This window comes from Nodosilinea sp. AN01ver1 (assembly GCF_050565655.1).
Taxonomy (GTDB): domain Bacteria; phylum Cyanobacteriota; class Cyanobacteriia; order Phormidesmidales; family Phormidesmidaceae; genus Nodosilinea.
Window position 1 is genome coordinate 1 of the sequence record NZ_JBNXVS010000045.1, and the last position, 51831, is coordinate 51831.

Here is a 51831-nt window from a genome sequence, read left to right on the forward strand (position 1 = left end):
GGTGGCGCTCGTCTGCGCTCAAGCGAACAACGTACTTCTTCTGCATGACAGTCGGGCTAACTTCATGCAGAACAGGGTACCTCAGACTTTCATCTAACCCTAATTCTTAGTCTTGACGCTGCACTAGGTTAAAGCCAAATCTGCTGCCGGGGCCATTTCGCTGGCCCCAGACCCCCATCGACAAGGACGTTCCGTCGTCCTTGACCTCACGGAAAGAACTGGCCAATCACCGGTTTAAACCTTCGTTCTGCAAAAGAACCTGTGGGCAACACTCATCCCCTCATCTTCCTCATTCCCTCGCCTTCCTCATCCCCTCATCTGCCTCACTCCCTTACCTTCTTCATCCACCCATCCACTCCCTACTCCCACCTCACCTCTGCGGGCTTCGTCTGCACCAGCAGTTTGCCTCGTGAGAAAACATGGGTGACAGTGGCGCGGCGACAGATGGCGTCGTAGGGGCTATCTGCGTCGAGGACGATGAGGTTGGCGGGCTTGCCGACCTCAAGGCCGTAGGAGTCCTGTAGGGCGAGGGTTTTAGCGCCATTGGCGGTGACCATGGCGTAGCAGGCGGCGATTTCGTCCTGTCCGGTCATTTGGCAGACGTGGATGGCCATGGCGGCGACATCGAGCATGTTGCCGGTGCCCAGGTTGTACCAGGGGTCTTGAATGCAGTCGTGGCCGAGGCTGACGTTGAGGCCCTGCTGCCAGAGTTCTTTGACGCGGGTGACACCGCGCCGTTTGGGGTAAGTATCGGTGCGGCCCTGGAGGGTGATGTTGATCAGCGGGTTGGCGATGAAGTTAATGTTGGACCTGGACAGCAGGCCCATAAGCTTGAAGGCGTAGGCGTTGTTGTAGCTGGCAAAGGCGGTGGTGTGGCTGGCGGTAACCCGTGCACCTAGGCCCGATCGCACGGCACAGGCGGCGACCACTTCTAAAAAGCGCGACTGGTCGTCGTCAATTTCGTCACAGTGGATGTCGATTAAGCGATCGTACTGCTGAGCCAGTTCAAAAATACGGTGCACCGACTGCACCCCGTCTTCGCGGGTCATTTCATAGTGGGGAATGCCGCCAACGGCATCGGCTCCCAACCTCAGGGCTTCCTCCATGAGTTCAAGATTTTGGGGGCTGCCGTAGAGGCCATCCTGGGGAAAGGCCACCACCTGTACCGTAATCCAGTCTTTGACGGTGTCGCGGACGTCGAGCAGGGCTTTGAGCGCTACCAGGTTTGTTTCGCTGACATCGGCGTGGGTGCGCACAAACAGCACCCCCTGCTGAGCCTGGAGTTTGAGGGTGGCGATCGCCCGCTCCTTCACATCTTCTAGGGTGAGCGACTGCTTGCGATCGCGCCAGATCTCAATGCCCTCAAACAGGGTGCCGCTCTGGTTCCAGCGGGGTTGACCCGCCGTAAGCGCTGAATCAAGGTGAATGTGCGACTCTACAAAGGGTGGGCTCACCAGCTGGCCGCCCACGCTAATTTCCTGGGTTGCCTCAGCTTCAAGGCGAGGCTCTATCGCCTCAATAACCCCTTGCTTTAGACCAATATCGACTAGTTCACCGCCGGGTAGTCGGCATTCTCGCAGAATAAAATCCATACTTGAGCTGTCCTGGGGCAAACCGTACTGTATCGTAGTGCTGGCTTCGACTATACCAAGTCGTCCAGGGCGGCGGGCAGCCGTTAAAGCGGCGGGCAGGTTAAATAGAAGATACAAAAAAACGTCCCCGACATTGCCCTAGCGGCCAGTCGGGGACGTTTAAGATTAGGACGTTTAGCTGAGGAATTGGGCTAAGCAAACGGGGTACGGAAAGCGCCAGGGACTGGCCGACCCCTGGCCGGCTACTAGCAGGCTGAGGCGGCGAACAACCCTGGGGCATAGGCTTCAATGACTTTGCCAGTGCGCGAGCAGGTAATCATGAGATAGTCGCAGGCTGCACACTGAGTGCGCACCAACTGGTCGGGGTCAATATGATGCCTTTCGGCCAGTTGCCCACAATTGGGACAATGAACTTGTTGAGAATGACCAATCATTTTGTGACTCCGGCAGCTTTTTAATGAATAAATCAGAAATGTTATCTGTGGACTGTTTTAGCCAAAAAGATTCTCGCAATGGCTGATCTGAACGCGAGAACTGTTGATAAAGTTGCAGATTAAATTACTGCGTTCCCTATAGGTTTTATTATTACGCCGTTTTATAGGCGGTGCAACCTTATTTTATAAATGCTTAACCTTGGGATCATGTGAGGGTGGGCGATCCCCGTCTTTGGATAGAGCGATCGCAGCCTGATTGGGAGGGCGTTTGCTTCTCCAGATAGAACAGCGATCGCGCCAGGTTTTGCTCAATAAAACTCAAATGAGCTGGATCCTAGTTAACAGATTTTATCGCTGACGGAGTGTGCTGATAGACAGGGTATGACTAAAAAAATGGCAACGGCGATGGCGGTTTTGAGGCTATTTTATTGGTGACTAGGCATCAGGAACCGAGGCCGGGGATCAATCAAAAAGCCCTTGTTTGCAAGCTCAGTAGCAGGTTGGTTACAAGGCTTAAAACAGAGGTTTGACACTATGGATTGAGCGTAGAAGCCCAAATAAGGCTTTTTTGAGCTTTTCTGATCCTTTATTCTTTGTAAAACTTTCTGGAGGCCGTCCTGCAAAGTCTCGACTACATTTCCCCTCGTCAGGTTTCTGCTCGCCATGCGCTATCGAATTCATCACCTTACTCAGTACCGCTATCAGCGGCCGGTCACCCTGCGCTGTCACAGTCTCCGCCTGCGTCCCCGCAGCGATGGTGCCCAGCAGCTCCTCAGCTTTGGTCTGGAGGTAACCCCTGACCCCAGTCAGCAGACAACGATTGCCGATCTGGAGGGCAACGCTACGCTAAGCCTTTGGTTTGAGCCCACGCCGACTGACCAGTTTACTCTGGCCACCACCGCCGAGGTTGAAACCTATCGCTCAAATCCATTCGACTATCTGGCCGAATCCTGGGCCACTACCCTACCCGTAGACTACCCAACTACCCTGCGCACGGCCCTGCTGCCCTACCTGAGCCAGGTTCACGCCCCGATCGCGGCAGGTGTGGTCGATTTGGCCCAGGCGATCGCCCATCGCACCGACGACAACGTGGGGCTGTTCTTGACGGCTCTGGCCTCGCACATTTATGAAACCTGCGACTACACCACCCGAGCCACGGGGCATCCCTGGCCCGGCGGGGTCACCTGGGCCAAAAAGTTGGGCAGCTGTCGCGACTTTGCGGTGCTGTTTATGGAGGCCTGCCGAGCGGTAGGGTTGGCGGCCCGCTTTGTCAGCGGTTACGAGGAGGGCGATCCTGCCATCGCTGAGCGCGATCTGCACGCCTGGGCTGAGGTGTACGTGCCCGGCGGCGGCTGGCGCGGCTTTGACCCAACCCACGGGCTAGCGGTCAGCGATCGCCACATTGCTCTGGTGGCCAGCCCGTTTCCAACCCAAACCCTGCCGGTGCAGGGCAGCACCCAGGAGGGTAATCGAGTTAGCTCTAGCCTAGAAACCAAAATCAGCGTCGAAAGGCTAGCCCAGTAATCCCTCTTTCGCCCACCCATCTACCCACCCACCCATCCACCCACCTCCCTCCCTTTCTACCGCCCCAGCGTCTGACGAGCCTGCTCGCGCAGCTCTTTAGCAGGGCCGTAGTTGGGGTCAATCTGTAGAGCCTTTTCGGCGGCAATAATCGCCTGGTCGTAGCGCTTTAAAGTCCAGGTGGCTTGGCCGCGCACGGTCCAGGCCTCTGCCGACTCGCGGTTGCGGGCGATCGCCTGGTCAACGGCGGCAATAGCCTCCGCCGAGCGACCCAGCTTTTGCAGCACCCGGCCCCGATCTAGCCAGGCCTCAAACATGGCGGGCATCAGGTTATTGGTGCTCTCGTACAGTGCCAGGGCTGCCAGCAGTCGGCCTCGCTGCTCTTCAGCATTGCCCTTGCTGCGCACCGCTTCGGGGTAGTAGGTGCTGTAGGCCAGGGCATCGTCGCAGGCGGTAATAGCTTCAATGGGGCGCTTGAGGGCAATCAGCGTTCTGCATCGCCCCAGGTGGGCGGCGGCGTAGTCTGACTGGCTTTTTACGGCTTCGTCATAGGTGGCGAGGGCGTCGGGGTAGCGGCCCTGGTGCCGCAGGCGATCGCCCTGGCGAGTCAAAAAGGCAGCCTTTTCTTCCGGGGGCAGCAGTATGCCCAAATCGGTAGTCAGCACTGGCACTGCTGACGCTTGAAAGGGAATCGCCGGCTCAGCTCCATTTAGCTCAAGGGCAATGGTCAGGCCACTGCGCCAGAATACCAGGCCAGTGCCTACTATTCCCAGTAGACTGCCTAGAACCAGCGATCGGCGGCGGGGGAAGGGCTGAAAGTCTAGAGCACTTGAAGCGGCGGGCGGCGGGGCCGTGCCCTTGCCACTGCTGTAGGCCAGATCTACCGGAAAGAGCGAGGTTGAGTCTTGGTCGTCGGCAAAGGCCGTAGGCTCTGAGGTCTCCGCAGGGCCGACGGCAGTATCGTTTTCATCGCCCGGAAAGGTTGGTCCCCGTCCGTTAGCCCCTTTCATCCAGGTTTGGTAAATTTGGGTGCCGACTAGGCCGTGCAGGGGGTTGGGCAGGTTTTGCAGCGCCTCTAGAGCTTCTTGGGCGGTGGGATAGCGATCGCGAAAATCGTAGCGCACCATTTTGTCGAGCACCGCCGCCAGCGACGACGACACCGCTGGCGCATGCTGCCGCCAGGCGATCTCGCTAGTGATCGGGTCTTCCTCCAGCTTTTGCGGATGCAGGCCCGTCAGCGCTCGAATGCCTAGAATGCCGACTGCATATACATCGCTGCTAAAGCGGGGTTTGCCAGCATACTGCTCGTTGGGCATATAGCCGTGGGTGCCAATCGCCACCGTAATGTTGGTGGCCCCGGTCTCGGCATCGAGCAGCGGTGACGAGGTCACCTGCTTAACGGCCCCAAAATCGATCAGCACCAGCTTGCCGTCGCGATGGCGACGAATCAGGTTAGACGGTTTAATGTCGCGGTGAATGACCTGCTGACGGTGCACAAACGACAGAATCTCCAGCACCTCCTGCAGCAGCAGCACCACCCGAGTCTCTGACCAGGGCTTGCCCTCTTCAATCTGGCGGTTAAGGCGGCTGCCTTCTATGTACTCCTGGGCCAGATAGAATTCCTGATCTTCTTCAAAGTGGGCCATCAGGGCGGGAATTTGCGGATGGTTGCCCAGCTGATATAGCACCTGCGCCTCGGTGTCAAAGAGGCGACGGGCCATATCGAGGGTGCCAGTATCTTTATCCTGCACCTTGAGCTGTTTGATTACGCAGCGAGGATGATTGGGCAGGTGAATATCGATCACTAAGAAGGTACGGCTGAACCCCCCTGACCCCAGCCGCCGGACAACCTGGTACCGACCCCCTAGTAGTGTTTGCTCCATGCTGCCCAAAATGCCTTCGTCAGCCTGGCTATTAATCACAGACTCGTAACCCATCGCAGCGCTGTGGAAGCCGCCTATTTCTAGCCTGACTTTCCTGAGTCTAGGCCAAACTACTGCCGTTTCAGGGTGTTGCCCCTGGTCACTGGGTCAGTCTATTTGAGTTGATGGGTAACCCTGATATAACAGCTCTCAGTGTAGGCCCTGAGCGGCAACCTTGAACTGCCCTCGATCGATAACGTTTAACGGCTCATATATCCTTCACAGCACTTTATCTTAAGTTTCTAAAGTCACGATCGGCAACGTCATGATCGACCAGCTGCACCTCAGAGCCATTCCCCGACCCGTTCTTGGCCTGGGTTGGGCCAAGGACGCGACTTAAGCCGCAACTCAGGCAGCATTTTGGGCACGTTAGAGCTATCGACCGCGATTGCGCCCTATGTGACTCCACACAGGCGACCCCTATCGTTATCAATGGCTCACATTGACACATGGTATGACTGGTTCAATCCCCTCGTTACCCTTTTAGGCCCTATGTCACAGCCTCCCAGTCCAGATGCCGAGATGTACCTGGCCGCGCTTAGCCATCTACCCGATGCCGTTGTCATGGTAGACGCGGCGGGGGCGCTGCTCTTTGGTAACGCTGCCGCTAAGGCCCTGCTGCCCGGAGGGTTGGCGGGTCTAGGAGGCAGTGGTCAACCGGCGGGCTATCAGTTGCTGGATCGCCATCAACGCTCCTTGGCTGTCGCCGAACTGCCGCTGAGGCGGGTTTTGGACGGTCAGCATCTCCAGGACGAAGCCTTTCTGCTGGTGACCAATGAGTCCCCCTGTCGCCACTGGATTTCGGTCACCGGCAAGCCGCTGGCTGGACCCGCCCCAGCGGTGGCCCTGCTGACGCTGCGGGATATCTCTGCCGCTAAAGAACAGGAAGCTAACCTGCTTAAGCAGGCGTTTCACGATACGCTAACCGGGCTGCCCAACCGTGAGCTATTCATGGATCGCCTGGGCCATGCCCTGGCTCGGTCCCACGACCAACCTCAGGTTTTGATGGCGCTGCTGTTTCTAGATCTTGACCGGTTCAAAGTTATTAACGATAACCTGGGCCACCAGGTCGGCAACGAGGTATTGGTAGAACTAGCGGCCCGGCTGCGATCGCAGACCAGCCCCGATGCCACCGTTGCTCGCTTGGGGGGCGATGAGTTTGCGATCCTGCTTGAGGATATTGCCACCAGTTCTACCGCCATTGACCTAGCTGAACAGGTTCAGGCGGCCATTTCCCAGCCCTTTCTGCTGCTACAGCAGGAGGTATACGTCGGGGCCAGTATTGGCATTGCCCTGGGGCCTGCCGCCTACCAGAGTGCTGGCGACTGGCTGCGCGACGCCGATGCCGCTATGTACCAGGTCAAAGACAACCCTAGCCAAGCTTGGCACGTATTTGACAGCTCGTTGCAGGTACAGCAAGACCTGCGCCTACGCACCGAAATAGACCTGCGCCAGGCCCTGATGGGCAACGAACTGCGGCTGCACTACCAGCCCATTGTCACCCTCAACACCGAAGAAATATGCGGTTTTGAGGCGCTGGTGCGGTGGCAGCACCCCACCCGAGGGCTGCTACCGCCCGGAGAATTTATTCACATCGCCGAGGCCACCGGGCTGATAATTCCGCTGGGCTGGTGGGTGCTGGCCGAGGCCTGCCGCCAGATGCAGGCCTGGACGCTGGAGTTTCCGGCCATGTCCAACTTTACGGTTAGCGTCAACATGTCGAGCAAGCAGTTCTCGCAGCAGAACCTGGTGGAGAAAATTCAGCAGATTTTGGCCGAAACGGGCTTTGCGGCCAATCGGCTTAAAATTGAAATTACCGAAGGCGTGCTCATCGACCATTCAGACAGCATTATTGCCACCCTGGAGCAGATTAAGGCGCTGGGCATCAAGCTGCTGGTCGATGACTTTGGCACCGGCTATTCGTCGCTCAGCTACCTGCATCGCTTTCCCTTCGACTGCTTGAAAATCGATCGCTCGTTTATTGAAAACGCCGACCAAGACTTTGAAAAGCTAGAGATTTTGCAGTCGGTGGTGCGCCTGGCCTGGAACCTGGGCCTGGATGTGGTTGCCGAAGGGGTAGAGACCCACCGCCACCACGCTCAGCTCAAAGCGCTGCGCTGCGAGCTGGGCCAGGGCTATCTGTTCTCGCGCCCGCTGGCCCCTGCGGCCATTGAAGCTATGATGGCGGAGAAAATTGCCCCAGCCTCTAGCCCAGCTACGGTAACCCCCGCCCCCTAGCCAGGTGCTGGCTGGCCCAAAAGCCTCTGCTCCCAAGGTTGCCCGCCATGCTGATTCGTAAACTGCTCGACTGCCCCGAATTTGTCGCTGGTGACGGCACCCAGCTGCGGGAGCTGCTGCACCCTGACAAACAGGACATTGCCCTGCGCTACAGTCTGGCCCACGCGGTGGTGCCGGTAGGGCAGGTGTCTACCCCCCATGCCCTGGCGACGTCTGAGGTGTACTACATTCTGGCCGGGCAGGGGGAGATGCACATCGACGACGAAACCAGCCCGGTGGGGCCAGGCGATGCGGTCTACATTCCGCCCCAGGCCCGCCAGTACATTCGCAACACGGGCGCGGAGCCACTGGTCTTCATCTGTATGGTGGATCCGGCCTGGCAGCAGGAAGACGAGACGGTCTTTGACCCCGCCGAATAGTGAGTTGACGCGCTAGTGAGTGAGCGCCAATCGCAGGCGGCCCCAGAGCGATCGCCAGAAGGCGTTGACCCGCTGCCAGATGGTGCGGCGGGGACGCAGGCTACAGCGCTTCAGCTTGCGAAGCAGCTGATCGACTACGGCATCGCTCTCGGCGAGCTGAGCGGCTAGACAGTTGGGTTTGTTGCGGCAAGACGTGCATAGCATGGAGCGTTGAGCTTGATGGGCTCGAAGATAGAACGTGATTCAACCGGGCTAATGTTGGGTTGCTCGGCTTTCTATATTTTGCTTCGTCAAACATAAAAGCTGCTTGCCGTGAACTAAATAACTCAATTCGGCGGTAGAGGTGCGATCGCCTCAAGCGTTGGCAGCTGGTAATAAATCTGGATCACACAACCCCGATTCCTACATAAATGGACTTGCGTAGGGGCATAGGCGCAGCCAAGCCAAAGGCTTTACGGTGTTTGCCCAGCCCAACCAGGGCTAGTCAAGGCGAATTCAGCAGAATTGGTTTCTCGCCTCAATTTAGCCAGTTGAATTTCTGGAAGCGTCAATGTTAAGCCCCTTCAGGATTAGGGCTAGCTTGAGGTCAGGCTGCGGTACGATTACCGCAAGCTTTTTTCTGATCTTTTGGTGGTCGCCATGCCCGTATCCACAACTGCATTGCAAGAGGTGCGACAGCGCGATCGCGCCTGCCTGGAAGCCCACAACCCCTACCAGCAGCTTCAGGCGCTCCACGAGATTTGGCCGATTGTGGCTGAGAAGTACGGCGATACGGTGGCCCTCAACGATCCCCATTACAAGCCCGCCGCCACTCTGACCTATCGCCAGATGGCCGAAGCCATTCGCACCTTTGCCAGCGGTCTGCAGGCCCTCGGGGTAAAAAATCGTACCCACGTGGCCCTGTTTGCCGACAACAGCCACCGCTGGTTTATTGCCGACCAGGGCATTATGACCGCTGGCGGCATGAACGCCGTCCGCAGCGCCACCGCCGAAAAAGAAGAGCTGATCTATATTGCCGAGCACAGCGAGAGCACGGTACTTGTCGTAGAAACCCTGGCGCTGCTGCAGCGCCTGCAGGATCGCCTCAGTGCCCTGCCGATCGCCCTGGTGATTTTGCTCTCGGACGAAGAACCGCCCGCCGATGAGCGCCTCAAAATTCTCAACTTTAGTCAACTCATGGCCCTGGGGCAAGCGCATTCCTACACTCCGGTCACCATCAAGCCCGAAGATCTGGCCACGCTGATCTATACCTCTGGCACCACCGGCCAGCCCAAGGGGGTAATGCTCAGCCACCGCAACCTGCTGCACCAGATCAATACCCTAGAGTCGGTGGTGCAGCCCAAACCGGGCGATCGCGTGGTGGGTATTTTGCCCTCCTGGCACAGCTTTGAGCGCACCGCCGAATATTTTCTTTTCTCGCGGGGCTGCACCCAGACCTACAGCAGCATTCGCCACCTCAAGGCCGACCTTAAGGCCACTAAGCCCCAGTACATGGTGGGGGTGCCACGCCTGTGGGAGTCGATCTACGAAGGGGCACAGAAGCAGTTTCGCGAGCAAAGCCCCGGTAAACAGAAGCTGATTTTCACCTTCTTTGGCCTCAGCCAGCGCTACGTCGAAAACCTGTGGCGCTGGCAGGATATGAAAATTGACGAGCCCGAGATTTCTGGCCCCAAACGACTGGGGTCGGGATTGGCGGCGCTAGCCCTGTGGCCCCTGCACCAGCTGGGCAAAAAGCTGGTCTATGGCAAGGTGAGCGAAGCGACCGGGGGTCAGGTCAAGCAGCTGATTAGCGGCGGCGGCTCGCTGGCCCGACACATCGATATTTTCTTTGAAATTATTGGCGTCCAGCTGATCGTGGGCTACGGACTAACCGAAACCGCCCCGGTGCTCTCGGCTCGACGGCCCTGGCACAACCTGCGCGGGGCGGCGGGCCAACCGATCCCGTTTACCGAGGTCAAAGTGGTCGATCTCGAAACTCGCCAGGAGCTGCCCCAGGGTGGCCAGGGTCTGGTGCTGGCGCGGGGGCCGCAGATTATGGAGGGCTACTACCGCAACCCGGAGGCGACTCAGAAGGCGATCGACCCCGAGGGCTGGTTCGACACGGGCGACCTGGGCTGGATTAGCCGCGACGGCAATGTGGTGCTGACCGGACGGGCCAAAGACACTATCGTGCTCACCAACGGCGAAAACATTGAGCCGCAGCCGATTGAAGACGCCTGCATCCGCAGCAAGTACATCGATCAAATTATGCTGGTGGGCCAAGATCAGCGATCGCTGGGCGCGCTGATTGTGCCCAATCTAGAAGCGCTGCAGGCTTGGGCGGCGGCGCAAGCTCTCTTTGTCGCCGTGCCTGGCGATGACACCCCCGCCCCCGCCGACTGTACGGCCATTACCCTCGACGATGAGCGGGTGCAAAAGCTGTTTCGCGATGAGCTGAGCCGCGAGGTCAAAGATCGCCCTGGCTACCGGCCCGACGATCGCATTGGCCCCTTCCGCCTGATTCTAGAGCCATTCTCCATTGAAAATGGCCTGCTCACCCAAACCCTTAAAGTGCGCCGCCCCGTGGTTACGGCCCGGTATCGCGATATGATTGACGCGATGTTTGTGTAGCCGTCGGTGGTGTAAAGACTTCACTAACCTACGGCTGTGCCCGGTGAAACAGTCCGGCCTCAGGCCTCAGTGGTCGTAGTCGGTAAAAGTGATTTCTTTATTGCGTCAAAGATTATGGATGAGAATCAATCGTTGCTGCTCAAGCGAGTAGTCAACATTAAGGCGATCGTAACCCCCCTGTGGAAGGAAGAGGCCCAGAAGCAGCTGCAGGCCCAAATCAACCAGGTTGACGGTCGTCTGCAGCAGCTCGAAATGCAGGGGCAGCGCATGGTGGCCGAGTTGCAAAAGCAGGCCGAAACCCAGCCCAACAGCCCGGCCATTCAGCAGCAGATGGGCAATATTCAAAATCAGCTCAACCAGGACAAGAGCAAGCTGCTGCAGCAAAAAAATCAGAGCCTACAGCAGCTGCAAGAAGTTCAAACTTTGGACATTGATGCGGAAGTTGAGCAGGGCAAGGTAGAGAGTTTCTTCAACGTGTCGGTGGGCGACAACCTGGTGCGCAAGCTGCAGGTCGAAATTTTGATCAAAGACGGCGTGATTCAGGAAATTCGCGGCGAACTGTAGCCCCAACGGCGTTTGAACGTCGGAGCGTTCTGGCGTTTAAACGTTCTGATCAACGTTCTGAGGGTTCAGCCTTGGGGATAGAATAAATCCTTGATATAGCGATCGCCACCTGGGTCAGGACGTGGCACATTGGGATACTTAGCGTGGCGGTTGCCAGCCAGCTATTCTCCCGGCCGAGAAACCTGCTCATGTCCTGGACTAGCTGTCCAGCGCTACGTTATCTGCTGCTCTATTGTTTTAGCCCTGTTTCGGAAGCCACCTCCATGATTCGCGAAGTCTTCATGCCCGCCCTGAGCTCGACCATGACCGAAGGCAAAATTGTGTCTTGGGTCAAATCTCCTGGCGACAGGATTGAAAAGGGCGAAACCGTGGTGATTGTCGAGTCTGACAAGGCCGATATGGACGTGGAATCGTTCCACGAGGGCATTTTGGCTGCCATTGTGGTGGAGGCGGGCGGCACCGCTCCGGTGGGTGAGGCGATCGCGCTGCTGGCCGAAACCGAAGCTGAGGTTGACGCCGCCAAGCAGCAGGCCGCTGCTAAGGCCGGTGCCGTTGGCGGTGAGGCTGCCCCCGCCCCAGCGGCCCCCGTCGCTGTAGTTGAGGCTCCCGCCCCTGCCGCTCAAAACGGTGCTTCCTCCGGCAGCCCCAGTGGTCGAGTGGTCATTTCTCCCCGCGCCCGCAAGCTGGCCAAAGACCTCAAGGTAGATCTCACTACCCTCCAGGGCAGCGGCCCCCACGGTCGCATTGTGGCCCAGGATGTCGAACTGGCGGCGGGCAAAACCCCTGCTACCTCGGGGCCAGTGGCGACGCCGATGGCCGCCGTGGCACCGTCGGTTGCGGCCCCCGTTCCTGCTCCGCCCCCCGCTGCGCCTGTGCCCAGCAGTGCACCTCTAGGTCAGGTGGTGCCTTTCAACACGCTGCAGCAGGCCGTCACTCGCAACATGGTAGCCAGTCTGGCAGTGCCGACCTTCCATGTGGGCTACACCATTACCACCGACAACCTGGACTCTCTCTACAAGCAGATCAAGTCTAAGGGCGTCACCATGACCGGGCTGCTGGCCAAGGCCGTAGCCGTCACCCTGCAAAAGCACCCATTGGTCAACGCAGGCTATACCGACCAGGGCATTCAGTACCGATCGAGCATCAATATTGCGGTGGCCGTGGCGATGGAAGGGGGCGGCCTGATCACCCCCGTGCTGCAGAATGCCGACCAGTACGATATTTACTCGCTCTCGCGCACCTGGGCCGATCTGGTGGCGCGATCGCGCTCCAAGCAGCTCCAGCCCGATGAGTACAACTCGGGCACTTTTACCCTGTCTAACCTGGGCATGTTTGGGGTCGATCGCTTTGACGCCATTTTGCCGCCGGGCCAGGGGTCGATTTTGGCGATCGGGGCCTCGCGCCCTACGGTAGTGGCTACCGCCGATGGTCTCATGGGCGTCAAGCGGCAGATGCAGGTCAACATCACCTGCGACCACCGCGTCATTTATGGGGCCGATGCCGCCGCCTTCCTGAAGGATCTGGCCCACCTGATTGAGAATAATCCTCAGTCTTTGACTCTCTAGGGCGTACCGCAGGAGGGCGCTGCCGCAGGATTGTGCTTTCAGGCCAATTTGCCTCGGCATTCCCATCGCTTGATATTCTGAAGGCAGCCTGCCTTAGTACGGACTGTCTATGAATTCAGTCGATCTTGCCTTCCTGCCCGCCCTTGAACAGGCTCGGCTGATTCGCGCTAAAGAAATTTCTCCCCTAGAGCTGACAGAGATTTACCTCAGCCGCATTGAGCGTCTCAACCCAGCCCTGGGGGCCTACGTAGCGGTTGTGGCTGAGCAGGCGCTAGCCGATGCCAAGGCCAAAACCGAGCACCTGGCCAGCAATTCTGACGATTTGTCCCTCTTGTTTGGGGTCACGGTGTCGGTCAAAGATCTCAACCCGGTGGAGGGCGTGGCCTGCGCCTACGGAATCAAAGCGGCGTGTGATCGCATCGCCAGCCACGACGACTACATTGTCGGCAAGCTGCGCCAGGCCGGGATGGTGATTTTGGGAAAGACCGCCACCTCTCAGCTTGGCTCACTGCCCTACACCGAGCCGCCGGGCTTTCCCCCGGCCCGCAACCCGTGGAATTTGGAGTACACCCCAGGCGGCTCTAGCGGTGGCGGGGCGGCGGCGCTAGCGGCGGGGCTGTGCGCCATTTCCCAAGGCTCTGACGGCGGTGGGTCGCTCAGGGGACCGGCTTTCTGCTGCGGCCTGGTGGGGATGAAGGCCGCTCGCGGGCGAGTGAGCTTTGCTCCTGTGGGAGAACGGCTGAATGGGTTGGCTATCAACGGCCCGCTGGGGCGCACCGTGGCCGACACTGCGGCGCTGCTGGATGTGCTCAGCGGCTACGAACTGGGCGACCCCTACTGGCTACCGGACCCCAAACCATCGTTCTTAGACGGGTTGAAGACACCACCTCAACCTCTGCGGATTGGCTACGCTACTCGTCTCGACCCGATTGGCGAGGTGGATCCGGTTTGTCGCCAGGCCATCTACGAGACCGTGCAGCAGGTTGAAGATTTAGGCCATACCGCTGAAGAAGTGACATTTCCCAATTTGGAAGACCTGATTGAGCCCTTTGTGGTGGTTTGGGAATGTGTGCTGGCCGAAGTGGGCGTGCCCTGGATCGTGATGGAAAAAATGAATCGGTGGCTCTACTGGCGAGCCTGGCGCATCAACAGCGGCGCTTACCTGCGGGCGGTGGCCAAACTACAGCAGGTGGCCCGTCAAATTGTGCGGTTTTGCCACCCCTATGACGTGCTGATTTTGCCGGTTTACATGCACCCAGCTATTCGGGTGGGGGAGTGGAAAAATCTGCGATCGCCCCAAATTCTCGAAAACGTGATCAACTGGGTCGCCCCCTGCCCCCCGTTCAACGCCAGCGGCCAGCCAGCGCTGGCTATACCCCAGGGGTTTGACCCCAACGGAGTGCCCGTGGGTGTGCAGCTGGTAGGTCGCCCCGCCGATGAAACCACGCTGCTAGCGCTGGCTGCCCAGCTTGAGCAGGCCAACCCCTGGAGTCACCAGCGCCCTGCCTTTGCCGCCCAGCGCGATAGTTAGCCCAGCCGGTGCTGCTGGGAAATGGCGAAACCGCGATCGCCTGATACTGAAGCCGCCTTGGCTATCCCCAGTCAGGCTGGGCAGGCACCGTAAAGCCTTTGGCTTGGCTGCGCCTGTGCCCCTGCAAGTTACCTGCTGGGCATCAAGGCTGCGCGATTCAAATTTGCACTGCCGTTGCTGCTAAAATGAGCGGGGTTTAAAGTCTGTTTCAATTGCAAGTGAATTTCATGTCAGTCGCTTTTTTGCTAAAGCTTAATTAAGTAGACTGTTTGGGGAGCGATCGCCCGCGAGGCAGTCTGCTCAGCAGTTTCTTTTGCTCCTGTAGCGTCGCTGACACCGTGCGCTAGATCTGGTCAACACCTTAGTTAAACCCCACCACACTTTGGGCAGTGCCCCCGATTGGCTTTATGGAATCCGATCCACTTCAGGACAGGCAGCGATTCAACACCTTTTCAGCCCACAACAAAGTTCGCCAGCACGCTCCGGTGGTGGCGCTAATAGTAGGGTTGGCTGCCTTAATAGGGGGTGCCCTGGCCCTAGGGCTGGTATCGCTGCCCGGGCCACTTACCTGGGCCGGCTGGTTGACGATAGCCGTTACCCTGGCCGCTTTTGTGCTCAATGCCCTAACGCCTCTGCCAGCGGAGGCCATTTTTTTGGCGGCCCTGGCCACGCTGTTGCTGTCTGGCGTGCTCGACCCTACCACTGCCCTGTCTGGGTTTAGCAACCCCGGCATGATCACGGTCGGTGTGCTGTATGTGGTCGTAGCCGGGCTACAGCAAACTGGCGGCCTGGATATTATTTCGCGATCGCTGCTGGGTCTGCCCAAGGGTCAAACCGCTGCCCTGCTGCGGCTGGTCGTGCCGGTCCTGGGGCTGAGCGCCTTTCTCAACAACACGCCGCTGGTCGCCATGTTCATTCCGGTGGTGAGCGACTGGTGTCGTAAGCTGCGCATCAGCCCCTCTAAGCTGATGATTCCGCTCAGCTATGCGGCGATCATGGGGGGCATGTGTACGCTGATTGGCACCAGCACCAACCTAGTGGTCAATGGGCTGCTGGTGTCCGAAACCGATTACCCCAGCCTCAAGCTGTTTGATCTGGTGCCGGTGGGGGTGCCCTGCGCGATCGCCGGTACGCTCATGCTGGTTTTGGCCCAGCGCTGGCTCTTGCCCCAGCGCAAACCCGCCATCACCGACGCTGACGACCCGCGCGAATACACCGTTGAAATGGTGGTCGCAGACCATAGCCCCCTGGCGGGTAAAACCGTTGAACAGGCCGGACTGCGCCATCTGCCAGGGCTCTACCTCACCGAAATTCAGCGGCAGGGGCGACTGCTGACCGCCATTGGCCCCCAGGAGACCCTGCAAGAGCAGGATCAGCTGGTGTTTGTGGGTATGGTTGACTCTATTGTCGATCTCAACCAAATTCGCGGCCTGCAGCCAGCCACCGACCAGGTGTTTAAGCTCGACACTCCCCGCACGGAGCGCACCCTGATCGAGGCCGTTGTCTCGAACACCTGCCCGCTGGTAGGCATTACGATTCGCCAGGGCAAATTTCGCAGCCGTTATGGCGCGGTGGTGCTGGCGGTGGGGCGCAATGGCGAGCGTTTGACCGGTAAAATTGGCGACATCCGTCTGCAAACCGGCGATACTCTGTTACTAGAGGCCAACCACGCATTTTTGGAAGAGCGTCGGGCCTCCCGCGACTTTTACCTGGTCAGCGAAATTCCCAACTCAGACCCCCTGCGCCACGATCGCGCCCCTGTCGCCCTGGCCATTCTGGTGCTGATGGTAGTCCTGGCCACATCGGGGTGGATGGATATGCTCAACGCCGCCACCCTGGCGGCTCTATTGATGGTGATCCTGGGCTGCTGCTCGTTTCAGCAGGGCTTTCGCACCGTCGATTGGTCGGTGCTGCTGGTGGTAGCGGCTGCCCTAGGCCTGGGCAAAGCCCTAGAGGTGACCGGGGCGGCGGCGGCACTGGCGGGCGGCATGCTGAGCCTGGGAGGCGACAACCCCTGGATTGCTCTAGCCATTGTCTACGGCGTTACCACCGTGCTGACCGAAGTGATTACTAACAATGCGGCGGCGGCAGTGGTATTCCCGATCGCGCTGTCGCTGTCCCAAAATCTGGGGGTGAGCTTTATTCCCTTCGTTATATCGATCATGATTGCGGCTTCGGCCAGCTTTAGCACCCCCATTGGCTACCAAACCAACCTCATGGTCTACGGCCCTGGTGGCTACAAGTTCACCGACTTTTTGCGGGTGGGCATTCCCTTTAACCTGGCTTTTTGGCTGCTGACGGTGCTGATCGCCCCTTGCGTATACCCGTTCTAGTCTACCTAGCTAAAACAAACCAGGGTCTTAATCTGGCCAAACTGGCTAAATCAAGGCCCTGGTGAAGCATTGTGAATTGTACGGGCTGGAGCGGCTCTGGGAGCGATCGCTAAACGGGCGATCGCTAAGCCTTCGAGGCTGGCTCAAACTTGTGGGCATGGTCTTGCAGCAGCGAGCTGACCTGGTTGAGCACGCTGTCGCCGCCTTTCTTTTGAATGGTGTGGCGCTCGGGGTAGAAGTCGGGCTGGTCGAGGTTGCGAGAGATAGCCTGCTGCACCTGCTCAGCAATCAGGGCGGACAGATCGCCGCGAGCGTTTTCCCGCTGGAAGTTGGCCCCTTCTTCGGTCGTCGCGTAGAGGGGCGGCAGCCGGTTGAGGGCGTAGGCGGCAATGTCGCCCAGATCCAGAGTTTTGTCGGAGGTAGACTCAATTTCGGCCACCCGCGAGATCGCCTCGGTCAGCACCAGTTCTTCCATCACGTTGATGAACTGCTTGCGGGGGACAGCTACCACTTCGCCGGTTAGCAGGGCACCCATCAGGCGATCGAGGGCCATGTATTCTTCGATTGAAAGCTCGGCGGCGGTATCGCAAATGCGGCCTACTTCGGCTTCCATAGCGGGGGTGAGGTAGCCGTCTTGTAGGGCTTGCTCAACAATTTTTTCGATAGTCATTTGGTCAAAAGCTCCATAAAACGGGTGGATTAACGGCTTTACTACAATCAGGGGACCGGCACATCAGCGAGGGTAGACATCCACCTGGGGTTATTGTGCCCTAATCAATTTGGCAGGCTACAAGGCCCCATGAAGACTGTTTGGGGGCAGAGTGACGAATTAAGAATATTTGAGAAAGCCAATGGCTTGCTTCCAAATCTGGTGCTTGCTCTGGTCTTCAGTTTCTACACAAATGCATTGCGGGTCTTGCCACAAGACACGACCAGAAACGACATCGCCGGTAATGAGCTTGACCTCAATAGAGGTCTTATCGCGGATCAGGTTTTGAACCTGGCGCACGCTTGGAAACCCGGCGGCAAACTCTTGAGACATGGTGCTACGCCACTGAACTTACGCTGGTCTTACGGTACCCCGTTTGCCCGGCGGAGGTGACAGGGGTTGTCAATTTGTTAGGGAAAGTTGGAGTAGGGGTGGATGGGTGGATGGGTGGATGGGTGGATGAGTAGGTGAGTAGGTGGGTAGGTGGGTAGGTGGGTAGGCGGGATTATGCCTTTCTCATTCACGCACTCACGCACCTACGCACCCACGCTCCATCTCCCCAATTTGGTTAATAATTAATAGTCATCCACTCAGCATCGGCAACTATGGAATTCAGCAAGTACCACGGCCTGGGCAACGACTTTATTCTGGTAGACAACCGTCATCAGCCGGAGCCAGTACTGAGCGCTGAGGATGCGGTGCGGTGGTGCGATCGCCACTTTGGCATTGGTGCTGACGGAGTGATTTTTGCGCTGCCGGGGCAGGCGGGCACCGACTACACCATGCGCATCTACAACTCCGATGGCTCTGAACCCGAGATGTGCGGCAACGGCATTCGCTGTCTGGCCAAGTTTTTAGAAACCCTGGAAACCGCCGATGGTCAGGCCCCTCAGGCACCCCACACCTACCGCATTCATACCCTGGCGGGGCTGATTTCGCCTACCCTGCAGCCCGATGGCCAGGTAACGGTAGACATGGGGCCGCCCTACCTGCTGGCCCAGGAAATTCCGACCACGCTGGCGGCAGCCGATGAAAAAGTCGTGGCTGTACCGCTGACGGTGGCCGACCAGACCTGGGCTGTGACCTGTGTGAGCATGGGTAACCCGCACTGCATTACGTTTGTGGAAAATGTAAATGCGATCGCATTAGAAACCATCGGCCCTCAGTTTGAGCACCACGAGGTCTTCCCCCAGCGCATCAATACCGAGTTTATTCAGGTGGTGCGGCCCGACTATCTCAAAATGCGGGTGTGGGAGCGGGGGGCTGGTATTACCCTGGCCTGCGGCACCGGAGCCTGTGCCTCGCTGGTGGCGGGGGTGCTGAATGGGGTGTGCGATCGCGCCGCCACCGTAGAACTACCCGGTGGCCCCCTCCAGATTGAGTGGTCAGCCGCCGATAACCGGGTCTACATGACTGGCCCGGCGGAGCTGGCCTTTCGGGGCGATCGAGGCTAGCGCAGCCTATTGAGCAATGGGGCGCTGAACCAAGATACCGTGCAGCCCGGCGGCTTTAGCCCCTTCCAGGTCGTCGGTTTTGCTGTCGCCAACGTGCCAGGCCTGGCTGGCGTCGCAGCGGTGCTTTTGCAGGGCGGTGGCAAAAATCAGCGGGTCGGGCTTGGCCGCCCCCGCCTCGGAAGACAGGGTGACCGAACTCAGGTAGGTGGCCAGGTTTAGCTCTTCCAGCACCTGGTACAGCCGGGTGTCAAAGTTTGAAATTACCCCCAGAGCAATGCCGCGCCGCCGCCAGCGCTCCAGCGCCGGAGTCACATCGGGGTAGAGAACCCAGGGGGCGGCGGTGGCGAAGTGGGCATAGAGGTCGGCAAAAAAGCTGTCAAAATCGACAAAGCGATCGAGCAGCCCAGCGCTGCTAAAGGTCTGCTGGGCAATCACCCGCCACCAGCGATACTCCTGCTCGGGCACCGTCGTTGGTTCGCTGCCCGGAAAGGCCATCTCCGGAGCCGCCTCAAAGGCGCGAAAAAAAGCCTGATTCAGGGTCTCCGGGTCGGCCTCAATACCGTGGTGCTGGGCCAAGTCGGCATAAATGGCCCCAACGCTGCCTTTGACCCCAAACAGCGTGCCAACCGCGTCTAAAAAAATGACCTGAGGCTGTGGAATATTTGCCATGGGCAGTGGGTCCAAGTGATCGACAAAATATCCAACTACTGTAGAACAGGATGAAAGCTCACCTGACAGCAGGTTTGCCTCTCAACTGGAGCATTCCCCAGCCTCGGTGAGTCGCGAGCTAGGAGTCGCTGTAGGCATCCATGCCGACGCAGGAGCAGATCAGGTTGCGATCGCCGTAGGCCTGATCAATTCTATTCACCGCTGGCCAAAACTTGGCGCTGCGGGTAAACGGGGTTGGAAAAACGGCCTGCTCGCGGCTGTAGGGGCGATTCCAGTCTGATACCAGATCAGCGGCGGTGTGGGGGGCGTGTTTGAGCAGGTTGTGGTCGCGATCGCTCTCCCCATTCTCAATGGCGCGAATTTCGTCGCGAATGGCGATCATGGCGTCGCAGAAGCGATCGAGTTCCGCCTTCGACTCGCTTTCGGTCGGTTCGACCATCAGCGTGCCCGCCACCGGCCACGACATCGTCGGTGGGTGAAAGCCGTAGTCGATCAAGCGCTTGGCCACATCTTCGACGCCAATATCCGCTGATTTCTTAAAGGGCCGCAGGTCGAGAATGCACTCGTGGGCCACCCGTCCATTCTGTCCCGTATAGAGAATATCGTAGTGCCCCGTCAGACGCTGGGCAATATAGTTGGCGTTGAGAATGGCTACTTCTGTTGCCCGCTGCAGCCCTGCGCCGCCCATCATGGCGATGTACATCCACGAAATCGGCAGAATGCTGGCGCTGCCCCAGGGGGCCGAGGTTACTGCGCCAATGCCCTGACTGCCGCCGACCCCGCTCGCCAAACTGTGCCCCGGCAGATAGGGCACCAGGTGGGCCTTGACGCCAATTGGCCCCACCCCTGGCCCGCCGCCGCCGTGGGGAATGCAAAAGGTTTTGTGCAGGTTGAGGTGGCAGACATCAGCCCCAAAGTCGGCGGGGCGGCAGAGGCCCACCTGGGCATTCATGTTGGCCCCATCCATGTACACCTGACCGCCGTGGGCGTGAACGATCGCGCAGATCTCCGCAATACCCGCCTCAAATACCCCGTGGGTAGAAGGGTAGGTGACCATCAAAGCGGCCAGGTTATCGCCGTGTTTCTCGGCTTTGGCCGCCAGATCGGCCACGTCGATGTTGCCGTCATCGTCGCAGGCAACGGCCACCACTTTCATGCCCGCCATCACCGCGCTGGCCGGGTTAGTGCCGTGGGCAGACTGCGGAATCAGGCAGACGTGGCGGTGGGTATCACCCCGCTGCTGGTGGTACTCACGGATCACCAGCAGCCCGGTGTACTCTCCCTGAGCCCCGGCATTGGGCTGCAGCGAAACGCCATCGAACCCGGTAATCTCAGCCAGCCAGGTTTCTAGCTCGGTGAACAACTGCCGGTACCCCTGGGCCTGGGAACCGGTGACAAAGGGGTGAATTTGGCCAAACTCAGGCCAGGTAATCGGCACCATTTCGGCGGTGGCGTTGAGCTTCATGGTGCAAGACCCCAGCGGAATCATCGCCGTTGCCAGGGAGAGATCCTTGTTTTGCAGGCGATACAGGTACCGCAGCATCTCGGTTTCGGAGTGGTAGCGGTTGAAGGTGGGGTGGGTGAGGTAGGGGGTGGTGCGACGGAGGGATGAGGGGATGAGGGGGTGGGGAGATGGGGAGTCGCCGCTTGGTTCTGAATTTTGTAAGTCCTCCGGACTGGCTTCGCCTACGCGCAGCGTCTCCGAAGGAGAAATTTTGAATTTTGAATTTTGAATTGAATCCCCGATAAAGACAGTGATCAGGTCTTGGACGTCGGCGTCGGTGACGGTTTCGTCGAGGGCGACGACCAGGGTTTCGTCGTCCAGCACCCGCAGGTTGATGCGGTGGGCGGTGGCGCGAGCGAGGATGGCGGCCTGGGCGTCGCCTGCGGTGACCCGCAGCGTGTCGAATATCGGCTCTTGACTGAGTTCAAAACCAGCTTTGGTCAGGGCTTGGGCCAGGGTTTGGGTGTGGTGGTGAATGCGGGCTGCGATCGCCCGCAGCCCCTCCGGCCCGTGGTAGACCGCGTACATGCTGGCCATAATTGCCAGCAGCACCTGAGCGGTGCAGATATTGCTGGTAGCGGCGTCGCGACGAATGTGCTGTTCGCGGGTTTGTAGGGTCAGGCGCAGGGCGGGGTTGCCGTAGGTATCTTTAGAAACGCCCACCAGGCGACCGGGCAGCTTGCGGGCAAAGGAATTGCGGGTGGCAAAAAAGGCGGCGTGGGGGCCACCGTAGCCCAGAGGTACGCCAAAGCGCTGGGTGTTGCCCACCACAATATCGGCCCCAAATTCGCCAGGGGCACGCAGCAGGGTGAGGCTGAGCAGGTCGGCAGCAACGGTGACTAGGGCGTGGTGAGCGTGGGCCTGGGCGACAAAGGCTGCGTAGTCGTAGATCGCGCCATCGGTAGCCGGGTACTGTAGCAGCACCCCAAATACTGGCGTACCGAAGTCGAAACTGCGGTGGTCGCCCACCACGACTTCAATACCCAGGGGCAGGGCGCGGGTTTTGACCACGTCAATGGTTTGAGGATGGCAGGCGGCGGAAACCCAGAAGGCTTTGGCCTCTTTCTGCTTGCGAGCGTTGAAGGCCAGGGTCATGGCCTCGGCGGCGGCGGTGCCTTCATCGAGCAGGGAGGCATTGGCAATGTCCATCCCCGTCAGGTCGGTGACCAGGGTTTGAAAGTTGAGCAGTGCCTCTAGCCTGCCCTGGGCAATCTCGGGTTGGTAGGGGGTGTACTGCGTGTACCAGCCGGGGTTTTCCAGCACGTTGCGCTGAATGACTGCCGGGGTGAGGGTATTGGCGTAGCCCAGGCCCAGGTACGATCGCCACACCTGGTTCTGGGCGGCGATTCCTTTTAGCTGCTCAAGGGCGGCGGCTTCACTCAGCCCCTGGGGCAGATCGAGCGGCTGCTGGAGCCGAATTTCGGCTGGCACCGTAGCCTCAATCAAGTCCTCCAGAGAGGCGTAGCCCAGCGCTTCTAGCATGGCCTCGGCGTCGCGTTCTGCTGGCCCCAGGTGGCGGGCGACAAAGGAGCTGAGGGGCTCAGCGGCGGGGGCGAGAGGGGCATCGCCGTTGGTCCCCACGGACAGGGTAGCGGTATCAAGCATGCTGGGCTCTGGAGAAAGTTGTGTCATACCCGTCTGCGGATGGCTCCAAAATCAAAACAGTAGCGGCGGTGCTGAGGCAAATGAATCTCCTCATATCTTGAAACATTCGGAGCAAATTTGCCGCCGCCTGAGCCGGGGGGCAGAGCAAGGCTAGGCTAGCTGGCCCACGAAAGGACGTATGGCCGCCGCCGTTGCCTCGGGCTTTTCCAGATGAGGTACGTGCCCACACTGCGGCATCCAAACTAGCTCACTTTTTGCGATCGCCGCTTCAAACCGCTGCGCATCTTTAGTACCCAAAATTTTGTCCTGCTCGCCCCAAATGATCAGGGTGGGGCAGGTAAGCTGAGGAATTTTTGCCGTCAAAAAGTTGTAGCCGCCGCTTTTGGTAAAGGCGATCAGCGCTTCCTTCCAGCCGGGGCACTGCAGGTGCAGGGCAGCGCACAGTTCGGCATCGGGCGTTACAAAAGCTTTGTCAAAGTAGGCCTGGCGGCTAATGCTGCGTCGCACTCTAGGGTTGCGCAAAAAGGCGGTAGCCCAGCTATCGAGCGGCGGCACCATCAGATTGCCCATAGCGGGTCCGGCGGCAAAGCCCGCCGCGTCGATCAGCACCAGTCCGGCCACTACGTCGGGGTAGGTGAGGGCAAAATCGATGGCGGCAGCCCCGCCCATTGACGCGCCCACCAGCACCACGGGGCGATCGATCATCTGTCGCCAAAAGCTGTGCAGGTGCACCTTGATCGCTCCGGGGGAAAGGCTGGGGTAACGGGTGCGATCGCTAAACCCAAACCCCAGCAGATCCACGGCCCAGGCCTGGGGCTCCAGCAGGGGCAGCAGCCGCCGAAACTCAAGCAGCGAGCTGTCGAATCCAGGGATCATCAGCAGCGGCGGGCTGCCGCTATCGGCTCCTGCTATGTAGGCCGTGGGAACAGGAGCGTCAGCGAGCGGCGTGTTGATAGCCGCCATCTGTACCCGATCCGCTGCTGCGATCGAGGTGGGTTCACTGAGCCCCGCAGCGGCGGCGGGCAATACTGAGACAGCCATAGGTGAAGATTGTGCAAAACCTGCTGCCTATTCTCACGCATTCTTACGCCCTAAGCCAGGCTGCCCCAAGGATTTGCTCTCACTCGTGTAAGTCTCACTGGTGCAGGTTGATCTGATGAGATCCGATGGCGATGCCATAGTCCCCGTAGACATCCTGCCCCAGCAGGCCGTAGCTGCCGCCGATGGCAACTATCACCTGTTCGCGACGTAGGCCACCCAGCTCTACGGCATCCACATAGCCAACGGGCAGGCTCACTACGCTGCCGTCGGCAATTCTAGCCTGGACTGTGCCCACAATGACGACCCCTACCGCCTGGGCCATCTCGGCGGTAATTAGGGTGCCGGTCGCCCCGGTGTCAAACAGCATGGGGAAAGTCTGAGCGCCGCTGCTGCCCCGCAGGGTAACGGATACGATCGGGGTGCCCCCCTGCCGCCCCTGAATCGGAATTTGGGCTGCCAACCCAGCCGGTAAAACTGCTTTGGGAGCGGGGGTAAGGGCCGCCGCTGGCACGATAGAACCCGTAGCCCGGTTTTGAGCCGCCGCCAAATGCTGCTTGTACTCCTGGGCTTTGGTTTGGGCCTGAGCGTGGTTGGGGCTGCTGCTGGGCACCTGCTCCATCAGGGCGATCGCCTGCTGCCAGCGACTGGCGGCCAGCTGCCAATCGTCCTGAGACTGGGCCGACTGGCCAATGGCAACGGCGCTAGCGGCCCGATTCACCGCTTCGCGAAAGGAATCTGGGGCCGGGGAAGGCGACACTGGGGCTGCCTCGGCGGCGATAGGTAAAACGACTGGCTCAGGGGCGATCGCCGCCGAGGTTTCCGTAGCCACCTCGGCAGGGTCAACCGGCAGCATCGTGCTTGCCAACAGGTCGCAGCCTGCCATACCCGAGGCCACCGCTGCCAGCACAAACCAATTTGCGATCGCCCAGGTTCTCATAGCGGCTGTCCTACTGTTGCTAAATGCTCCACCTGAACAGCATTCCCCATTCTGTCGCTGTCGTCGTCACGGCTCGCGCCAGCATCGGCCCAGACTGCATTGAGTTGGCCCCTAGCTGGCTATTCAAAAGAAACCAACTCCAAATGAAATAGCGATCAAATGGCTGAAAGCCGTCCTTTAGCCTTACGATAATAGCGATTCATAGCGCTGAGCAAATCGCCATGGTTTTTCCTGATGCCCCTCCTGCTGTGCTGGTTTTGGCCGATGGTTCAGTATTTCGGGGCTGGTCGTTTGGCGCACCGGGCACCGTCATGGGCGAGGTCGTCTTCAACACCGGCATGACGGGATATCAAGAAGTCATGACTGACCCCAGCTACTGCGGTCAGATTGTCACCTTCACCTACCCTGAGTTGGGCAATACCGGCGTTAACCCCGATGATGAAGAGTCGAGTCGACCCCACATTAGCGGGGCGATCGCCCGCAACATCTGCGAAATTCCTAGCAACTGGCGCTCGACCCAGTCGCTGCCCAACTACCTCAAAACCCACAAAATTCCCGGTATTTTTGGCATTGACACTCGCGCCCTGACCCGCAAGCTGCGCACGGCAGGAGCCATGAATGGGGCCATTTCAACCACCGTGCTCGACCCCCAAGAGCTGCTGCGCCAGCTGCAAGATGCCCCGCCGATGGCAGGGCTGAATTTGGTCGACCAGGTTACGACCGCACAGATTTATGAATGGACGGAGGGTACTGACCCCGTCTGGGAATTTGGCCCCGCTGCCTCAACCTCTGGAGATGAACCCCCACTGACGGTCGTTGCCGTCGACTTTGGGGTGAAGCGCAATATTCTGCGCCGATTGGCCAGTTACGGCTGCCGGGTCATCGTGGTCCCGGCTAGCACCACGGCGGAGCAAATCATGAGCTACCGACCCGACGGCATTTTCCTGTCCAACGGGCCTGGCGACCCGGCTGCGGTGACGAAAGCTCCAGAACTGGTGCAGTCGCTGATGAACTATTCGCTGCCCACCTTTGGCATCTGCATGGGCCACCAGATTTTGGGGCTATCGCTAGGGGCTTCGACCTTTAAGCTGCGGTTTGGCCACCGGGGGCTCAACCAGCCCTGCGGGCTGGAGCGCCAGGTAGAGATCACCAGCCAAAACCACGGCTTTGCCCTAGATGCCACCTCCATCCCTGAAGATGCGGTGACGGTGACCCACCTCAACCTAAACGATCAGACCGTGGCGGGTCTGGCCCACAAGACCCTACCGCTGTTTTCGGTGCAGTACCACCCTGAGGCCAGTCCTGGCCCCCACGACGCCGACTATTTGTTTGCTAAATTTGTAGACACCATGCGCAGCCATCGCCAGCAGCTGTTGCCCCTCTAGCGCCTGGCTTTTACTCTCTCTAAGGGCAGGGAGTATTGGGCTATCCCAGGCGCTTGTCTATAGCGGCTGGCAAAATTTAGCCAAACCGCTATATGCTGTCTGTCTAAAGTAAAGCGTTGGCGATAGGTCTGTTTCAAACCTAACTGGGTTTCAAAACATGACGGTCTACCTGTACGGTTTCACCCCTTGCAGGCCGCGATATCCTGACCTATATTTAACGTCGAACTGGAGCACCGAGGAGGTTTCCCATCGCTGAATCTCTAACCCTGACCGTAAGTTTACGAGGCACTCGCGATGTCAGGGGAACCTATCAACTTTTCCGCCTCACGGGCCTACTAGATGCGTTCTCGGAACCTGCTTTTCGTAAGGCAATGACCAAGTACGTAGAGGCTGGGCCAACCAACATCATTCTCGACCTGGCGGCTATTGACTTTGTCGATAGCTCTGGGCTAGGTGCGCTCGTGCAGCTAGTTAAAAAAGCTACCACCGAAGGCGGCACCGTCCAGGTGGTGACCAACCCCCGCGTCACCCAAACCGTCAAGCTGGTGCGGCTTGAGAAGTTTTTATCGCTACAGCCCTCAGTGGATGATGCGATCGCCAACCTCGACAACCCGCCCAGTGAGTAGCCCCAGCAGTCCCTTCCTGTAGACAGCGGTGGCTCATATGTCTGCCGAACCTCCCGCTAGCCTGCAGTGGTTGCTTCAGTTCAGCGCCCGTAGCCCTGTCCTGGCCCTTTCTCCTGAGCAGGTGAACTCACTCTCGCCTGTCGCTTTGGCCTATATTGGCGATGCCGTGTACGAGCTGTTTGTGCGGAGTACGTTTTTGCTGCCTCCCAAGCGCATTCAGGCTTTTCATCAGCAGGTCGTAAACCAGGTGAGGGCGGAGCGACAGGCCCAGCAGGTGCAGCAACTCATGCCGCTGCTAACCGAGGCCGAGCAGGACTTGCTGCGGCGGGGGCGCAACGCTTCGTCGCGCGGGCCTCGACGAGTTGACAGCCAAATTTACCAGCAGTCCACCGGGTTTGAAGCTCTGGTGGGCTATCTTTATTTAACCAATCCTAGCCGTCTGGTGGAGCTGCTGAGCGCGTTAGATCTATCAGCAGCTGAGTAAACGAACAGGCTTTAGCCGCTCTAGCTTGTCTTTGGGGTCGGGCGTGGCAAGGCTCGATATCCCGAGCTTTTGGCCACAATTGATGACACGCCCTAGGGTGACTGCTCCATCTGCCAGGCCGCGCGCACCAGGCGAATGTCTTCATAGCTGACAGCAGAGCCGAGGCGATCGCGAATCTCCGTCAGCGACGCATTTTCCATCTCTGCCAGCACCGTGCCTATGGTGCGCTGGCGGTTGGTATCTACCAGCTGGTCCACCTCCACCGTTTCACCCTGGCGGATGAGCTGCTCCAGATGGCTAGCAATGGTGGTGGCCTTGAGCCCGCGCTGGTCGGCAATCTCCTGTAGAGACAGCCCCTGGCGGTGCAAATCGAGGGTCTGACGATGGGTATCGCCCACGGCTTGCCGACGTTCTCGCACCGGACGCGATCGCCGGGCCGCCGCCCCTGGGTCAGACTCTAGCCCGTAGTCGGCACAAAACTGGCGAATGGCATCGGTAAACACCTCGCCGTACTGGTCTAGCTTGCGGCTGCCTACCCCCGACACCTGACCAAAAGCCTCTAGGGTTTGGGGCCGGGTGCGGGCCATCTGCCGCAGGGCCGACTCCGGAAACACCACGTAGGGCGGCACGCTCTGCTGATCGGCCAGCTTTTTGCGCAGGGCTTTCAGCACCGTTAAGAGCTGGGCTACCTCTGGGGTGTCCTCGATCGTAGAGGCTTCGGCAGGGCCGGGGGCAAAGTCTTTAGGGACGGCCACCTGCACCGCAATTTGCTTGCGCAGCACCTGCCAGCTGGCAGCGTTGAGCTTGAGTACCGGATAGCCGTCGGTCGTTTCATCGACCAGCCGCTGGTGCAGCAGCGATCGCCCCAGCAGTCGCCACTCATCCACCGAGCGGTCTTTGCCAATGCCGTGGGTTGACAACTGGTCGTGCCGCAAATCGACGATCTTTTGCTTTTTAGAGCCCCGCAGCACGTCAATAATGTGAGCCATGCCAAACCGCTCCTGGCAGCGGGCCACGCAGGAGAGAAACTTTTGCGCTTCAATCGTCCAGTCTTCGATCGGTGGCGGGTTTAAGCAGTTGTCGCACTGCTGGCACGTCCCCTCCACCAGGTCGAGTTCACCAAAGTAGCTCAGCTGCACCCGGCGACGGCACACCGTGGTTTCGGCGTAGTCGACCATTTGCCTGAGCTGCTGACGGGCAATGCGCTGCTCGTCAGCATCGGGCTTCTGGCTAATTAAATATTCTGCCGTCGCCACATCGCCGTAGGCCAAATACAGGGTGCAGTGGGCCGGTTCGCCATCGCGCCCGGCTCGGCCACTCTCCTGGTAGTAGCCCTCAATATTGCGGGGAATATCGTAGTGAATCACAAAGCGCACATCGGGCTTATTGATGCCCATGCCAAAGGCCACTGTCGCCACCATCAACCGCACGTCGTCGCGAATAAAGCGGGTTTGGTTCTCCCGTCGCGTATCATCACTCAGTCCGGCGTGGTAGGGCAGCACCGACTCACCATCGGCGGTGAGCTTTTGGGCTAGCTCGTCGACCCGCTTCCGGCTCAGGCAGTAGATAATGCCCGCACCCTGGTGCTGCTTGACCTGTCGCCGCAGCTCCTGGTAGCCGTCACGGCCCTTGGGGCGCACCTCATAAAATAGGTTGGGCCGGTTAAAGCTCGATACCTGAATCAGCGGGTCGCGCAGCCGCAGCTGTTGGGCAATATCGACTCGCACTCGCTCGGTGGCGGTGGCGGTCAGCCCCATCACCGAAATTTGCGGAAACCGCTCCCGCAGCACTGATAGCTGCCGGTACTCAGGGCGAAAATCGTGGCCCCACTCACTAACACAGTGAGCTTCGTCGATCGCAAACCCGCTGACCCCTACGGTCTTGATCAGCTGCTCCAGCAGGCCAAAAAAGCCTGGGCTCATCAATCGCTCTGGCGACACGTAGAGCAGCTTCACGCGGCCCGCCAGCAGGTCGGCTTCCCGCTGCCGAATGGTGGCGTAGTCGAGGGAGCTGTTCAGGCAGGTAGCCGCCACGCCGTTGTCGCTCAGGCTATCGACCTGGTCCTGCATCAGGGCAATTAGCGGCGAAACCACCACCATCACCCCCAGTTTCAGCAGCGCTGGCAGCTGGTAGCACAGCGATTTGCCACCGCCGGTGGGCATAATCACCAGGGCATCCTGGTTCTTCAGCACGGCCTCAATGACGGGCCGCTGCCCTAGCCGAAACTGGTCATAGCCAAAGTGATGTTTTAGGGCCGTTTCTAAAGAAGGAAAGGCCGCTGTGGGTAATGCCGCCCCAGCCATAGGCAACGCTCAGCAAGTTATTTCAACGCGTTCAAGTGTACTCTCTTCAGGCCGAGTATTGCTCCTGAATTCTTTGTCGCGCAGGCTTTTAGGATGGCTTGACCTGGGCGTAGCAGGCGTAGGCCTCTGGGTAGCGCCCCAAACGCTGCAGGGCCGCCCCCCGAAACAGCCAGCCCTGCGGATGGTCGGGTGCGATCGCCAGCACCTGCTCGGTCATCGCTAGCGCCTGCTCTGGCTGCCCTAAATGGATCAGACACACGGCCTGGTAGACCAGCACCGATACCGCCTGGGGGCAAACAATAGCGGCTTCTTCAAAGCAGCGCAGCGCCCGCTCGTAAGCCCCGGCATTGGCCAACGTTTCTCCCTCGCTGTACCAGCGCTGGAACGAACTATCCTGCCAAGACGACAGGGCAACTGCCTGAGGGCTAAGGCCGGAGGGGGTGACTGGGGCAACGGTGGGCTTCATAGCTGGCAAATCACAACAGAACAACCACAGCATTCCCTCTGGCTGACTCAAAGGGCCAACCCTCAAAAATGCTCTAGATCAAACGCAGGGAGCGGCCCGAAGTCAAACCTGTCTCTGGGTTTATCGCTGGGGCCACCGCTGCGCTTAACCTCAATTCTCAAGAGCATAATCGGTCTGCCTGACGAGAATTCTCTGGCTGTCGCATAAGTTTACGTCTGCTCCAAGGCCGCCTAGATCCCGCTACCGTAGTATCCAGGTCTAGCGCCTCAGCCGGGGCGAAAGCCAGCCCAAACGCTGATTAAAACAGCCCCCGCGCTGGCGCGGTCTACAGCCGCACACGAATTCATACAGACCAGAACAGCTGAAGAAACCTTGCGGTGTGTAAAGCAATGTTACAAAAATGACGTCATGACAGCATACTGGCTTGACGGTCGCCGATATCCCGTTTAGGGTGTCTACATACCCGGGTTACCCCTATTTAGAAAAGCGCTATGGAAGAGCAAAAAGCTACCAAGGTCACACTGTATTTACCTCCTGACCTGCATCGTCAGTTAAAGATTCGCTCTGCTGTTGAGGGCGAGGCCATGTCTTCCATTGCTAAGCGTGCGATTGATTTTTATCTGGCTCACAGTGACGTAGTGGCCGAAAGTTTAGAGTCTTCCTTTGGTCAAACCCATCGTGTTCATAGCTGCCCAAGCTGTGCGTCGTCGGTGGTAATGCGAGAAGGCGAACTGGTCGAAATAACCCAAATGGTTGGTGCTTCCCAGGGCAGTGCACTAAATTCTGCCGTTGTCCCTGAGGTTGCTGCCAGCACTGGTTCCCGTGAAGAAGGGGAATTGGTTGTTTGCTAGGTACAGATTTAGCTGGCCTGGCTGTAGTTCACTTAGACAGTGCTGAGACAGTATTCAGACAGCGGTCCAGACAGCGATTTAACTGCCCCGTAACCTGAGAAGGGATTTGGTCATGCGAGAGGATTTGAACGTACTAGTACAAGCCCAATATCCTCTGATCTATCTGGTCACTTTTGAGGAAGAGCGGGCAGAACAAACCATCGCCATGGTGGCTCGTCATCTCTCCAGGGAGCAAGACGTTAAAGGGCCTATGCGGCTCTTCACCTGGACAATGACTCGGGGAATGGTTGAGTTTGGCAACCAGGGTACGGGCACCCAAAACAACAACACGGTTTCTCCTGAAGCGGCTGTGGAGTGGGTGATTCGCCAGCGCGAACCCGGTATCTTCATCTTCAAAGATTTGCACCCTTTCAAAGATTCTCCCGCCGTCACCCGCTGTTTGCGAGATGCGATCGTGTCTCTCAAGGGCACTCGAAAGACTATCGTGCTCATGTCTCCCGTGCAGGAGATTCCCATTGAGCTAGAGAAAGAGGTGGTGGTCCTCGACTTTCCACTGCCCAATATGTCGGAGCTCGACGAAGTTCTCTCGACTGAAATGAACCGGGCTCGCGGCAGCAGCATTTCTACCGAAGAGCGCGAGAAGCTGCTGAAGGCCGCTCTGGGTCTAACCCGTGATGAGGCTGAAAAGGTCTATCGCAAGGCGCGGGTGATGGCTAAGCGTCTGACCGCCGAAGAGGTGGACATTGTTCTCTCAGAGAAGAAGCAGCTCATTCGTCGCAACGGCATTCTAGAGTTTATGGATGTTGATGAAACCATCAACTCTGTAGGTGGTCTGGAAGAACTGAAGCACTGGCTCAAGCAGCGCTCCGACGCATTCACCGAGCGGGCGCGGGAATACGGTTTGCCCCAGCCCAAGGGCATGCTGATTCTGGGTGTACCCGGCTGCGGCAAGTCGCTGATTGCCAAGACGACGTCTCGACTCTGGGGGCTACCCCTGCTGCGCCTCGATCTGGGTCGCGTATACGATGGCTCCACGGTGGGGCGATCGGAGGCCAATCTGCGCAATGCGCTGCGCACGGCTGAGTCAATTTCTCCCTGCATTCTCTTTATCGATGAGATTGATAAGGCTTTTGCCGGTGGGGTCGGCTCCTCCGACTCAGACGGCGGCACCTCTAGCCGCATCTTCGGTACCTTCTTGACCTGGATGCAGGAGAAAACCTCTCCGGTGTTTGTGATGGCTACGGCCAACCGGGTTGAGAAGCTGCCCAGTGAGTTTCTGCGCAAAGGTCGCTTTGACGAAATCTTCTTTGTTGATCTGCCCAACGCCGAAGAGCGCAAAGACATTTTTCAAATCCATCTGCAAAAGCGCCGTCGCGACATTGAGCGCTTTGACCTCGATCAGCTGACTAAGGTCTGTGATGGGTTTTCGGGAGCTGAAATCGAGCAAGGACTGATTTCGGCCATGTATGAAGCATTTGCCCAAGGACGTGAGTTCACTCAACTCGACATTATTGCGGCGATTCGAGCTACGCTGCCGCTGTCGAAGACTATGAGTGAGCAGGTGACTGCCCTGCGGGATTGGGCCCGCCAGCGCGCACGTCCGGCGGCAGCCTCCGTCGCTGAATATCAGCGGATGGAGTTTTAACAGGCTTTCCTCCCGGCGGTATCCGGGGGAAGGGCTAGCGTTTAGCTAGCAGTTAGTATCCAGCTAGCCACGGGCTATCTGGTTTGTCTCTCTCAAACCTCGTTGTCTCTCTCAATTTCCCTACAGGAGGAAACACCATGTCTCACTTCAGCACCCTTCGCACCAAAGTGACCGATGCTGAGATTCTCAAGCAGTCTCTGGCTGACTTGGGTATTGCTACCAAGACCGAAGCTGATGTACGCGGTTACAACGGCCAGCGCGTGCGCGCCGACCTTGTCGCCGTTCTGGATGGTGAGTACGATCTGGGTTGGTCTCGTAATGCCGATGGCTCCTTTGATCTGATTGCTGACCTCTGGGGTGTGGCTAAAAAGCACAACCAGACTGAGCTGATCAACTCCATCAACCAAAAGTACGCGGTCAACAAGACCCTGGCTGAGGTTAAGCGTCCTGGCCTGCAGAACGCCAACGTCAAGCTGGTGCTTCAGTAAGCCCGTATCGCGTTCCCTAATGTGGGGTGGCTAGCACGCGCTAGCCACCCCATTTTTTGTATTTGCCCACTTTTTATGTCTGCTTTTGTGGTGTTCTGCCACAGAGCCAGACTACACTGACGGAGAGGTTAGTCTTGAATACCAGCTGTGTCTGGTACAAGGTGCCTGCTCAGAATGATTGCCCCAACCTGGGGATCGCGTGGTTTAGCCTGGTATGTCCCCCATCAGCCCGTCTGATTTGTCGGCCCTGCACAAGCTGCTGATTGCCTGTGGTGACTATGCTAGCCAGCAGTCTCAGCAGTCGTTTCAAGTATTTGAGAAGGGAGTCGACGACTACGTTACGACTGTTGATCAGCTGCTAGATCAAAAGCTGCTGGCCGGTATGCAGGCGCTTTTTCCGGCAGACGGTATTGTGACTGAGGAAAATCGGGCCACCGCTGAGCAGTTTCAGCAGGGTGATGGTCAAGGAGGGCGAGAGGGCGATCGCCCCCTATGGTTTGTTGACCCTATTGACGGCACCGATGACTTTATTCAGGGCGGAGACCACTACGCGGTAATGGTGGGGAGAGTGGTGGCGGGATTGCCCCAGGCAGGCTGGGTCTATGCTCCAGTCAAGCAGCGTCTGGTTTGGGGTGGCCCGGGCTGGGGCTTGTTTGAGCAGACGAATGGTGGCCATTCGACCCCGTTGATCCCCAAGCAGCCGCCCTTTGATCCTGAGCGGGGTTGGGCGATGGTAATTGGCGATAAGGATGAGCGGCGGTTTGGTGCTGCGATCGCCCAGCGTTTTCCCAGGGTCGAGTTCCTCTCTTTGGGCAGCTTTGGCCTCAAGGTATTGGCGGTCATCACTGGTCAGGCGGGCATTTACATTTACCTCAACGGACGGGTCAAGCTGTGGGATACGACCGGCCCCCTGGCCCTGGCGCAGGCGGCCGGGCTAGTGTGCTGTGATCTGGCAGGGCGACCCATTCGCTTTACAGAACCCGATGTCGCTCCCCAAACGCTGATTCACCAGCAGCCGATTGTCGTAGGCTGGCCCAGCTATGTGGAGGCGCTGCTGTCGCCCCTCAGCCAGATTGCAGCTGCGATTGGCCTGCCAAGAGAGGGCGGCTGATTCGGTCTGCTCTAGGTTTCTGGGTACCATGGGAGGGTACCTTGTCATCGCTAGTCTGGCTCCACCAGTCCTGAGCGTCACCCTTTCACCATGCCTTCTATGCAAGCCGACACGCTGAGCGAACTGTATCCCCTATTTCAGGCTGCTAGTCCCGAAACCGTTGATTGGCTCCTATCTGTAGCTACCCATCACGACTACCCCGCCGATCGCGCGGTGGTGATGGAAGATGCCTGGGGCAATGCGGTTTACTTCATTGAGGCTGGCTGGGTAAAAGTGCGCCGCCACGCCGAAGACAGCTCTATCACCCTGGCGGTACTGGGCAAAGGCGACTTCTTTGGCGAGATGGCCATTCTAGACGAGTCTCCTCGCTCCACCGATGTGGTAGCCATGACCGCCGTCAAGCTTATGAGCATATCGGCTCAGCGGTTTATTCAAACCCTGTTCAAAGATCCTCAGCTGCACCACCGGCTGCTGCAGCTGATGGTGCAGCGACTGCGTCAGACCAACCTGCGGTTTCAGTTGCGCCACCAGCCTCCCGCTGTCAAGTTAGCCAACACCCTAACGGCCATTCAAACGGCCTACGGCGAACCTGTGGAGGATGGGGTTGAGCTATTTAATATCCCTCGCAAAGATCTGGCCGACCTGGCCGATATTACCTCCGACGAAGCCGAAAAGATTATGGGTAAGCTGGCCGAAAAAGGCTGGATTGTGGAGGATACGGCGCGATCGGTGCTGCGGCTGAAAAACATCCGTCAGCTGGCGCATCTGGCCGGGCGGCTGTGAGGTTTTTCCCAAGCTTCTCTAAATTTGTAGAGATTGCTAAAGTTACCCAACCCCTTCGGTTCTCCGTGGTAGGTTGTCATCAGCTACCCGACGTAGTTCACTACCCCGGAGACTGCTATGCCACTACAACCTCCTTCTCCTCCGTCCATTAGCCCCAGCCAGATGACTCTGCTGCGCATTGTGTCTACTATGGCCTGGAGCGACGGCCACCTCGCCGATGAAGAAGTCGGCGTGATGCTAGACCAGTTTAGCCACCTGTTTGCCAGTAATCCTGGTCAACAGGCCGCTCTGCGTGACGAGCTGCGCGACTACTTGATGCAAAACTTGCCCCTCGAAGAGCTAGTGCCCAAGCTAACCAGTGCTGATGAGCGAGAGCTAGTGCTCAAACTCGGCCACCAGGTCATCAGCTCCAGTGCTCGCACCCCCGGCGAAGACCCGATCAATGCAGAAGAAGCGGATGCCTACAGCCGTTTGGTGTCGTTACTCAACCTGCCTGACGATGTGGTGAAGCGGGTTGAACAAGCAAGTGGCCAGCCCGCTGCCGACAACAACAACCTGATTGAGCAGCTGACGGCAGAACTGAAGACCTTTGTGGATGAGCATTAGGCTATCAGGCACTCATCTCCAGCATGCGCTGAATCGGTTTGAGAGCCTGCTGCTGTAGCTCGGGGCTAAGGACAATTTCGGGCTGGCGATTTTTCATCGCTAGGTAGAGCTTCTCAAGCGTGTTGAGCCGCATGTGAGGGCATTCGTTGCAGGCGCAAGTCGCCGCTGGCGGGGCAGGAATAAATACCTTGTCTGGAGCCTGCTTTTGCATCTGGTGAATGATGCCAGGCTCTGTAACCACAATAAATTCAGATTTTGCGCTCTGCTGAGCGTGCTTAAGCAGTGCTGTAGTCGAGCCAATAAAGTGGGCATGGCGCAGCACCGCCTCTTCACACTCGGGGTGAGCGATAACATCTGCCTCTGGGTGAGCGCGTTGCAGCTGCACTAGCTTCTTCTCAGAAAAGGTTTCGTGAACCATACAGCTGCCCTGCCACAGCACCATATCTCGACCCGTTTGCTGTATGACGTAGCGGCCCAGGTTGCGATCGGGGGCAAAAATAATTTTTTGGTCGGCGGGCAGCTGCTGCACGATGCTGACTGCGTTGGAGCTGGTGCAAATGATATCGCTCATGGCCTTAATCGCCGCTGTGCAGTTGATGTAAGAAATCACCAGGTGGTCGGGATGGGCGGCTTTAAAGGCCGCAAAGGCATCGGGGGGGCAGCTATCGGCTAGAGAACAGCCGGCGTCGAGGTCGGGCAGCAGCACCTGCTTCTCGGGGTTGAGAATTTTTGCGGTTTCGGCCATAAAGTGCACGCCCGCAAAGACGATCACGTCGGCGCTGGTAGTCGCGGCCTGCCGAGACAGCCCCAGCGAATCGCCAATGTAGTCGGCGACATCCTGAATGTCAGACTCCTGGTAATAGTGGGCCAGAATAACGGCATTGAGCTCGCGCTTGAGGGTCTCAATGGCTTCAACGAGGTTGTGGGTTGGCAGCGTGGCAGCAGGCGTTAGGGTGGTGAACACGATAGTAGACAGGCCGAAGACTAGTGCAATTCGAATTATAGTTCAATTCACCAAAACTCGCCATCAGCCCAATCTGCTGCATTCCAGCGATCGCACGCAGATGCCAGGCGCAATCCAAGCGCAGCAGGCACCTACAGGCTTTGAGCGGAGGCCTGGTATCGCGCTGAGAACGATAGCTATCAATCAAATAGAGGGTCTGAGATAAGACTTAGCCCAATGAGGAAGAGGCCAGACTAGGGCTTACTCGTGGACTGTGACCGTTAGATTCAGCGGTGGCCCGCTCGACGTTGAAGCGGTAGCCCACATTGCGCACCGTTTGGATGATGTTGGGCTGTCTTGGGTCAACCTCAATTTTTTTGCGTAGGGAAAGAATGTGGGTGTCAACGGTTCTGGGATTGTCGATCGCGTCAGGCCAGGCGCGGCGCAGAAGGTCAGTGCGGCTGAGGGGCGCGCCCGCCGCCTGGGTCAGCACGTACAACAGGCTAAACTCCTGGGGCGTGAGATCGATGTAGTCGCCGCGAAAGTTGACTCGCCGCTGCACCAAATCGATATTTAAGTCGCCGTAGGTCAGTGATGCAGGGGCGCTCATTAGCCGCACTCGTCGGGTCAAGGCCTCCACTCGGGCTAAAAACTCCTGCATGCCGAAGGGTTTAGTGAGGTAGTCGTCGGCCCCGGCCCGCAGCCCGGTCACAATGTCGGTTTCGGTATTGCAGGCAGAAAGAATCATGATCAGCGGTTGCCCCTGGCTGTGTAGCCACTTGCACAGCTCTACCCCATCACCGTCGGGCAACTGCGAGTCTAAAATCACTAGGTCGGGCTGACGATGCTGAAAGACGTCGCGGGTGCGAACTATATCTGACGACTGAAAAACTCTGTAGCCAGCCTGCTGAAGATGCCAGCCTAGGAGCGATCGCAGATGGGGGTTTCCCTCAATAATCTGTACAGATACAGAGCCCACTGAATTTCGTCATAAACGGCAATTTTTATTTGCTAAACATAGCAAAGCCCTTCGGGGGGTTTTGTAGCTAGGGTTACCCAACTCTGAGGTCGGCTACAGGCCTTTAGCGCCCATCAAGGTGACAAAACGTCACTAACGGTAGTCAACTAACTATTTATAGATCATTACTTTGCATAACTTAAATATAGTTTTGCTTTCGAAAAGAAGTAGCTTTGGAAAGCCTTTAGAGAGGCTAAAAAAAACAAAAGAATGAATTTTAGTCAAATTCCTGAAATACCATCAAAACCTCGATGTACAGGTCAAAAGAGCCAGCATGCAGGGGGTTAAACAGGGTTTTTGACCTAGGTATTATAAATATCAACCGCGTCGTTTCTAATCATGACTTTGACCCAAGGCTATATCCTTGTGCTCGATCCGGAGCGTCGTCACCATGACGACGCTCACTCTCTGGCGACCAACCTGCAATATCCTGTGTTTGTGGCCAGTTCCACCGAGCAAGCGGTGACTCGGGCTAGCCAAACTCCCCCCTGTCTGGTCATTTTGATGGGCAACAATTTTCAAGCCTGGTCGCAACCGTTGGTCAATCAACTGCGGCAGTACAGCCGCTCTCCCGATATGACGATTGTGGCGCTTACCGATTCAGCCAGTCCCCAGTGGAACTATAGCGAAGACACACCGGGGGTAGACGGCCTGCTGGTACAGCCCCTCAGCATGGAGATTTTGCGATCGCTCGTAGAGTCGGCTTTTGCCCGCAGCATTTGCCAGTAACCGAACTCAAAAGACTGTCTTGAGAGCAGTTCTTAGGCCGCTATTTCTAACCCACAACTACCAGATCTGACCTGGAATCAGCATTTGCCAGACCAGCTGGGTATGCTGAAATTAGGTTAAGAGAGAGCCTTCATGCTGCCCAAGGTTTTGCCCGAAAGTCGAGTTCAGGTATTTAAATTTTGGTTCAATGGCGCTCTGCAAGACGGTACTCACTACGCCAATGAACTGTACTATCGAGCTTTAACCGTTGAAGCCGACAAACGAACTCGTTTGTACCATTTAGCCTGCAAGTTCTCAGAACAGCAGGCCGGGGCGCTGGTTTCGATCGCAGACGATCAGTGCAGCCTGTGGATTAGCCTACGCAGTCAGATGATGGCGGCTCAGCTGCTTCAGCAGCGGGTGGCTGGGTTACCCCGGCCTCGGCTCTAGCCAAATGCCTCAACATCAGCGCCGAGCCAAGCCAACTCGCCCTGCTCAAAGCAGCCTTTAACCTCAAAGGTAGCTGGGTCAAAGAGTGTGAGATTGGCCTGATACTTCGCTGCCAGCAGCCCCAGGCGGTCATCTACCCCAATCGCCCGAGCTGGATACAGCGTCGCCATCCGCAGGGATTCCGCGAGGGGAATGCCCACCTGGTGCACGCAGTTGGCCACCGCTTCCATCAGCGTTAGCGCCGCCCCGCCCAGGGTGCCGTCGGCTGATACGCATTTGCCGTTGCGATAAAACACCTGCTGGCCCCCGATAACAAACGACTCTAGATTGGTGCCTACCGGCGGCGTGGCATCGCTGACCAAAATTAAGCGGTCTTGCTTGATGGTCCTGGCCAGGCTAACAGAGCCGTAGTGAACGTGATGACCGTCTACGATAATGCCCGCATAAATGTCGGGACGGCTAAAGACAGCGCCCACTAGCCCCGGGCTGCGCCCCTGCCAGGCCGACATGGCATTAAATAGATGCGTCACCATGCTGACGCCTGCCTCAAAGCCAGCCAGGGCGGCTTCAAAACTGGCGTCTGTGTGCCCAGCAGCCACAGTAATGCCCGCCTGGACCAGCTGTTGAATGTACTCTGAGGGCACCATCTCGGGCGCTAGCGTGACCAGCTTAACTACCTCTGGCCCCGCCTCGGCCAGGTGGTTGACCATTGCCCCGTCGGCGGGTCGGACATAGGTTTTGTCGTGAATGCCGCTGCGGTTTGGGTTGAGATAAGGGCCCTCTAAGTGCAGGCCCAGCACCCGCTGGGGGTGGCGACGGCGGTACTCGGTCACGATCGCGATCGCGGCCTGCATCGCCGCATCGGAGGTGGTAATTAGCGTAGGCAAAAAGCTGGTCGTACCGCTCCGCAGGTTGGTACGGTGCATGGTGTCGAGAGTATCGGCGGTAATGGCATCATTAAACATCACACCGCCGCAGCCATTCAGCTGGAGATCGATAAAGCCGGGTGCTACTGCCCATCCCTGGCCGTCTAGGCGGGGTAAATTGGGGTCGAGGTGAGCGACGGGCACCAGGTCAACAATGTTGGCCTGCTCTACTACGAGGGCATGGTTTTGCAGAACTTGATGTCCGGTATAGAGGGTACAGTTGGTGAGAGCATAGCGAGGATAGCGGGCCTTCATGGCGAGGCTAAAACTCCTGGCATTTAGCTCTGGCGTAACCCCATCTGTTGTAACCCTAGAGGACATGGTGATGCTTCGTCCCTTTCATGTGGCGTTTCCAGTGTACGACCTGACTAGCACCCGTCACTTTTACGAAACAATTCTGGGCTGCTCCGTAGGACGCACCTCCGATCGCTGGACTGACTTTAATCTATTTGGTCACCAGATTACGGCCCATTTGGTAGATGAAGCTCAATCTGCTGTCCCCACTAACGCCGTCGATGGGCACGGGGTTCCGGTCAGCCATTGGGGGGTAATTCTAACCCCAGCGGAATGGCAGACCTTAGCCGATCGCCTGCGCCAGGCCCAGGTCAAATTTCTCATTGAGCCTTACCAGCGGTTTGTAGGTCAGGTGGGAGAACAGGCCACCCTCTTTATTACCGACCCTAGCGGTAATGCTCTGGAGTTTAAGTCCTTTGCCCAAGACGAGAGCATTTTTGCCCAGTCTGAGTAGCTCCGGTACCTAAGTCGAGCGCCGGGCTACTTTTATCGCTGCCACCGCTGTCCACGGTAGATGCCCTCGATTGTATGAGCGGGCGTATCAGCGGCGTCCTCAGATTTATCGACGGACGCAGTACTGGAGTGAGACGATCGGTAGCGGATGCCGCGATAGGTTAGTTCGTAGCCGTTATCAGCCTCATTTACAGCGGCCTCTGCCCCTTGGTGTGAGGTTGATGCTGCAATTTCTTTTGAAATATCTGTCGAACCGGGCTTAGCTGGGGCACCGGGTAGAGTCGCATCGGTGGCGATCGCCTCGGGCGGAGCAATCTCGCTAGCTTGGGCAACCAGTTCGCTGGCCCGAATCTGCCGCTGCAGCGCGTAGAGAGCGGTTAGGAGTCCTATCAGCAGCACCTGCCATGGGGCTTCCACTAGCCCCACTATCACCAGCCCCAGAACAGAGACAATCCCCACTGCGGTAGCTAACAAGGTAATAAACGCCATAGGTCTCTCTGACAAAAGGCTGCACTGAACGCTTCAGATAACCCTTACCCTACCGGAAGCACCTAGGCTTGTCATCTGCCCATTCAATAGTTCGTAGGATAGTAGACCTAAACATTAAAGCCCTGTAGCTATTGCTACAGGGCTTTGAATTATCACTTTTGCGATACCCCCAGGGGATTCGAAACCGCTGACCCTTGCCCTGCAATATTTGCCCTGTAAGGGTTTCGGGCTTTGCTGGTGCTAACGTGCCTAAATAGTAGCCTAAATTAATGCCTTGATACCCTCAGCAATAGGGCAGAATTCGAGTAGGTTTCTAGGGCTATTTTATGAGCGCGTTTAATGCAGCGACCCATCTTCCTCCTTCCGTCAACAGCTTGGAAAGATTAGCCGCTTGGGCGAATGGAGCACTCTACAAGCTATACAAAAATGAAAAGTATCAGGAAAGTGATGCTAGTCCGCTGGTGCCCATTATTACGGCTCAAGATGGGTTGGCAGCCGACAAAAAAGAGCATGTGATTTTCCGTCTTAGTCTTGTTTTAGATGATGACTGGAGAACGTCTACCAACCCGTTTTGGGCGGAAGCGCAAGACTTTACCACTGCCCCCATCCCTGACGAGTTCTTGCCATAAAAGGTAGAAATGGGGCCTGAATTAGTAAACGTTGGATCTGAGTACGGGGGGCTAGTCACCCGGGCAGAATACGAGCGCATTCTAAACGAGCGCATTCGTAATAACTTCAGAGCCAGCCCCGCGCCATCGTCTCCCGTTCCCTATGAAAGTCGCGTTGTTAATGTCAATGGTCAATGGGTTAGCCCTGAGCAACTGACCCAACTACGCAACGAAGCGATCGCAGAGACGCGCCGCCAGGCCGCTCAACCCGGAACCCCTGTCACTCCTTACGAGCAGCGAACAGTAAACGTTGGTGGGCAGCAGGTTACCCCTGCCCAGCTCACGCAAATGAGGGATGCAGCAATTCGGGAAACGTGGAGGAATGCAGCATCCCCCTCCCAGCCTCCACGGAGCAACCTTGGGCCCCTCAACTCGTCAGCATTGCCTGGTGGTGGCGGATCGCTAAGCACCCCCATCAACCGGGGGGCAGTGCCTACGGCCCCAGTTAACCTTGCTCCATCAAAGACTTGGACAGCTTTACCACCGCTAGAGCCTGCAACCAAGCCCCCAATCGTGCGAATGCCACAAGGCGCTGGCGGTAATCTTGGGCCTGCGTTGGGAGCACTGAGCACGGCATCACAGCTGCCTGGTGCAACTAGGCAAGCGTTGGGCGATGCTGGAGCGGCTCTGGGCGGCGCTTTCGATGCCGGGCGAAACTTGAGCATGCCGGGCATCGCTGGCGCTTTGGCCACTCCATTTACGGCCCCCGCAGCTGCGGCTGGAGTCGTATCCAATATCCCTAAACCGGCTGGCGTTCCTGACTGGGCCTGGCCATTCCCCGACCCACCCGATCCCTCGGCCCTCGACCCCGCCGCATTAGCAGCAGGTCAAGTCATCTCGCCAGGCGAGCCACCGCCTTTTCTGGGCGGCCAAAGCGATGGTGTTTGTTATCGAGTCACGGCCAAAAGTTCTCAAGGAGAAACAGTAACCTTTAACACCCGAGGCCCTGTAGGAGGTGTTAGAGGTATTGCTGTCTCAGGCGGTGGCAGACTGGAGGTTTACAGCCGAAGCGATGCCCAATTCAACCTTAACGGCGGCTGTTTCGCCACATCTACAGCGGCATGGAGATATACCGGGGTCGGAGGTACTTTTTGGGCACCTCCAAACACGGTCTCTATTTCTTCAGTAACGCGGCATGATGGACAGCCCGACACAGGCGGTAATCCACCAGGCGGCACGGAGCCGACACGAGCCCCCAACCCGGCGAGACAACTTGCTGGCACTGGGCCGCGCACTCTCCCGCCTCCCACGGAGGATGACGCTCCCTCGGATCTTCCCTGGCCTCAAACCCCAACGCCACAACAACCTAGCCCTTTAGACCCGGTTAACCCAAGCGAGGCCACCGACACGCCCCCAGGATTTAGCCCATTGCCATCGGGCGAGCCTGATTCAACAGACCAGACGGACGAGACACCGACAGAAGAGTCTACCCCCGATAATCCCACCGAGAAACCCCCTCGCCTGAGCCCGACGATTATCCCTATCGTCATCGGTGCTGGGGCGGGCATTGGCATAGCCGCGCGATCGGGCTCTTTCAGCGGCGGTTCCCCCTTCCTTTCCCCGGTCAATCGCAGCAACAGCACTGGACTGGTTTCAACGCCGGTTGAAATTCCGTCTGGTAGTCAGCAACCAGTCCTTACCCCTAGCGGGCCTCAAATTGGGACGCCACCTAGCGACAACCCTAATGTTGAGCTGAATACTCCCCCTGTCACACAGACTCCCAACATCTCTGATAGCTGCTGCATCCCACCACCTGATCCAGAAATCCTCAAACGCCTGGAGCAAATCAAAAAAGGGATCGGTGTCGATGGTCTACCGGCCTCAGTGGTCGATCAGATCGCCAAAGACAACCCCGGCCAAATTCAGATCGGCTCGCTGGCTGAGCTTCACCTCTGGCAAGTGCAGCAGCTTGACGGGGTGCTCGGTAAATGGCCAGTCGGTATCCCCATTCCCACCCCCGCAGGCACAACCACCGTAGGGATGCCCAACGTAGCTGAGGCTATGGCCGAAGTGGTGGGCATGCTGGTGAGCCAGCAGGTCACCGCCGCCCAAATCCTCAACACCAGTAGCCGCGCTATGGTGCAGGCCGGGTCTGCCACCCAGCAGGCACACCTGGCCAACCAGATTGCCCAAGCTAACGCCGATTTTCTGGGCTACGAGAGCCGCCCCAGCGCCGTCGATATGCCCCTGACCTACAGCCCAGGCAAAGACTTGTCAGACGGTTTGCTGAACGAATCAGTGGCCAAAGTCAAAGGCTTTCAAAACACCGACAACACCGATATAAAAGCGATTCTGGCCGAGCTGCTACAGGCAGCCGCCATTATTCGCGCCGTCTACTGGCGACGGGTTGACCCCAAAGGTGATCTCAAAACCCAGCTTCGGCAGAACGTGCGCGGCCAGGGTGACTTCCTCGACCAGGCCGCCGCCGGTGACGGAAATAAGAGCGACTGGGAAGCCTACCTCAAGCAGGTAGAGGAAGGCTTTAAGGCCTTCACCGGCGAAGTCAACCCCTACGGACGCCCCCCCGAGGAAGGCCCCAAAATCAAGGATCGCAGCCCAGGAACTGAGGATAAAAAATAGCGTATGGCGTTCACATTGACGGTGGGGCAGCTCTACAGCCGCACAACACGGCTGCAGGTTGGGGCCAGGGCCGGGGCCAAAGGGTTTCTAGAACGAATTACTCAAGCCGGGCGACAGATCGCTAATTTTGTGACCTGGGGCAACCTGAAAGGCTTTCTGATCGGCGCGGCTCTGGCCCAAATTCCCACGCTGATTTTCTCGCTAACCAACCTCTGGTCGATGTTCACCAGTGCAGCCATCGAGCTGTACTACTTCGATTGGAACATTCCCGACGATCGCATTGACCAGCAGGCGAAAAGTCGCTGGCAGGCCTACGGCGGCATTTTGGGCGGCACCGCTGGCAACGCGATCGGTTTCTTTGCCTGTGGTGTGGTGCCCGCCAGCTCGCTGTTTGCCTTCGACGAGCGCCTGGCCAGCTACGTGCTGAAAGAGGTATCAGAAGAGGCTTTCGAAGAGCTGACCTTTGAGGTGGCCTACGTGCTGCGGCTCTCCCTGCGAAACCTGGCCCGCCAGTCGGCAGGGTGGCTCTACAAGGGGGCCAGACGGTGGCTAAAAGACCCCAAAAACCCCATTGGCGGGTTGCTCTTTGGGTCAAATGCTCAGAAGGTACGCGAAACCTGGGGCGAGGCCAATGCCCCCAGCTGGAGCTTTGCCCAGGCCGTAGAGGAGAAAATCGAGAAAATTCCTAGCCAGTTCTGGCAAAACTTCACCGAAGAGCTGATCGAAGAGGCGATCGACGCCTGCATTGAGGCCGGTTACGTGGTTTCCAACTCAATCGAAGGGTATTACGCTCAGCAGAAGCTGGCCCAGACCCTCAACCGGGAAGCACAGCGCGTGGTTGAGGTTACCCCCAACCGGGTCAATGAGGCCGAAAAGTTTGTGTTGGCAGGGCCAGAGAGCGACGTTAGGGCTCAGCTGACTACGGTGCTCACTACCCACCAGATGATCGAAGATCGAGACGTTGGGCAGGTCATTGGGCAGCCGCTGGACGAATACATCAGGGCACGCCCCCTAGACGGTCTGAGGCTGCAATTCAAGCTCTACAGCCTGAAGACTCCCCCCTATTCACGGCGAGGTGACAAACGCCTAGTAGAAGTGGTTGTAACCATTGCCGATATAGATCGGGCCAAGCTCGATTGGGATCGGCTAAGGCAAGTTTGCGGCGGGCCTAACGGCTATCTATGGGGCCGCTTTAGGGCATCTGCTCGCCTCGATAATGGTTGCACCCTCAAAGTTTACGGCGGTACCCCAGACGAGGCTGAAGACCGTTTACGAGCATTCCTCTCCCTCAGTAGTGCTGAAATTAAAACTCTCTCAGTCACTGAAGAGAAAAAGGAGGCAGAACGCCTTGTAAATCCAAGCATGTTCAAGGATGTTACTAGGGTCTACCCCGGTCATGTCAGCATCATTAATCGCCAGAGAACGCTTTATTTAGACCGGGGTAAGCCTAGTCGGAACGGCAATTTCATCGACAAACGTGCCCGGTTTGACCTTTGGCGATCGGTTCAGCCACCAGATTTTGAGGATCGAGTCAGAGAGCTGCTCCGGCGGGCTGACTCAGCAGATACTGCCTCTCCCTAGCTAATTGGTCTAAAACCCACTCTGGAGTCTGCCCGGTTTCTTGGGAGAGTCGCCTAACCAAATTGCCGTAGGGTCTATATTCTACTGGGCGGCCAAATCGTGTTTTTCTGCGCTTAATTGCGCGTCTAGATCTAGTGCTCAATCGAGGATACAGTAACAATTCCATAAATTTTTACGGCTCTCATTTAGCCCTGTGCAATGACGACTATCAATTCATGTTCTATCGTACTTTCGAGTATAACCATCTGCGTAAATACACCTGTTGACAGATTCAAGGGATAGGCTAGAGTGCTTGGTGTAAGCGGTTTCTAGGGCTTCTATGGCGTCTGTTGTACCTGGCACGGGTGGCACTATCAAATCGACAACTGCTGAGGGGCAGGCTCACGAGATATTGAGCTTTATTGCCCTCAAACAATTGTCTGAAGTTACTAACCCAGGGCAGGTAACAAACGTACTGTCTGGTCACGACCAACAGGCACGGTTATTTAATGGCACCTATCAATTTTCTGTTTCTCAGATAATCGATGGGAGCGGGAATTTAACCCTAAGCGTTAACTCCTATCTAGTGGGAGCGGGTTTTCAGGTAGGCACGGGTGGCACGTTTAAGGGCAATAGCCCTGAAAAGTACGCCCTAGAGGTGTTGATGTTTATTCAAAACCTGGAGCGTGACCCCACCAAAAACCCCAGCTCTAGAAACTATGTTACCGGCACCTACAACAGCGACACGGGCCTTTATCAAGGCTCATTTAGTCTGCCCTGCCTCTTTAATTTAGATGCAGCCACAGGCGTTGTCAGTTACGGCGCTGACCCCTACTTACTCTGATTAGGAGACTCCTTCAATGCCTGAATATACTCGCGGCTCATTGCGTGACGTTCTCACCTTCGTTCCCCTCAACACCATCTTTTACTACGGCTGGAAGACTGTAGATTTGGCGGCTCGAACTGGTATCAGCCTGGCAGACATCAAAACCCAGCTGGGCCACATGACGGCGGTTGAGGCCGACGCTGGGGCCAACCGAATCATGGTGACCGGGGCCAACTCTCCCAAGCCCGCCCGCGTGGTCAAGCGCGACCCGACCGCCCCCATCAGCCAGCCCAGCAGCACCAGCACCTATGTGGCCTATAACAAGCTGGCCGCCGCGTCGGCTGGTGGTTGGTCGCTGGCCAAACCTGCTCGCGGCGTTCGCCTGACCGCCAACGTAGACGGCAAACGGTCGATCACGGCCATTGCGGAGTTGAGCAACGGTGCTCTCTATGCCTTCCCGTTGAGCCGGGTAGACTTCGACCGGGCCGGGGCTACTCTGGGCCTGCAATCGGCGGCACAGATTACCACGACATTAGAACGCTCTGCTCTGGTCACCGGCAGCCGCACTAAGCCAGGCCGTTGTTCGATTGAGGATAACGGCGGCGTGTTCTCGACCTACTTCGCCACCGATGCAGAAGAGGCGGCGATCGCTGCTGGCTACAACATCGACCGCACCGAGTTTGTCGAGTATGGAGCCCCTGTAGCACCGTAATGACTGGTCTCATCCTCCCCGGTACGCTTGAGTTTTCGCTGGCCTTGGCCGAGATTCCGCCCGTTCCCACTTGGCGGAAAGAAGCCGAGCGTACCAATGGGGAGACCTATCTAATTTGCCGGGCCGGTTCCCTGGGCCTGATGGAAGCTGTAGATCGCCAAACTTGGCTGGAGTATTGCAATGACGGAGAGCTCGACGAGCGACAAGACGAAATCGACGCCCACGACGACGCGCTCGAAGGCGTCATCTTCTGAGGCTGAGGCAGCCCCAGAGGCCACGGCAGCCGCCCCAGAGCCAGAGGCAGACCCTAGCGACTGCTTTCCCCTTTTTGTACGAAAACTGAAAGGTTTTGGGGCTGCCCTGGAGTCGATTCAGGCGGCCCGCAAAGAGGCGAAGCTGCCCAGCCTCAACCCGACCGATTACCGGGTCATTCCGGGGCGGCCTGGCGGTATCCCCTTCTCCTTCCCGGTGCAGGTGGTCTATAGGCCTGGCGACCCCAAAGAGCGCAACCTGGGCACGTTTCGGGTCGGTCGCTAATGCCGTGGCAGACCCTGGGCACGTTGGCCCCTAAGCTCAAAGCGTGGCGATCCTATACCGGGGCCACGCCCAACAGCACCGGGGCCGCCGTGTTTCGCGTAACGCCTAAGAATCTTGGGGTGGGGGTGATCTTCAAGAGTTACGCCCTGGTCAGGTTTCGCACTACTCAGGACGGGCTACCCGTCTACACCAAGGCCAGGCGAATCTACCCCAGAGCTGAGACCTTGGTTATTGATGCCGAAATCCCCCGAGAGCTGCGCGGCGGTGGGGTGCAGTGGTGGCCAGAGGTTAAGAAGTGCGTCTATCGCAATTTTCGGGGCCGAAACCCAGAGCCGTCTTACTTAATCGAGATTGAGCACCTGGTCAGGGCCGAGACGCCCCCCATACTGGCCGCCGACAACGACACCATTCCCTATGCAGACCGTGAAGATACGACGGTCGATATAACCGATGTCCTCAACTTTGATTAATGTTGGCACCGAGGCCAACGACGGCACGGGCGATCCGCCTAGAACAGCGTTCTCGAAGGTTAACGCCAACTTTCAGGGCATCGACCAGGCTCTGGTGGCCACCGAGACCACGGCACAGCTCAATGACCGCGATACGGCTAACCGTGCCCGCGCCAACCACACAGGCACCCAAACCACCAGCACGATCGCCAATTTCGCTAGCGAGGCGGCGGCGGCGGCCCCAGTGCAGTCGGTAGCAGGCAAAACGGGCGAGGTGTTGCTGGCAAAGGCCGATGTGGGGTTAGGCCAAGCGGACAATACCTCAGATATTGACAAACCCCTGTCTACGGCTACCGAGGCTGCTTTAGGTCAACTAGCCAGCTCTACCCAGGCCGCGCTAGATCAAAAGCTGGAAGCTGGCGATATCGCTGCATTCGAGACGAATGCCCAGCTCGACGCCAGAGACACCGCCAATCGGGCCAGGGCCAACCACACTGGGGCTCAGGCCATTAGCACGGTTACGGGGCTACAGACGGCGCTGAATGCCAAGCTTGAGGCATCTGCTATTGCCAGCTTTGAGACCACAACTCAGCTCAACGCCAGGGATACGGCTAACCGGTCTAGGGCCAACCACACGGGCACGCAGCCAGCAAATACCATCGAAGGGCTGTCGTCGGTGGCCACCAGCGGAGCCTACACCGACCTGTCGGGGCGACCTACCGTGCCCTTTGGTTTTACCTATGACCAACAGGTAGAGCCGATAGCTCCCACGGTTGGGCAAACCTGGCGCGAGCGTAGCGTAACGGGGCTAATTGTCGAAACCTGGCAGTGGGACGGCACCTACTGGGAGAAGCCCGCGACTGAATTTGTCACGCTTTTTGATTGGGCAACGCAAATATCTGCCACGACGGGCACGTACGGCAACCCTATGGGTTTTGCATATAAGTTGTTAGGTCATAGACTCAATTGTGCTTTAGCAAGTGAGCCACAATCAGGGAGTGATTACTGGGAGTTTTACGGCTTAAATGGTGGCTTAATCTTTGACAGCAGAACTTTGGCGGGGCTGACAACGAATGCTGTAAACACGTATGTATCAATGCTTGTGGCACCTTCGATCCATGCCGCTGGGGATTTGCCAGGATCAGCTATGAGAGCACTAAGGCAAGGATCGGCAGGGTTAATCAGGAGAGGCGGGTTAATAGCTTTATACAGACGGATACGGGCATGAAAATCTCTGTTAGGGGCTGCATCTTTGATGTGGTTGATGGGCAACCCGATTTTGCCTCTCAGTTTCCAAATAGCCAGGCGACTCAAGACGCGCTGCAAGCGGCCTACGACGCGGGCGACTGGGAGCCCTACGAGCCGCCCCAGGCCGAGCCGGAGCTGCTGCCCCCCGACTGGCCCGCCTTCCGCCTGGCCCTGCTTCAGTCAGAATCGTTTAGAACGTGGTCAGAGACTCTACCGGCGACCTGGCGGGAAGATCTGAAGATGGCGGCGCTGGTGGCCAATGCTGAGGCGCTACAAGCGACCTATGACCACTGCAAGACTTTGAATCTACCGGGCCATGTGGCCGCGTCAGGGTGGCAGCAGATAGCGACTGAGCACCGAATACCCGTGAAGTTCTAATGCCTGAGCAGCCCACTACTCACCGGCTCACCCTCCACTTTGTAGAGGGGTTTGGTGATCCTGTTTGGGAGAAGCTGGATTACGAGTTGCAAGCCCCCGATCACAATACGGGCGAGTGGATTTTAGGCCGCAGCCCCACGGCTCAGCTCACGCTCAACCTGCGCACGATCAGCGCTCGCCATGCGGTGATCAGCTACTCCTACGCCAACGATTGTTGGTCGATTAGCGACCTGGGCAGCGAAAACGGCACCTATCTCAACGGCAAGCGGGTTGCACCGCCCAAGCGGCCTCAGCCCATAACGATAGGAGACCGCATCGACCTGGGGCCACGGGCCAGAATTCAGGTGGTAGAGAATGCCCAAGACACGGTGCCAGAGCATGAGCTGGGGCCGCCGACAGTGGCCAGCACCACACCGATAGAGACGACCCCACCGGCACCGCCAGCACCAGCGCCAGCACCAGCGCCGCTGCCCCACCAGCCCAAAACCCAGTGGGACTCTCTTTATCTGGCGTTTGAATGGTTGATGAGTGGCACCAGTATTGCCGATCGTCTCTATCGGCTGCTGGTGTTCGGCGGGCTGGCCGCGCTGGTGGTATGGCTCATCTCTGTTTTGTTTGGATGAAGTCAGGGTTTTGTACGAAATCAGTGCAGTGCTCTGGGAAGACTCTAAAAAGAGCACTGGAGGGGCGATGGCAGTCTTTTGGGTAGTAATTTTGATTGGCGGCTTTTGGCTATGGGCACGGAGCGAAACCCTTAAGCGGCAGAGAGTAAAACGTGACAAGTACTCCTTCATTAGCGCCCCCGTTCGCACTAGGGCACAGCCAATCAATCTTCAATCCCAACACGCAGCGACAGCATTAGGGATTTTCTTTCTCACTTCCACTTTTTTGAGCGTTTCGACTAATGGCTACACTCAACTGCCTCAATTCACGGCGCTAGGGAATTCTGGTGAGGGCACGGGTTTTGGTCAGGTGGATGAGCGAAATTTGGCTAATTTTCCGCCACCAGATGCTTACCAGGAGGTGGGTGGAACGGCCTCGGCAGTGACCTTTATCAACGGTTCTCCTGATAGGCTCACTATCATCTTGACTAAGGACACTGGCGAACGTGTAGAGCTAAAAATGCCAGCCTGCAAAGAGTGCACACCGTACAGCCGCGACAACTCACCACCTTATGGTGCTGTCGGCACGCCGATCACATTTCAGATTCCACCTGGTAGCTACAAAGCTAGGGGCCATTTCTTTGGAACCCACAACACCAAGGGCTTTCAAAGTGATTGGCAGTTGGCCCAGGGGTGGGAGTATCGCAGCGTTATTTACACGTTGGATGAGGTGCATCTCTACTAAAAAAGCCCTCAGGTGTGGATGAGGGCTTGGTAGCGATCTTATTCGTCGTCTCCAGGGAATCTCATTCGTTCCTGGGCAGCTTTCGCTCTTTCCTTAGATTCGGGAGTATCCCAGTAGGCTTCGCGCCTGGCCCAGCTGGCGCGAAGCTCATTGTTTCTCTCAACGGCACTGCGACGGCCTTCTGATTGGTTTTCGGTTGTCATGGGTTTACCTCAGTAGTTTTGAAAGTGATGGGTTTAGCGCGGTTCGTGAAACATCCAGTAGATGCCACCGACGATCGCCACCCCGGCAGCGGCCACGATGACGACCTTGGCGGCCAGGGCCAGGAATAGCAGCACCGACCCGTAGCCGATCGACTCATAGGGGTGGTGCTTTGAGTAGGCCCAGAGCCGTTGTGGGGTCTGAAGGAAAGACTGTAGGTAGGCCCTAAACATTGTTGCCCCCCTCTAACCAGTCAAAGGCGACGGTCAAATTTTGGCCAGCAGCTTCGGCCTGTTCCATCGCCCTGGTTTTGTAGTGGTTCAATAACGTATCGTGAGCGTCGAGCTGGATGGCGCGAATCTTGGCCAGCTGCTGGTTTTTCTGTGCCCCGATCGCGATCCGGTCTCTAAGCCTGAATAGAATCTCATCTCCAAAGGCGAGTAGAACGGCCAACACTCCATTCCAAATAATTAGGCCGATGGTGCCTAGTGGATCGGCCAAAATTGCATCCAGTCTGAAATCTGGTTGACTGACAAAACTAATCAGCGCCATAGCAGTACGTGTGTATTTTGAACTCGATTCGATAGGTGCGCTGCTCATGCTGTTTCCGAGACGCCATAGCGGGTTCAGGATCGCGGTTATGAGTGA

Annotated in this window: 51 protein-coding genes; 33 read left to right on the forward strand and 18 right to left on the reverse strand. The window is 57.7% G+C overall.

What is annotated here, in order from left to right; all coding sequences use genetic code 11:
* Positions 1-359: 359 nt before the first annotated feature.
* Together codA and ACQ4N7_RS24570 are read right to left on the reverse strand one after the other, a co-directional pair.
* On the reverse strand, positions 360-1592 hold the full coding sequence (codA, locus tag ACQ4N7_RS24565; protein WP_430714082.1) for a cytosine deaminase: 1233 nt from the start codon (positions 1590-1592) through the stop codon (positions 360-362).
* A 245-nt stretch (positions 1593-1837) separates the two neighbouring features.
* Positions 1838-2026 carry a replication restart DNA helicase PriA gene (locus tag ACQ4N7_RS24570; RefSeq protein ID WP_430714083.1) on the reverse strand — a complete coding sequence of 63 codons (189 nt, stop codon included), beginning with the start codon at positions 2024-2026 and terminating at the stop codon, positions 1838-1840.
* 663 nt (positions 2027-2689) lie between these two features.
* Between ACQ4N7_RS24570 and ACQ4N7_RS24575 the strand changes: the two genes are divergently transcribed.
* Positions 2690-3550, forward strand: coding sequence for a transglutaminase family protein (locus tag ACQ4N7_RS24575; RefSeq protein WP_430714084.1), 861 nt, complete (start codon positions 2690-2692; stop codon positions 3548-3550).
* Between the two features lie 56 nt (positions 3551-3606).
* Here the strand turns inward: ACQ4N7_RS24575 and ACQ4N7_RS24580 are convergent, their stop codons facing one another.
* The gene (locus ACQ4N7_RS24580) at positions 3607-5484 is read right to left on the reverse strand and encodes a protein kinase domain-containing protein (RefSeq protein WP_430714085.1); all 1878 of its coding nucleotides are present in this window, start codon (positions 5482-5484) and stop codon (positions 3607-3609) included.
* A 477-nt stretch (positions 5485-5961) separates the two neighbouring features.
* Between ACQ4N7_RS24580 and ACQ4N7_RS24585 the strand changes: the two genes are divergently transcribed.
* Together ACQ4N7_RS24585 and ACQ4N7_RS24590 are read left to right on the forward strand one after the other, a co-directional pair.
* Positions 5962-7707, forward strand: coding sequence for a putative bifunctional diguanylate cyclase/phosphodiesterase (locus ACQ4N7_RS24585; RefSeq protein ID WP_430714086.1), 1746 nt, complete (start codon positions 5962-5964; stop codon positions 7705-7707).
* A gap of 47 nt (positions 7708-7754) precedes the next feature.
* Positions 7755-8126, forward strand: coding sequence for a cupin domain-containing protein (locus ACQ4N7_RS24590; protein ID WP_430714087.1), 372 nt, complete (start codon positions 7755-7757; stop codon positions 8124-8126).
* A 12-nt stretch (positions 8127-8138) separates the two neighbouring features.
* Here the strand turns inward: ACQ4N7_RS24590 and ACQ4N7_RS24595 are convergent, their stop codons facing one another.
* Positions 8139-8330 carry a hypothetical protein gene (locus ACQ4N7_RS24595; protein WP_430714088.1) on the reverse strand — a complete coding sequence of 64 codons (192 nt, stop codon included), beginning with the start codon at positions 8328-8330 and terminating at the stop codon, positions 8139-8141.
* A gap of 435 nt (positions 8331-8765) precedes the next feature.
* On the opposite strand from ACQ4N7_RS24595, the gene ACQ4N7_RS24600 reads away from it, so the two are divergent.
* From ACQ4N7_RS24600 to ACQ4N7_RS24620, 5 genes are all read left to right on the forward strand, one after another.
* Positions 8766-10736 carry an AMP-binding protein gene (locus tag ACQ4N7_RS24600; RefSeq protein ID WP_430714089.1) on the forward strand — a complete coding sequence of 657 codons (1971 nt, stop codon included), beginning with the start codon at positions 8766-8768 and terminating at the stop codon, positions 10734-10736.
* A gap of 114 nt (positions 10737-10850) precedes the next feature.
* Positions 10851-11300: a YlqD family protein gene (locus ACQ4N7_RS24605; protein WP_430714127.1), complete on the forward strand. Its 450-nt coding sequence runs from the start codon at positions 10851-10853 to the stop codon at positions 11298-11300.
* Between the two features lie 263 nt (positions 11301-11563).
* Positions 11564-12865 carry a dihydrolipoamide acetyltransferase family protein gene (locus ACQ4N7_RS24610; protein WP_430714090.1) on the forward strand — a complete coding sequence of 434 codons (1302 nt, stop codon included), beginning with the start codon at positions 11564-11566 and terminating at the stop codon, positions 12863-12865.
* 109 nt (positions 12866-12974) lie between these two features.
* A complete protein-coding gene (locus ACQ4N7_RS24615; protein ID WP_430714091.1) occupies positions 12975-14396 on the forward strand; it encodes an amidase in 1422 nt (473 codons plus the stop codon).
* Between the two features lie 407 nt (positions 14397-14803).
* On the forward strand, positions 14804-16729 hold the full coding sequence (locus tag ACQ4N7_RS24620; RefSeq protein WP_430714092.1) for an SLC13 family permease: 1926 nt from the start codon (positions 14804-14806) through the stop codon (positions 16727-16729).
* 124 nt (positions 16730-16853) lie between these two features.
* On the opposite strand, the gene ACQ4N7_RS24625 is transcribed toward ACQ4N7_RS24620, so the two are convergent.
* The gene (locus ACQ4N7_RS24625; protein WP_194056534.1) at positions 16854-17399 is read right to left on the reverse strand and encodes a late competence development ComFB family protein; all 546 of its coding nucleotides are present in this window, start codon (positions 17397-17399) and stop codon (positions 16854-16856) included.
* A 159-nt stretch (positions 17400-17558) separates the two neighbouring features.
* Positions 17559-17771, reverse strand: coding sequence for an Hfq-related RNA-binding protein (locus ACQ4N7_RS24630; protein WP_194056532.1), 213 nt, complete (start codon positions 17769-17771; stop codon positions 17559-17561).
* Between the two features lie 272 nt (positions 17772-18043).
* Here ACQ4N7_RS24630 and dapF point away from each other — a divergent pair, with 272 nt between their 5' ends.
* On the forward strand, positions 18044-18892 hold the full coding sequence (gene dapF, locus ACQ4N7_RS24635; RefSeq protein ID WP_430714093.1) for a diaminopimelate epimerase: 849 nt from the start codon (positions 18044-18046) through the stop codon (positions 18890-18892).
* A gap of 6 nt (positions 18893-18898) precedes the next feature.
* On the opposite strand, the gene ACQ4N7_RS24640 is transcribed toward dapF, so the two are convergent.
* From ACQ4N7_RS24640 to ACQ4N7_RS24655, 4 genes are all read right to left on the reverse strand, one after another.
* Complete coding sequence (locus ACQ4N7_RS24640) at positions 18899-19561, reverse strand: HAD-IA family hydrolase (RefSeq protein ID WP_430714094.1); 663 nt, start codon at positions 19559-19561, stop codon at positions 18899-18901.
* Positions 19562-19679: 118 nt separating this feature from the next.
* Entirely contained in the window at positions 19680-22697 is a 3018-nt protein-coding gene (gcvP, locus tag ACQ4N7_RS24645; protein WP_430714095.1) for an aminomethyl-transferring glycine dehydrogenase, read from the reverse strand.
* A 123-nt stretch (positions 22698-22820) separates the two neighbouring features.
* Positions 22821-23711: an alpha/beta fold hydrolase gene (locus ACQ4N7_RS24650; protein ID WP_430714096.1), complete on the reverse strand. Its 891-nt coding sequence runs from the start codon at positions 23709-23711 to the stop codon at positions 22821-22823.
* Positions 23712-23805: 94 nt separating this feature from the next.
* Positions 23806-24648: an aspartyl protease family protein gene (locus tag ACQ4N7_RS24655; protein WP_430714097.1), complete on the reverse strand. Its 843-nt coding sequence runs from the start codon at positions 24646-24648 to the stop codon at positions 23806-23808.
* A gap of 221 nt (positions 24649-24869) precedes the next feature.
* Here ACQ4N7_RS24655 and carA point away from each other — a divergent pair, with 221 nt between their 5' ends.
* From carA to ACQ4N7_RS24670, 3 genes are all read left to right on the forward strand, one after another.
* Positions 24870-26033, forward strand: coding sequence for a glutamine-hydrolyzing carbamoyl-phosphate synthase small subunit (gene carA / locus ACQ4N7_RS24660; RefSeq protein ID WP_430714098.1), 1164 nt, complete (start codon positions 24870-24872; stop codon positions 26031-26033).
* A 248-nt stretch (positions 26034-26281) separates the two neighbouring features.
* Positions 26282-26659 carry an STAS domain-containing protein gene (locus ACQ4N7_RS24665; RefSeq protein WP_194022849.1) on the forward strand — a complete coding sequence of 126 codons (378 nt, stop codon included), beginning with the start codon at positions 26282-26284 and terminating at the stop codon, positions 26657-26659.
* Positions 26660-26696: 37 nt separating this feature from the next.
* Positions 26697-27143: a Mini-ribonuclease 3 gene (locus tag ACQ4N7_RS24670; protein ID WP_430714099.1), complete on the forward strand. Its 447-nt coding sequence runs from the start codon at positions 26697-26699 to the stop codon at positions 27141-27143.
* Positions 27144-27235: 92 nt separating this feature from the next.
* Here ACQ4N7_RS24670 and recQ read toward each other — a convergent pair whose 3' ends face one another.
* Together recQ and ACQ4N7_RS24680 are read right to left on the reverse strand one after the other, a co-directional pair.
* On the reverse strand, positions 27236-29446 hold the full coding sequence (gene recQ, locus ACQ4N7_RS24675) for a DNA helicase RecQ (protein ID WP_430714100.1): 2211 nt from the start codon (positions 29444-29446) through the stop codon (positions 27236-27238).
* 88 nt (positions 29447-29534) lie between these two features.
* Positions 29535-29912 carry a tetratricopeptide repeat protein gene (locus tag ACQ4N7_RS24680; RefSeq protein ID WP_430714101.1) on the reverse strand — a complete coding sequence of 126 codons (378 nt, stop codon included), beginning with the start codon at positions 29910-29912 and terminating at the stop codon, positions 29535-29537.
* Positions 29913-30403: 491 nt separating this feature from the next.
* On the opposite strand from ACQ4N7_RS24680, the gene ACQ4N7_RS24685 reads away from it, so the two are divergent.
* The 6 genes from ACQ4N7_RS24685 (at position 30404) to ACQ4N7_RS24710 (ending at position 35396) form a co-directional block, all read left to right on the forward strand.
* Positions 30404-30763, forward strand: a complete 360-nt coding sequence (locus tag ACQ4N7_RS24685) for a hypothetical protein (protein ID WP_430714102.1) — start codon at positions 30404-30406, stop codon at positions 30761-30763.
* 112 nt (positions 30764-30875) lie between these two features.
* Positions 30876-32408, forward strand: coding sequence for a stress-responsive protein Ycf46 (locus ACQ4N7_RS24690; protein ID WP_430714103.1), 1533 nt, complete (start codon positions 30876-30878; stop codon positions 32406-32408).
* Positions 32409-32545: 137 nt separating this feature from the next.
* Complete coding sequence (locus tag ACQ4N7_RS24695; RefSeq protein ID WP_017299886.1) at positions 32546-32896, forward strand: DUF1257 domain-containing protein; 351 nt, start codon at positions 32546-32548, stop codon at positions 32894-32896.
* Between the two features lie 214 nt (positions 32897-33110).
* Positions 33111-34007 (forward strand): 3'(2'),5'-bisphosphate nucleotidase CysQ family protein, encoded by an 897-nt coding sequence (locus ACQ4N7_RS24700; RefSeq protein WP_430714104.1) that lies wholly within the window; start codon positions 33111-33113, stop codon positions 34005-34007.
* A gap of 99 nt (positions 34008-34106) precedes the next feature.
* Positions 34107-34790: a Crp/Fnr family transcriptional regulator gene (locus tag ACQ4N7_RS24705; protein ID WP_430714128.1), complete on the forward strand. Its 684-nt coding sequence runs from the start codon at positions 34107-34109 to the stop codon at positions 34788-34790.
* Positions 34791-34907: 117 nt separating this feature from the next.
* The gene (locus tag ACQ4N7_RS24710) at positions 34908-35396 is read left to right on the forward strand and encodes a TerB family tellurite resistance protein (protein ID WP_430714105.1); all 489 of its coding nucleotides are present in this window, start codon (positions 34908-34910) and stop codon (positions 35394-35396) included.
* Between the two features lie 4 nt (positions 35397-35400).
* Here ACQ4N7_RS24710 and nadA read toward each other — a convergent pair whose 3' ends face one another.
* Together nadA and ACQ4N7_RS24720 are read right to left on the reverse strand one after the other, a co-directional pair.
* Positions 35401-36360, reverse strand: coding sequence for a quinolinate synthase NadA (gene nadA / locus ACQ4N7_RS24715; RefSeq protein ID WP_430714106.1), 960 nt, complete (start codon positions 36358-36360; stop codon positions 35401-35403).
* Positions 36361-36568: 208 nt separating this feature from the next.
* Positions 36569-37318 carry a response regulator transcription factor gene (locus ACQ4N7_RS24720; RefSeq protein WP_430714107.1) on the reverse strand — a complete coding sequence of 250 codons (750 nt, stop codon included), beginning with the start codon at positions 37316-37318 and terminating at the stop codon, positions 36569-36571.
* A 378-nt stretch (positions 37319-37696) separates the two neighbouring features.
* On the opposite strand from ACQ4N7_RS24720, the gene ACQ4N7_RS24725 reads away from it, so the two are divergent.
* Complete coding sequence (locus ACQ4N7_RS24725) at positions 37697-38086, forward strand: response regulator (RefSeq protein ID WP_430714108.1); 390 nt, start codon at positions 37697-37699, stop codon at positions 38084-38086.
* A gap of 132 nt (positions 38087-38218) precedes the next feature.
* Positions 38219-38515, forward strand: a complete 297-nt coding sequence (locus tag ACQ4N7_RS24730) for a hypothetical protein (RefSeq protein WP_430714109.1) — start codon at positions 38219-38221, stop codon at positions 38513-38515.
* Here the strand turns inward: ACQ4N7_RS24730 and nagA are convergent.
* Positions 38512-39696 (reverse strand): N-acetylglucosamine-6-phosphate deacetylase, encoded by a 1185-nt coding sequence (nagA, locus tag ACQ4N7_RS24735; protein ID WP_430714110.1) that lies wholly within the window; start codon positions 39694-39696, stop codon positions 38512-38514. The genes ACQ4N7_RS24730 and nagA overlap by 4 nt on opposite strands.
* A gap of 64 nt (positions 39697-39760) precedes the next feature.
* Here nagA and ACQ4N7_RS24740 point away from each other — a divergent pair, with 64 nt between their 5' ends.
* Positions 39761-40189 carry a VOC family protein gene (locus ACQ4N7_RS24740; RefSeq protein ID WP_430714111.1) on the forward strand — a complete coding sequence of 143 codons (429 nt, stop codon included), beginning with the start codon at positions 39761-39763 and terminating at the stop codon, positions 40187-40189.
* Positions 40190-40221: 32 nt separating this feature from the next.
* Here the strand turns inward: ACQ4N7_RS24740 and ACQ4N7_RS24745 are convergent, their stop codons facing one another.
* Complete coding sequence (locus ACQ4N7_RS24745) at positions 40222-40677, reverse strand: hypothetical protein (protein WP_430714112.1); 456 nt, start codon at positions 40675-40677, stop codon at positions 40222-40224.
* A gap of 326 nt (positions 40678-41003) precedes the next feature.
* On the opposite strand from ACQ4N7_RS24745, the gene ACQ4N7_RS24750 reads away from it, so the two are divergent.
* The 12 genes from ACQ4N7_RS24750 to ACQ4N7_RS24805 all read left to right on the forward strand — a co-directional run bounded on the left by ACQ4N7_RS24750 (position 41004) and on the right by ACQ4N7_RS24805 (position 50982).
* The gene (locus ACQ4N7_RS24750) at positions 41004-41306 is read left to right on the forward strand and encodes a hypothetical protein (protein WP_430714113.1); all 303 of its coding nucleotides are present in this window, start codon (positions 41004-41006) and stop codon (positions 41304-41306) included.
* Between the two features lie 1407 nt (positions 41307-42713).
* On the forward strand, positions 42714-43925 hold the full coding sequence (locus ACQ4N7_RS24755) for a hypothetical protein (protein WP_430714114.1): 1212 nt from the start codon (positions 42714-42716) through the stop codon (positions 43923-43925).
* A 3-nt stretch (positions 43926-43928) separates the two neighbouring features.
* Positions 43929-45506 (forward strand): hypothetical protein, encoded by a 1578-nt coding sequence (locus tag ACQ4N7_RS24760; protein WP_430714115.1) that lies wholly within the window; start codon positions 43929-43931, stop codon positions 45504-45506.
* A 391-nt stretch (positions 45507-45897) separates the two neighbouring features.
* Positions 45898-46329, forward strand: coding sequence for a hypothetical protein (locus ACQ4N7_RS24765; protein ID WP_430714116.1), 432 nt, complete (start codon positions 45898-45900; stop codon positions 46327-46329).
* Positions 46330-46345: 16 nt separating this feature from the next.
* Positions 46346-47023, forward strand: a complete 678-nt coding sequence (locus ACQ4N7_RS24770; protein WP_430714117.1) for a hypothetical protein — start codon at positions 46346-46348, stop codon at positions 47021-47023.
* A complete protein-coding gene (locus ACQ4N7_RS24775) occupies positions 47023-47277 on the forward strand; it encodes a hypothetical protein (protein ID WP_430714118.1) in 255 nt (84 codons plus the stop codon). The genes ACQ4N7_RS24770 and ACQ4N7_RS24775 overlap by 1 nt, the downstream gene beginning before the upstream one ends.
* On the forward strand, positions 47204-47560 hold the full coding sequence (locus ACQ4N7_RS24780) for a hypothetical protein (RefSeq protein WP_430714119.1): 357 nt from the start codon (positions 47204-47206) through the stop codon (positions 47558-47560). Before ACQ4N7_RS24775 ends, ACQ4N7_RS24780 begins: the two co-directional genes overlap by 74 nt.
* On the forward strand, positions 47560-48030 hold the full coding sequence (locus ACQ4N7_RS24785) for a hypothetical protein (RefSeq protein ID WP_430714120.1): 471 nt from the start codon (positions 47560-47562) through the stop codon (positions 48028-48030). The genes ACQ4N7_RS24780 and ACQ4N7_RS24785 overlap by 1 nt, the downstream gene beginning before the upstream one ends.
* Positions 48011-49237 (forward strand): hypothetical protein, encoded by a 1227-nt coding sequence (locus ACQ4N7_RS24790; protein WP_430714121.1) that lies wholly within the window; start codon positions 48011-48013, stop codon positions 49235-49237. Before ACQ4N7_RS24785 ends, ACQ4N7_RS24790 begins: the two co-directional genes overlap by 20 nt.
* Positions 49234-49635: a hypothetical protein gene (locus ACQ4N7_RS24795; protein ID WP_430714122.1), complete on the forward strand. Its 402-nt coding sequence runs from the start codon at positions 49234-49236 to the stop codon at positions 49633-49635. The genes ACQ4N7_RS24790 and ACQ4N7_RS24795 overlap by 4 nt, the downstream gene beginning before the upstream one ends.
* Positions 49635-50258 carry an FHA domain-containing protein gene (locus ACQ4N7_RS24800; protein ID WP_430714123.1) on the forward strand — a complete coding sequence of 208 codons (624 nt, stop codon included), beginning with the start codon at positions 49635-49637 and terminating at the stop codon, positions 50256-50258. The genes ACQ4N7_RS24795 and ACQ4N7_RS24800 overlap by 1 nt, the downstream gene beginning before the upstream one ends.
* 28 nt (positions 50259-50286) lie before the next feature.
* On the forward strand, positions 50287-50982 hold the full coding sequence (locus tag ACQ4N7_RS24805; protein WP_430714124.1) for a hypothetical protein: 696 nt from the start codon (positions 50287-50289) through the stop codon (positions 50980-50982).
* 236 nt (positions 50983-51218) lie between these two features.
* Here the strand turns inward: ACQ4N7_RS24805 and ACQ4N7_RS24810 are convergent, their stop codons facing one another.
* Together ACQ4N7_RS24810 and ACQ4N7_RS24815 are read right to left on the reverse strand one after the other, a co-directional pair.
* Positions 51219-51416: a hypothetical protein gene (locus ACQ4N7_RS24810; protein WP_430714125.1), complete on the reverse strand. Its 198-nt coding sequence runs from the start codon at positions 51414-51416 to the stop codon at positions 51219-51221.
* Positions 51409-51831 (reverse strand): hypothetical protein (locus ACQ4N7_RS24815; protein WP_430714126.1); only part of this gene is annotated, 423 nt, incomplete at its 5' end. The genes ACQ4N7_RS24815 and ACQ4N7_RS24810, both read right to left, overlap by 8 nt.

Bases quoted from the DNA above. Each gene is read 5' to 3' on its own strand.
- ACQ4N7_RS24595 (WP_430714088.1), bottom strand. From the start codon at position 8,330: ATGCTATGCACGTCTTGCCGCAACAAACCCAACTGTCTAGCCGCTCAG.
- ACQ4N7_RS24710 (WP_430714105.1), top strand. From the start codon at position 34,908: ATGCCACTACAACCTCCTTCTCCTCCGTCCATTAGCCCCAGCCAGATG.
- ACQ4N7_RS24775 (WP_430714118.1), top strand. From the start codon at position 47,023: ATGACTGGTCTCATCCTCCCCGGTACGCTTGAGTTTTCGCTGGCCTTG.
- carA (WP_430714098.1), top strand. From the start codon at position 24,870: ATGGTTTTTCCTGATGCCCCTCCTGCTGTGCTGGTTTTGGCCGATGGT.
- ACQ4N7_RS24780 (WP_430714119.1), top strand. From the start codon at position 47,204: ATGACGGAGAGCTCGACGAGCGACAAGACGAAATCGACGCCCACGACG.
- ACQ4N7_RS24695 (WP_017299886.1), top strand. From the start codon at position 32,546: ATGTCTCACTTCAGCACCCTTCGCACCAAAGTGACCGATGCTGAGATT.
- ACQ4N7_RS24810 (WP_430714125.1), bottom strand. From the start codon at position 51,416: ATGTTTAGGGCCTACCTACAGTCTTTCCTTCAGACCCCACAACGGCTC.
- gcvP (WP_430714095.1), bottom strand. From the start codon at position 22,697: ATGACACAACTTTCTCCAGAGCCCAGCATGCTTGATACCGCTACCCTG.
- ACQ4N7_RS24625 (WP_194056534.1), bottom strand. From the start codon at position 17,399: ATGACTATCGAAAAAATTGTTGAGCAAGCCCTACAAGACGGCTACCTC.
- ACQ4N7_RS24740 (WP_430714111.1), top strand. From the start codon at position 39,761: ATGGTGATGCTTCGTCCCTTTCATGTGGCGTTTCCAGTGTACGACCTG.
- ACQ4N7_RS24640 (WP_430714094.1), bottom strand. From the start codon at position 19,561: ATGGCAAATATTCCACAGCCTCAGGTCATTTTTTTAGACGCGGTTGGC.
- nagA (WP_430714110.1), bottom strand. From the start codon at position 39,696: ATGAAGGCCCGCTATCCTCGCTATGCTCTCACCAACTGTACCCTCTAT.
- ACQ4N7_RS24750 (WP_430714113.1), top strand. From the start codon at position 41,004: ATGAGCGCGTTTAATGCAGCGACCCATCTTCCTCCTTCCGTCAACAGC.
- ACQ4N7_RS24680 (WP_430714101.1), bottom strand. From the start codon at position 29,912: ATGAAGCCCACCGTTGCCCCAGTCACCCCCTCCGGCCTTAGCCCTCAG.
- ACQ4N7_RS24610 (WP_430714090.1), top strand. From the start codon at position 11,564: ATGATTCGCGAAGTCTTCATGCCCGCCCTGAGCTCGACCATGACCGAA.
- ACQ4N7_RS24685 (WP_430714102.1), top strand. From the start codon at position 30,404: ATGGAAGAGCAAAAAGCTACCAAGGTCACACTGTATTTACCTCCTGAC.
- ACQ4N7_RS24630 (WP_194056532.1), bottom strand. From the start codon at position 17,771: ATGTCTCAAGAGTTTGCCGCCGGGTTTCCAAGCGTGCGCCAGGTTCAA.
- codA (WP_430714082.1), bottom strand. From the start codon at position 1,592: ATGGATTTTATTCTGCGAGAATGCCGACTACCCGGCGGTGAACTAGTC.
- ACQ4N7_RS24700 (WP_430714104.1), top strand. From the start codon at position 33,111: ATGTCCCCCATCAGCCCGTCTGATTTGTCGGCCCTGCACAAGCTGCTG.
- ACQ4N7_RS24705 (WP_430714128.1), top strand. From the start codon at position 34,107: ATGCAAGCCGACACGCTGAGCGAACTGTATCCCCTATTTCAGGCTGCT.
- ACQ4N7_RS24585 (WP_430714086.1), top strand. From the start codon at position 5,962: ATGTCACAGCCTCCCAGTCCAGATGCCGAGATGTACCTGGCCGCGCTT.
- ACQ4N7_RS24745 (WP_430714112.1), bottom strand. From the start codon at position 40,677: ATGGCGTTTATTACCTTGTTAGCTACCGCAGTGGGGATTGTCTCTGTT.
- ACQ4N7_RS24620 (WP_430714092.1), top strand. From the start codon at position 14,804: ATGGAATCCGATCCACTTCAGGACAGGCAGCGATTCAACACCTTTTCA.
- ACQ4N7_RS24575 (WP_430714084.1), top strand. From the start codon at position 2,690: ATGCGCTATCGAATTCATCACCTTACTCAGTACCGCTATCAGCGGCCG.
- ACQ4N7_RS24570 (WP_430714083.1), bottom strand. From the start codon at position 2,026: ATGATTGGTCATTCTCAACAAGTTCATTGTCCCAATTGTGGGCAACTG.
- ACQ4N7_RS24600 (WP_430714089.1), top strand. From the start codon at position 8,766: ATGCCCGTATCCACAACTGCATTGCAAGAGGTGCGACAGCGCGATCGC.
- ACQ4N7_RS24650 (WP_430714096.1), bottom strand. From the start codon at position 23,711: ATGGCTGTCTCAGTATTGCCCGCCGCCGCTGCGGGGCTCAGTGAACCC.
- ACQ4N7_RS24730 (WP_430714109.1), top strand. From the start codon at position 38,219: ATGCTGCCCAAGGTTTTGCCCGAAAGTCGAGTTCAGGTATTTAAATTT.
- ACQ4N7_RS24770 (WP_430714117.1), top strand. From the start codon at position 46,346: ATGCCTGAATATACTCGCGGCTCATTGCGTGACGTTCTCACCTTCGTT.
- ACQ4N7_RS24655 (WP_430714097.1), bottom strand. From the start codon at position 24,648: ATGAGAACCTGGGCGATCGCAAATTGGTTTGTGCTGGCAGCGGTGGCC.
- ACQ4N7_RS24605 (WP_430714127.1), top strand. From the start codon at position 10,851: ATGGATGAGAATCAATCGTTGCTGCTCAAGCGAGTAGTCAACATTAAG.
- dapF (WP_430714093.1), top strand. From the start codon at position 18,044: ATGGAATTCAGCAAGTACCACGGCCTGGGCAACGACTTTATTCTGGTA.
- ACQ4N7_RS24690 (WP_430714103.1), top strand. From the start codon at position 30,876: ATGCGAGAGGATTTGAACGTACTAGTACAAGCCCAATATCCTCTGATC.
- recQ (WP_430714100.1), bottom strand. From the start codon at position 29,446: ATGGCTGGGGCGGCATTACCCACAGCGGCCTTTCCTTCTTTAGAAACG.
- ACQ4N7_RS24590 (WP_430714087.1), top strand. From the start codon at position 7,755: ATGCTGATTCGTAAACTGCTCGACTGCCCCGAATTTGTCGCTGGTGAC.
- ACQ4N7_RS24795 (WP_430714122.1), top strand. From the start codon at position 49,234: ATGAAAATCTCTGTTAGGGGCTGCATCTTTGATGTGGTTGATGGGCAA.
- ACQ4N7_RS24580 (WP_430714085.1), bottom strand. From the start codon at position 5,484: ATGGGTTACGAGTCTGTGATTAATAGCCAGGCTGACGAAGGCATTTTG.
- ACQ4N7_RS24790 (WP_430714121.1), top strand. From the start codon at position 48,011: ATGTCCTCAACTTTGATTAATGTTGGCACCGAGGCCAACGACGGCACG.
- ACQ4N7_RS24800 (WP_430714123.1), top strand. From the start codon at position 49,635: ATGCCTGAGCAGCCCACTACTCACCGGCTCACCCTCCACTTTGTAGAG.
- ACQ4N7_RS24615 (WP_430714091.1), top strand. From the start codon at position 12,975: ATGAATTCAGTCGATCTTGCCTTCCTGCCCGCCCTTGAACAGGCTCGG.
- ACQ4N7_RS24725 (WP_430714108.1), top strand. From the start codon at position 37,697: ATGACTTTGACCCAAGGCTATATCCTTGTGCTCGATCCGGAGCGTCGT.
- ACQ4N7_RS24785 (WP_430714120.1), top strand. From the start codon at position 47,560: ATGCCGTGGCAGACCCTGGGCACGTTGGCCCCTAAGCTCAAAGCGTGG.
- ACQ4N7_RS24760 (WP_430714115.1), top strand. From the start codon at position 43,929: ATGGCGTTCACATTGACGGTGGGGCAGCTCTACAGCCGCACAACACGG.
- ACQ4N7_RS24670 (WP_430714099.1), top strand. From the start codon at position 26,697: ATGTCTGCCGAACCTCCCGCTAGCCTGCAGTGGTTGCTTCAGTTCAGC.